The 57159-nt window shown below is 62.4% G+C and carries 58 protein-coding genes and 2 pseudogenes (1 of these 60 only partly in view); 27 read left to right on the plus strand and 33 right to left on the minus strand.

The features are described from left to right. Positions 1-241 precede the first annotated feature (241 nt). Positions 242-505, plus strand: coding sequence for a hypothetical protein (locus tag ACIQC5_RS11090; protein WP_400281730.1), 264 nt, complete (start codon positions 242-244; stop codon positions 503-505). Position 506: 1 nt separating this feature from the next. Further along, positions 507-1103, plus strand: coding sequence for an adenylate kinase (locus ACIQC5_RS11095; protein ID WP_400281732.1), 597 nt, complete (start codon positions 507-509; stop codon positions 1101-1103). Between the two features lie 168 nt (positions 1104-1271). On the opposite strand, the gene ACIQC5_RS11100 is transcribed toward ACIQC5_RS11095, so the two are convergent. From ACIQC5_RS11100 to ACIQC5_RS11115, 4 genes are all read right to left on the minus strand, one after another. Further along, complete coding sequence (locus ACIQC5_RS11100) at positions 1272-2408, minus strand: ABC transporter substrate-binding protein (protein WP_400281735.1); 1137 nt, start codon at positions 2406-2408, stop codon at positions 1272-1274. 327 nt (positions 2409-2735) lie between these two features. Beyond that, positions 2736-3068 (minus strand): DUF6510 family protein, encoded by a 333-nt coding sequence (locus ACIQC5_RS11105; protein ID WP_400281737.1) that lies wholly within the window; start codon positions 3066-3068, stop codon positions 2736-2738. Further along, complete coding sequence (locus tag ACIQC5_RS11110) at positions 3065-3802, minus strand: ferredoxin reductase (RefSeq protein ID WP_400281740.1); 738 nt, start codon at positions 3800-3802, stop codon at positions 3065-3067. The genes ACIQC5_RS11105 and ACIQC5_RS11110 overlap by 4 nt, the downstream gene beginning before the upstream one ends. A 10-nt stretch (positions 3803-3812) precedes the next feature. Continuing rightward, complete coding sequence (locus tag ACIQC5_RS11115) at positions 3813-4403, minus strand: sulfite oxidase-like oxidoreductase (RefSeq protein WP_400281743.1); 591 nt, start codon at positions 4401-4403, stop codon at positions 3813-3815. 190 nt (positions 4404-4593) lie between these two features. Between ACIQC5_RS11115 and ACIQC5_RS11120 the strand changes: the two genes are divergently transcribed. Further along, positions 4594-5622 carry an NADPH:quinone reductase gene (locus tag ACIQC5_RS11120; protein WP_400281745.1) on the plus strand — a complete coding sequence of 343 codons (1029 nt, stop codon included), beginning with the start codon at positions 4594-4596 and terminating at the stop codon, positions 5620-5622. A 31-nt stretch (positions 5623-5653) separates the two neighbouring features. On the opposite strand, the gene ACIQC5_RS11125 is transcribed toward ACIQC5_RS11120, so the two are convergent. Continuing rightward, complete coding sequence (locus ACIQC5_RS11125) at positions 5654-6826, minus strand: helix-turn-helix domain-containing protein (RefSeq protein ID WP_400281748.1); 1173 nt, start codon at positions 6824-6826, stop codon at positions 5654-5656. 179 nt (positions 6827-7005) lie between these two features. Here ACIQC5_RS11125 and ACIQC5_RS11130 point away from each other — a divergent pair, with 179 nt between their 5' ends. Genes ACIQC5_RS11130 through ACIQC5_RS11145 form a run of 4 tightly spaced genes read left to right on the plus strand, consistent with a single transcriptional unit; the run spans position 7006 to position 12345 of the window. Further along, on the plus strand, positions 7006-8532 hold the full coding sequence (locus ACIQC5_RS11130; RefSeq protein WP_400281751.1) for an amino acid permease: 1527 nt from the start codon (positions 7006-7008) through the stop codon (positions 8530-8532). Further along, positions 8529-9800 (plus strand): M20 family metallo-hydrolase, encoded by a 1272-nt coding sequence (locus ACIQC5_RS11135; protein ID WP_400281753.1) that lies wholly within the window; start codon positions 8529-8531, stop codon positions 9798-9800. The genes ACIQC5_RS11130 and ACIQC5_RS11135 overlap by 4 nt, the downstream gene beginning before the upstream one ends. Further along, positions 9797-10618, plus strand: a complete 822-nt coding sequence (locus ACIQC5_RS11140) for a nitrilase-related carbon-nitrogen hydrolase (RefSeq protein WP_400281756.1) — start codon at positions 9797-9799, stop codon at positions 10616-10618. Before ACIQC5_RS11135 ends, ACIQC5_RS11140 begins: the two co-directional genes overlap by 4 nt. Before the next feature lie 8 nt (positions 10619-10626). Continuing rightward, positions 10627-12345, plus strand: a complete 1719-nt coding sequence (locus ACIQC5_RS11145; RefSeq protein ID WP_400281758.1) for a flavin monoamine oxidase family protein — start codon at positions 10627-10629, stop codon at positions 12343-12345. Positions 12346-12443: 98 nt separating this feature from the next. Here ACIQC5_RS11145 and ACIQC5_RS11150 read toward each other — a convergent pair whose 3' ends face one another. Continuing rightward, a complete protein-coding gene (locus tag ACIQC5_RS11150; RefSeq protein WP_400281761.1) occupies positions 12444-12782 on the minus strand; it encodes a DUF1801 domain-containing protein in 339 nt (112 codons plus the stop codon). Between the two features lie 269 nt (positions 12783-13051). On the opposite strand from ACIQC5_RS11150, the gene ACIQC5_RS11155 reads away from it, so the two are divergent. Continuing rightward, positions 13052-13255 (plus strand): cold-shock protein, encoded by a 204-nt coding sequence (locus ACIQC5_RS11155; RefSeq protein ID WP_400281764.1) that lies wholly within the window; start codon positions 13052-13054, stop codon positions 13253-13255. Positions 13256-13442: 187 nt separating this feature from the next. Next, entirely contained in the window at positions 13443-13667 is a 225-nt protein-coding gene (locus ACIQC5_RS11160; RefSeq protein ID WP_400281766.1) for a hypothetical protein, read from the plus strand. Between the two features lie 126 nt (positions 13668-13793). Here ACIQC5_RS11160 and ACIQC5_RS11165 read toward each other — a convergent pair whose 3' ends face one another. The 5 genes from ACIQC5_RS11165 to ACIQC5_RS11185 form a co-directional block, all read right to left on the minus strand. Continuing rightward, positions 13794-14693, minus strand: coding sequence for an RNA polymerase sigma-70 factor (locus ACIQC5_RS11165; RefSeq protein WP_400281769.1), 900 nt, complete (start codon positions 14691-14693; stop codon positions 13794-13796). 5 nt (positions 14694-14698) lie between these two features. Beyond that, on the minus strand, positions 14699-15280 hold the full coding sequence (locus ACIQC5_RS11170; protein ID WP_400281771.1) for a carboxymuconolactone decarboxylase family protein: 582 nt from the start codon (positions 15278-15280) through the stop codon (positions 14699-14701). 1161 nt (positions 15281-16441) lie between these two features. After that, positions 16442-17860, minus strand: a complete 1419-nt coding sequence (locus ACIQC5_RS11175; protein WP_400281773.1) for an amidase — start codon at positions 17858-17860, stop codon at positions 16442-16444. Then, positions 17857-18075 carry a hypothetical protein gene (locus ACIQC5_RS11180; protein WP_400281776.1) on the minus strand — a complete coding sequence of 73 codons (219 nt, stop codon included), beginning with the start codon at positions 18073-18075 and terminating at the stop codon, positions 17857-17859. Before ACIQC5_RS11180 ends, ACIQC5_RS11175 begins: the two co-directional genes overlap by 4 nt. Continuing rightward, entirely contained in the window at positions 18072-19445 is a 1374-nt protein-coding gene (locus ACIQC5_RS11185) for a hypothetical protein (protein ID WP_400281779.1), read from the minus strand. Before ACIQC5_RS11185 ends, ACIQC5_RS11180 begins: the two co-directional genes overlap by 4 nt. 91 nt (positions 19446-19536) lie before the next feature. Between ACIQC5_RS11185 and ACIQC5_RS11190 the strand changes: the two genes are divergently transcribed. Further along, complete coding sequence (locus ACIQC5_RS11190; protein ID WP_400281782.1) at positions 19537-20448, plus strand: polysaccharide deacetylase family protein; 912 nt, start codon at positions 19537-19539, stop codon at positions 20446-20448. 18 nt (positions 20449-20466) lie between these two features. Here ACIQC5_RS11190 and ACIQC5_RS11195 read toward each other — a convergent pair whose 3' ends face one another. From ACIQC5_RS11195 to ACIQC5_RS11265, 15 genes are all read right to left on the minus strand, one after another. Next, the gene (locus ACIQC5_RS11195) at positions 20467-21186 is read right to left on the minus strand and encodes an aspartate/glutamate racemase family protein (RefSeq protein WP_400281784.1); all 720 of its coding nucleotides are present in this window, start codon (positions 21184-21186) and stop codon (positions 20467-20469) included. Positions 21187-21188: 2 nt separating this feature from the next. Further along, a complete protein-coding gene (locus tag ACIQC5_RS11200) occupies positions 21189-21806 on the minus strand; it encodes a cupin domain-containing protein (RefSeq protein ID WP_400281787.1) in 618 nt (205 codons plus the stop codon). Positions 21807-21919: 113 nt separating this feature from the next. Further along, on the minus strand, positions 21920-22642 hold the full coding sequence (locus tag ACIQC5_RS11205) for an aldolase/citrate lyase family protein (protein WP_400281790.1): 723 nt from the start codon (positions 22640-22642) through the stop codon (positions 21920-21922). A 73-nt stretch (positions 22643-22715) separates the two neighbouring features. Continuing rightward, the gene (locus ACIQC5_RS11210; protein ID WP_400281793.1) at positions 22716-23144 is read right to left on the minus strand and encodes a cupin domain-containing protein; all 429 of its coding nucleotides are present in this window, start codon (positions 23142-23144) and stop codon (positions 22716-22718) included. Then, positions 23141-24064: a polysaccharide deacetylase family protein gene (locus ACIQC5_RS11215; RefSeq protein WP_400281796.1), complete on the minus strand. Its 924-nt coding sequence runs from the start codon at positions 24062-24064 to the stop codon at positions 23141-23143. Before ACIQC5_RS11215 ends, ACIQC5_RS11210 begins: the two co-directional genes overlap by 4 nt. Positions 24065-24106: 42 nt before the next feature. Next, complete coding sequence (locus ACIQC5_RS11220; protein WP_400281798.1) at positions 24107-24916, minus strand: MBL fold metallo-hydrolase; 810 nt, start codon at positions 24914-24916, stop codon at positions 24107-24109. After that, a complete protein-coding gene (locus ACIQC5_RS11225) occupies positions 24913-25680 on the minus strand; it encodes a hypothetical protein (RefSeq protein ID WP_400281801.1) in 768 nt (255 codons plus the stop codon). Before ACIQC5_RS11225 ends, ACIQC5_RS11220 begins: the two co-directional genes overlap by 4 nt. Before the next feature lie 51 nt (positions 25681-25731). Further along, positions 25732-26406, minus strand: a complete 675-nt coding sequence (locus ACIQC5_RS11230; RefSeq protein ID WP_400281804.1) for a cysteine hydrolase family protein — start codon at positions 26404-26406, stop codon at positions 25732-25734. Positions 26407-26489: 83 nt separating this feature from the next. After that, entirely contained in the window at positions 26490-28082 is a 1593-nt protein-coding gene (locus ACIQC5_RS11235; protein WP_400281807.1) for an ABC transporter substrate-binding protein, read from the minus strand. A gap of 27 nt (positions 28083-28109) precedes the next feature. After that, the gene (locus tag ACIQC5_RS11240) at positions 28110-28940 is read right to left on the minus strand and encodes an MBL fold metallo-hydrolase (protein ID WP_400281810.1); all 831 of its coding nucleotides are present in this window, start codon (positions 28938-28940) and stop codon (positions 28110-28112) included. Between the two features lie 9 nt (positions 28941-28949). Continuing rightward, on the minus strand, positions 28950-29777 hold the full coding sequence (locus ACIQC5_RS11245) for a hypothetical protein (RefSeq protein ID WP_400281813.1): 828 nt from the start codon (positions 29775-29777) through the stop codon (positions 28950-28952). Between the two features lie 57 nt (positions 29778-29834). Beyond that, entirely contained in the window at positions 29835-30908 is a 1074-nt protein-coding gene (locus tag ACIQC5_RS11250; RefSeq protein WP_400281816.1) for an ABC transporter permease, read from the minus strand. Further along, positions 30905-31708 (minus strand): ATP-binding cassette domain-containing protein, encoded by an 804-nt coding sequence (locus tag ACIQC5_RS11255; protein WP_400281818.1) that lies wholly within the window; start codon positions 31706-31708, stop codon positions 30905-30907. The genes ACIQC5_RS11250 and ACIQC5_RS11255 overlap by 4 nt, the downstream gene beginning before the upstream one ends. Positions 31709-31710: 2 nt before the next feature. Next, positions 31711-32574, minus strand: a complete 864-nt coding sequence (locus ACIQC5_RS11260; RefSeq protein ID WP_400281821.1) for an ABC transporter ATP-binding protein — start codon at positions 32572-32574, stop codon at positions 31711-31713. Then, positions 32571-33458: an ABC transporter permease gene (locus ACIQC5_RS11265; protein WP_400281823.1), complete on the minus strand. Its 888-nt coding sequence runs from the start codon at positions 33456-33458 to the stop codon at positions 32571-32573. The genes ACIQC5_RS11260 and ACIQC5_RS11265 overlap by 4 nt, the downstream gene beginning before the upstream one ends. Positions 33459-33911: 453 nt before the next feature. Here ACIQC5_RS11265 and ACIQC5_RS11270 point away from each other — a divergent pair, with 453 nt between their 5' ends. The 3 genes from ACIQC5_RS11270 to ACIQC5_RS11280 are packed head-to-tail and all read left to right on the plus strand — an operon-like array spanning position 33912 to position 37299. Beyond that, a complete protein-coding gene (locus ACIQC5_RS11270) occupies positions 33912-34886 on the plus strand; it encodes a branched-chain amino acid transaminase (RefSeq protein ID WP_400281826.1) in 975 nt (324 codons plus the stop codon). Between the two features lie 12 nt (positions 34887-34898). Beyond that, a complete protein-coding gene (locus ACIQC5_RS11275; protein ID WP_400281828.1) occupies positions 34899-35882 on the plus strand; it encodes an acetamidase/formamidase family protein in 984 nt (327 codons plus the stop codon). Beyond that, on the plus strand, positions 35875-37299 hold the full coding sequence (locus ACIQC5_RS11280; RefSeq protein WP_400281831.1) for a dihydroorotase family protein: 1425 nt from the start codon (positions 35875-35877) through the stop codon (positions 37297-37299). Before ACIQC5_RS11275 ends, ACIQC5_RS11280 begins: the two co-directional genes overlap by 8 nt. Positions 37300-37502: 203 nt before the next feature. Here the strand turns inward: ACIQC5_RS11280 and ACIQC5_RS11285 are convergent, their stop codons facing one another. Together ACIQC5_RS11285 and ACIQC5_RS11290 are read right to left on the minus strand one after the other, a co-directional pair. Beyond that, positions 37503-37937, minus strand: a complete 435-nt coding sequence (locus tag ACIQC5_RS11285; RefSeq protein WP_400282405.1) for an alpha/beta hydrolase — start codon at positions 37935-37937, stop codon at positions 37503-37505. A 216-nt stretch (positions 37938-38153) separates the two neighbouring features. Next, positions 38154-41168 carry a BTAD domain-containing putative transcriptional regulator gene (locus ACIQC5_RS11290; protein ID WP_400282408.1) on the minus strand — a complete coding sequence of 1005 codons (3015 nt, stop codon included), beginning with the start codon at positions 41166-41168 and terminating at the stop codon, positions 38154-38156. Positions 41169-41413: 245 nt separating this feature from the next. On the opposite strand from ACIQC5_RS11290, the gene ACIQC5_RS11295 reads away from it, so the two are divergent. From ACIQC5_RS11295 to ACIQC5_RS11355, 13 genes and pseudogenes are all read left to right on the plus strand, one after another. Beyond that, positions 41414-42121: a hypothetical protein gene (locus tag ACIQC5_RS11295; protein WP_400281834.1), complete on the plus strand. Its 708-nt coding sequence runs from the start codon at positions 41414-41416 to the stop codon at positions 42119-42121. A 14-nt stretch (positions 42122-42135) separates the two neighbouring features. Continuing rightward, the gene (locus ACIQC5_RS11300) at positions 42136-43206 is read left to right on the plus strand and encodes an ABC transporter permease (RefSeq protein WP_400281837.1); all 1071 of its coding nucleotides are present in this window, start codon (positions 42136-42138) and stop codon (positions 43204-43206) included. A gap of 45 nt (positions 43207-43251) precedes the next feature. Then, positions 43252-44394 (plus strand): sugar ABC transporter substrate-binding protein, encoded by a 1143-nt coding sequence (locus ACIQC5_RS11305; RefSeq protein WP_400281840.1) that lies wholly within the window; start codon positions 43252-43254, stop codon positions 44392-44394. A gap of 40 nt (positions 44395-44434) precedes the next feature. Further along, positions 44435-45970: a sugar ABC transporter ATP-binding protein gene (locus tag ACIQC5_RS11310; protein WP_400281842.1), complete on the plus strand. Its 1536-nt coding sequence runs from the start codon at positions 44435-44437 to the stop codon at positions 45968-45970. Beyond that, positions 45967-46695 carry an aspartate/glutamate racemase family protein gene (locus ACIQC5_RS11315; protein WP_400281845.1) on the plus strand — a complete coding sequence of 243 codons (729 nt, stop codon included), beginning with the start codon at positions 45967-45969 and terminating at the stop codon, positions 46693-46695. Before ACIQC5_RS11310 ends, ACIQC5_RS11315 begins: the two co-directional genes overlap by 4 nt. Further along, positions 46692-47966 (plus strand): amidohydrolase family protein, encoded by a 1275-nt coding sequence (locus ACIQC5_RS11320; protein WP_400281847.1) that lies wholly within the window; start codon positions 46692-46694, stop codon positions 47964-47966. The genes ACIQC5_RS11315 and ACIQC5_RS11320 overlap by 4 nt, the downstream gene beginning before the upstream one ends. A gap of 35 nt (positions 47967-48001) precedes the next feature. Beyond that, positions 48002-49498 (plus strand): aldehyde dehydrogenase, encoded by a 1497-nt coding sequence (locus ACIQC5_RS11325; RefSeq protein ID WP_400281850.1) that lies wholly within the window; start codon positions 48002-48004, stop codon positions 49496-49498. Beyond that, positions 49491-50909, plus strand: coding sequence for a dihydropyrimidinase (hydA, locus tag ACIQC5_RS11330; protein WP_400281852.1), 1419 nt, complete (start codon positions 49491-49493; stop codon positions 50907-50909). The genes ACIQC5_RS11325 and hydA overlap by 8 nt, the downstream gene beginning before the upstream one ends. Continuing rightward, entirely contained in the window at positions 50906-51670 is a 765-nt protein-coding gene (gene allE / locus ACIQC5_RS11335) for a (S)-ureidoglycine aminohydrolase (protein ID WP_400281855.1), read from the plus strand. Before hydA ends, allE begins: the two co-directional genes overlap by 4 nt. After that, positions 51657-53084, plus strand: coding sequence for a M20/M25/M40 family metallo-hydrolase (locus ACIQC5_RS11340; protein WP_400281858.1), 1428 nt, complete (start codon positions 51657-51659; stop codon positions 53082-53084). The genes allE and ACIQC5_RS11340 overlap by 14 nt, the downstream gene beginning before the upstream one ends. Then, positions 53071-54093 carry an amidohydrolase family protein gene (locus ACIQC5_RS11345; protein WP_400281861.1) on the plus strand — a complete coding sequence of 341 codons (1023 nt, stop codon included), beginning with the start codon at positions 53071-53073 and terminating at the stop codon, positions 54091-54093. Before ACIQC5_RS11340 ends, ACIQC5_RS11345 begins: the two co-directional genes overlap by 14 nt. Positions 54094-54211: 118 nt before the next feature. Then, positions 54212-54985, plus strand: a complete 774-nt coding sequence (locus tag ACIQC5_RS11350; protein ID WP_400281863.1) for a DUF4440 domain-containing protein — start codon at positions 54212-54214, stop codon at positions 54983-54985. A gap of 217 nt (positions 54986-55202) precedes the next feature. Then, a pseudogene (locus tag ACIQC5_RS11355) lies at positions 55203-55403 on the plus strand (helix-turn-helix domain-containing protein); the annotation flags it as partial. A gap of 21 nt (positions 55404-55424) precedes the next feature. Here ACIQC5_RS11355 and ACIQC5_RS11360 read toward each other — a convergent pair. Then, the gene (locus tag ACIQC5_RS11360; protein WP_400282436.1) at positions 55425-55574 is read right to left on the minus strand and encodes a hypothetical protein; all 150 of its coding nucleotides are present in this window, start codon (positions 55572-55574) and stop codon (positions 55425-55427) included. Between the two features lie 39 nt (positions 55575-55613). On the opposite strand from ACIQC5_RS11360, the pseudogene ACIQC5_RS11365 reads away from it, so the two are divergent. Further along, positions 55614-56051, plus strand: a pseudogene (locus ACIQC5_RS11365) (IclR family transcriptional regulator C-terminal domain-containing protein); the annotation flags it as partial. Between the two features lie 56 nt (positions 56052-56107). Here the strand turns inward: ACIQC5_RS11365 and ACIQC5_RS11370 are convergent. The 4 genes from ACIQC5_RS11370 to ACIQC5_RS11385 form a co-directional block, all read right to left on the minus strand. Continuing rightward, positions 56108-56275: a hypothetical protein gene (locus ACIQC5_RS11370; protein ID WP_400281866.1), complete on the minus strand. Its 168-nt coding sequence runs from the start codon at positions 56273-56275 to the stop codon at positions 56108-56110. Between the two features lie 244 nt (positions 56276-56519). Continuing rightward, positions 56520-56723, minus strand: coding sequence for a hypothetical protein (locus tag ACIQC5_RS11375; RefSeq protein ID WP_400281869.1), 204 nt, complete (start codon positions 56721-56723; stop codon positions 56520-56522). A 176-nt stretch (positions 56724-56899) separates the two neighbouring features. Next, on the minus strand, positions 56900-57037 hold the full coding sequence (locus ACIQC5_RS11380; protein WP_400281872.1) for a hypothetical protein: 138 nt from the start codon (positions 57035-57037) through the stop codon (positions 56900-56902). 46 nt (positions 57038-57083) lie between these two features. After that, positions 57084-57159, minus strand: the 3' portion of a protein-coding gene (locus tag ACIQC5_RS11385) for a LysR family transcriptional regulator (RefSeq protein WP_400281875.1). It continues 866 nt past the right edge of the window; the window shows 76 of its 942 coding nt (coding positions 867-942); its start codon lies beyond the right edge, outside the window; it ends in the stop codon at positions 57084-57086.

The following is a 57159-nucleotide window of genomic DNA, read 5'->3' on the forward strand; positions in this document are numbered from 1 at the left end:
CCGCTGCGACACCCTCTTCGCCATGCTCCGCGATGGCAGCCTCTACCACCCCAAAACACCCCAAACCCCTTGACGAACAACATAGGGACACTCTCTGATGTCGCCGTCGAGCCCCTGAACTGGTGGTGGGGTACCGGATGATCACCCGGATCATCACACCTATCGCAACGTTTCGGTGCCCCACCTCCGCTTTGATGCTGCCTTGGCAGCCAGAGCCCTTGAAGAAAAGAGGAGCAACCCCGTGGACTTGCACCCACAACCGGACTGGGGCCGGCTGTTCGGCCAGCATGTGGAAATCCGCCAAGCCGGACACTTTGTCAGAAGCGGCATCGTGGATGCCGTGATGCCCGACAACTCGATCATTTGGCTTTCAGCCGAGGGGCCATGGCCCCGGGAAATGGTCGAAAAGTCAGGCAGCCGGGAGGTCTTCGCCCGCTATGAGTGGGATGTCCCGAAGCAGAACAGAGCTGACCATCCCCTCAAACACACTTCTAAGGACGACTGAGATGAGATTGGTGATTATTGGCGCCCCAGGCTCCGGGAAGGGCACGCAGGCGGCCCGCATCTCGGAAAAGTTGGGAGTTCCCGCGATATCCACAGGCGATATCTTCAGGGAAAACGTCAGGAACCTGACCCCGTTAGGACAAAAGGCCACGACTTTCATGGATAACGGGGACTTCGTGCCTGACGCCATCACGAACCAGATGGTCCGGGACCGTCTGCGCGAAGAGGATGCTCAACAAGGATTCCTCCTGGACGGTTACCCGCGAACCGTGGCTCAAGTGGACTACCTTGATGGCATCCTTAACTCCGCAGAACTGGGAATCAGCGCTGTCCTTCAGCTTGTTGTCCCCGACAGCGAACTCGTATCCCGTCTGCTGGCCCGTGCAGCCGAATCGGGACGATCCGACGACACGGAACAGGTCATCAAACATCGACTCGAGTTGTACCACCAGCAAACCGAACGGGTGGTCTCGCGCTATTCCGAGCGCGGCATGTTGGTCAAAGCCGACGGCACCGGATCCATCAGCGATGTCCTGGAACGTGCCCTGCAGGCCGTCACAGAGGCGTCCGGGGTATTGTCCCGGCTGGTGTCTCAGTGATCATCAGGACCCATCAGGAATAGGGAATGCTCGTCTGTCGGGCGGCGAAGCTGGTCGTCCAGCGGCTTCCAAGCCATCGCCGCGTCGATGCTCCAGGTTTCGTAAATCGTTGGTGTTGCGCCCGAAGGCTGGTCCGCTCCGGGGTGGAGCGGACCAGCCTGTGGTTGGTTAGTCCTGGCCGAGTCCTGCAGCGGAGGTCTTCTGGCCCTGTACCTCGTTCAAGGCGCGGAGGTCGAAGATCCCGTTGATGTCGGCCTGCTTGGTGGTCCCGGCATCGACGCCGTCCTGCAGCAGTTTCTTGTACGTTCCGGCCAGCGGGTCCGTGGTGAAGGTGATGTTCTGCAAGGCGCGCTCGATCACATTCGCCGAGAGCGGCTTGCCCGCGGTGTCCTTCAGGACAGCGTTGATGGTGCTGGCCTTGTCCGCCGCGGATGCGTTGTTCAACCAGTTCACGGATTCCACATGGCCCTTCAGAAGTGCCTTGACAGTTTCCGGGTGTTCAGCAGCGAACTTCTTGTTGACGATCAGGATGGTGGTGGTGAATTCACCCTTCTCCCACAGATCCTTCTCATCCACCAGGACCTTCGCCCCGGCTTCGAGCACCAAACGCGAGGCCCACGGCTCCGGCAGCCACGCGCCGTCGAGCTTCCCGTCCTGGAAGAGCTTGAGCGACTGGGCGTTCTCGGTCGGGTTGATGGTGACGTCGCCGCTGCCATCGGGATTGGTCTTGTAGCCCTGGCCACCGAGCCACGCGCGCAGCGCCACATCCTGGGTGCCGCCAAGCTGCGGCGAAGCGAGGATCTTGCCCTTAAGATCAGCGGCCGAAGTGATCTCGGGCTTCACCACGAGCTGGGCTCCGCCCGATGCGGCGCCGGCGATGATGCTGATGGACTCGCCGTTGCTCTTGACGAAGGAGTTGATGGCCGGATTCGGACCAATGTACGTGGCGTCAATGGCACCGGCATTGAGCGCCTCGATCGCGGCGGGACCGGCATTGAAGATCTGCGTGCTCAGCTTCGTGTCACCGAGTTCCTTGGCGATGAAACCCTTGCTGGTACCCACCAGCGCCGGACCGTGGGTGACGTTGCTGAAGTACCCGAGCTTGAGCTCAGCAGCCGGCGACGTCGTCGGAGCAGGTGCGGTTTCGTTGTTCCGGGAGACCGCGGAGGCAACTGCAGCGCCGGCACCGATCAACAGCACCAGGCCAACAGCCAAACCGATCTCAAGAGCACGGCGGCGCTTGGGCTTGGAGGGACTCTCACCGGCAACGATGCGAGTGGACGAGTTGTCTTGGGGTGAAGACACGGACGTATTCCTTTGCGAGGAGGCAGGCCTGCAGAAGCTCCAGGCCTTTTGAACGGAGATGTGGTGAGGATGCTGGGAAATAATCCGCCGACACCCAGTGAACGTCGAGTAGGCAAGAGCCTGGGACGTCCTGTGAGGGATCCTCGTGCGGCGGAGGTTGCTCTTCTTCAGAGCCGATGCATGGGTTTGAGATTACGTACCCCACTGCAGCGTGACAACGGGAGCTGACATCACCGGTAACGAGGGGACGCGCGCATTAACGCATCGACGTGCAGCTTCATGCAAAGACAAGAAACTTCATCATTGCGGCGAGCTCGCACACAGGACCTATTCCTCGCGGTCGATCTCCAAGTAGCTGAGCCCACTCAAATCCAGCCAATACTGGGTTGGTGTTTCCACCAATCGCAGCAGCACGCCCTGGCAGTCGCGGCACCGGACCACAACACCGGGCGCGTCTGTGAAAACCATGGCCTCGCCAAAAGCCCTGACTGAGCCGCAATGCCTGCAGCGTCCCAACGCCGCGATGATGTCGATGCGGAACACTTCGGACAGGGCGCCGGCTGCGGCGTTTCCATCCACGTGCGGAATCGGATCATGCGGTGCTGCTGCAATATCCTGATCTTCGGAGTCGGGGACAGCGAAGTCGTCGGCGCTGGTCACCGGATACCTCCCGTCCCGCCAAACCGTTCGGTCTTTATCGACGCCGGCGAATAGCCAGCCATTACAAGCCAGTCCGCAACGGTCTCCACGAAAACTGTTTGGCCGCAAACAAAGACATCCGGGTTCTCCTCTGTTGGGAAGATCTTGCCCAAAAGGCTCTCCGCCGTAAGGCGGCCCGGCGTGGCCGGCCAGCCCTCCGGCGTCGAACGCGTATAGACGTAGTCGACCATCAGCTTGGCTGATTCCTGGTCCAATCGGCGCAGTTCGTCACGGTAGAGCGAAGCATCCGGGGACTTGAGGGAATAGAGCAACCTGAAAGGGGCTGCGTTATCCGAAGCCTGATGGGCGCGGATCATCGCCATCAGCGGCACTACACCTGACCCTCCTCCGATCAGCTGCACCGGGTTCGCACTACCCGGCCGCCAGATGAACCAGCCACCCACTGGTCCCCGGATCTCCAGCCGGTCCCCGACTGTCAGGTCCCGGACGAGATAAGGCGACACTTCGCCGTCGGGCAGTTCGTCAACGGTGATTTCCAGATGCTCATCCGCATTTGCGGATGCCACGGAGTAAGACCGGATGGCTGTATACCCATCGTCTGCGGTGAGGCGGATATCAATATGTTGGCCAGCCAGATGTCCCATCAAACCATCAACCCGCAGCCTTATGGTCCGGGCTGAGGCGTTTTCCCGTACCTCGCCCACCACTTCAGCGACATGCCATACAGAACTCACAGCAAGGGCCTCACGAGTACCGCTCCTCGCGCCAAGGATTGCCGTGCAGGTGATATCCGTTCGATTCCCAGAAACCGGGAACGTCTTCACTGGTCAGTTCCAAACCATGAATCCACTTGGCGCTTTTCCAGAAATATAGATGGGGCACCAGGAGCCGGGCCGGACCGCCGTGAGCACGTTCAAGAGGTTCGCCATTAAACTCCCAGGCCACCCACGCCTTACCGCCCAGAAGGTCCCACAATGGAACATTGGTTGTGTATCCGCCGAAGGAATGGGCGGTGGCGAAGTCGCTGGTGGTCTCGACGTTTTCGAAGAGGGTGTCCAGCGAAACTCCACGCCACGTTGTTCCCAGTTTTGACCAGCTGGTCACGCAGTGAATGTCTTTGGTGATTTCTTCCTGCGGCAACGCCGTGAACTCATTCCAGGACCATGCGAGCCGCTGGCCATTCTCCGAAGTGATGAAGAACTCCCATTCCTCGACGGCAATGAGCGGAGCGGGCCCCGCCGTCAGGACGGGAAAGTCCCGCGTTTCATGCTGGCCCGGAGGCAATGCGGCATTCTCGGACCTTCGTCCACGGAAACCGGAAGAAATGATACCCATGATGCACCTCCACAGTGGAGCTCCACCCGGCAAATGACCGTTGCCCCAACCATAGGGCAACCTCTGGACGTGGTCTAGGGATCGACAAGCCTCAACCAGTCTCTCGGGCAATCGAGGAAGGTGGGCGCCGTCATTCGGTAGGTTTGTGCGGTAAGACCGGTCACGGGTATATCGACTCATTGGAGAAGGCGTGAAAGCGATTGTGTACGAAGAGACGGGTTCGTCATCTGTGCTGAAGCTTCAGGACAAACCAGTGCCTCATCCCGGCGCAGGTGAGGTCCGCGTCCGTGTGGTCGTCTCAGGGGTGAATCCCACTGACTGGAAGTCCAGGGCAGGCGGACGAGTAAGCACCGCGCTGGAAGCACCGAAGGTTCCTAACCAAGACGGCGCCGGCGTGGTGGATGAGATCGGCCCCGGAGTGAAAGAACCCAGCGTCGGAGACCGCGTCTGGCTCTGGGACGTGGCTTGGGGCACCAATGAGGGCACGGCACAGGAACACGTTGTTGTCCCGGCGGCCAAAGCCGTTGCGCTCCCGGGCACTGAATCCTTCGATACAGGCGCATCCATTGGCATCCCAGCCCTGACTGCCCACCGGGCGCTGACCTCGAACGAGGACGGTCCTGCCAGACTCGCCCCCGGGACCTTGGCGGGACGAACGGTACTGGTCACCGGCGGCGCAGGCGCAGTGGGGCACGCTGCCATTCAGCTCGCCATCTGGGCCGGAGCAACTGTCATCACCACTGTCAGCGGAGAACGGAAAGCTGAGCTCGCACGCCTCGCCGGAGCCCATACAGTCATCAACTACCGCACGGACGACGTCGTGACCGCCGTTCGTCGCTCCGCCCCCGACGGTGTCGATACCATCGTCGACGTTAATGCTCCAGCCAACATCGAATCCGACGTGCGGGTTCTCAAGCCAAGCGGAACCATTGCGATATACGCCGCGAATCCCGGAGAATCACTGACCGTTCCCGTCCGTGAAAGCATGACCAAGAACGTCCGGTACCAGTTCATCCTCACCTACACGGTCACCGAGGAACATAAACAGCACGCCGTAGCTGCCGTCTCCGAGGCGCTGAAGGACGGCGCGTTGCGCGTCGGCAAAGAACATGGCCTTCCGCTGACCCGCTTCCCGCTCGAAGCGACTGCTGCGGCGCATGACGCCGTGGAGCAGGGCACCGTAGGGAAGGTCCTCATCGACGTCGCACCACCTTCCTAAGCTCCTGCATGGCCTCAAGGCTCGACATCATCTAGCTATGGCGAGAAGGACCATGGCTGTTGCCCAGTGCCAGCAACGCGGCCGCCGCATCACGGGGTTTCTGCAGACTCAATCCTGTGTATTTCTCAAAAGACGCGAGCCGGTTCACGATGGTGTTGCGGTGGCAGCCCAACGACGCTGACGTTTCCACCAGGCTCCCCGTGTCCAGGAAAGTGGACACGGTTTCGAGGAGCCGCTCACGTTCTCCATCAGAGCAACGGCGCAAATATGGAAACACCAGATGGGCGGGATCGCAACCTACTTGGGCCAGCCGGTACCGGGCGATGGATTCCCATCGGTCCTCCAACCGGAAGATGCCGGCAATGCCCATGGGCAGGTCCGTCATGATTTCGCGGGCAGCAACCACCGCCATGCGTACACCGGCGAAGCCGAAGGAAACCGGTGCCACACCTGCCGCCATGCCCTCGAAGACCGACTTCTCCTCGAAGGTCAGCTCCGCTCGAGTGGACTGCCGCCGTTGCATGATGACCACCGTGTGGTGACCTTGGTCCGACGTGAAATTCGGTTCATTCCGGCGGGACTTCAGGCTAAGACTGCGCTGAACGGCCAGGCTATCGTCCCGGCTGATCGCGGCCACAAGGAAATCGGCGTCGGGATTGACCCTCAGGGCGCCGGCGATTCTCTTCATGTCCGACGGCGATGGCTCGGCAGCCGCTAAAAGTTTGGTGAGATATTGATGCTGCAGGTCAGCGTCCGCCCGTTCGATGTCCTCGAACTCGGCGAGGTATCCCTCCTGGACGCGGACCGCGAAGGTATCAACGATGCGCCACACCAGTTCGGTCCGAGCCACCAACAGCCCCGGGTTGACCCCCAAGGACGGTGCGGACAAGGCATCCCACAAAACGGAGAAGTCCATGCGGATCGCACGGATCAGGCTGTCCAGGGGGACGCGCTGGCGGGCCCGTTTGGCACCAAGTTCAGCAGCCAACGATTCCAAGGCACCAATATCGGCGCCGCTCCGGGCCAAGGAATGGAGCATGGCGCTGAAGGACTTCTCGCTGCTGCTCCTCAAATCCTCCATGGTCAGGCCGGACTCTGAATAGGAAGGATCAACGAGGATAAGACTCAGGAACTTCTCCGCAAGCTCGGGCACTTGGTGGTCCAGGGTCTCTATGATCCGCTGCCATTGTGCGTCGTCGACCACTTTCCGCCCTCCCTGAAATTGCCTATCTCAAGCATGGCTTTCAGCTATGACAAAAGCACTGTACATTCGTACATTTTTTGACTGCGAATCCCCTCTTTGGCGTCATTGGCGGACCCTCACTCTCTTGGAAAGATCGATACCTGTCGCCCAGTGGCGGCAATCACATTCCAGGAGTTTCCATGAGCACAGCAGACCCAGTCCAGGAACGGACCACCACTGTCCGCGCGGACGAGCAAACGGGATACAAGAAGGGCCTCTCAAATAGACAGGTCCAAATGATCGGGATCGGCGGGGCGATCGGCACCGGGCTCTTCCTCGGCGCCGGCGGACGACTCGCGTCGGCCGGCCCCATCCTGCCCATCATCTACGCCATCTGCGGCGTCTTCGCCTTCTTCGTCCTCCGGGCCTTGGGCGAACTGGTCCTCCACCGACCGTCGTCGGGTTCCTTTGTGTCCTACGCCCGGGAGTTCTACGGCGAAAAAGCCGCCTACGTTTCGGGCTGGGTCTACGCCATTTCCTGGGCCCTCACGGCAATCGTGGACATCACTGCCATCGCCGTCTACTTCCACTATTGGACTGCCTTCAGCAGCGTCCCCCAATGGGTGCTGGCACTGGCGGCGCTGGCGGTCGTCACGGCCGTGAACTTGATCTCTGTCAAACTCTTCGGCGAACTTGAATTCTGGTTCTCCGTCATCAAAGTGGGCGCGCTGGTCGCCTTCCTCCTGGTGGGCGGCATCTTCTTCGCGGGCAACTTTCCCGTGGCTGGCCACACTCCCGGTTTCTCCCTGATCACAGACAACGGCGGTCTCCTACCCAACGGATTGCTGCCCGCCGTCGTGATTGTCCAGGGAATCGTGTTCGCCTATGCTGGCATCGACCTGATCGGTGTCGCAGCAGGTGAGACGAAGAACCCGGCGAAAGTCATGCCCAAGGCCGTCAACGCCGTCATTTTCCGCATCGCCATCTTCTACGTTGGATCCTCAGCCCTGCTGGCCCTCCTGCTGCCTTTCAACGCCTACAAGGCCGGCGAATCCCCCTTCGTCACGTTCTTTACGGCCATCGGAGTCCCCGGCGCGGGCGATGTCATGAACTTCGTTGTGCTGACAGCGGCCCTGTCCAGCCTCAACGCGGGCCTGTACTCCACGGGCAGGATCTACCGGTCGATGGCCCAGTCCGGGGCCGCACCGAAGTTCATGGAACGGATGAGCCGAGGAGGAGTGCCCTATGGCGGAATCCTTTTCACCGCCGCCTTCACTTTGCTGGGCGTGGCCCTCAACGCCGTGGTTCCGGCAATGGCCTTCGAAATCGCCCTCAACGCAACCGCCTTGGCCATCCTCTGCACCTGGGCAACCATCATCCTTTGCCAGCTCAAACTCTTCCGCTTGGCGCAACGCGGCGTACTCCAGCGCCCATCCTTCCGCATGCTCGGCGCCCCGTGGACGTCCTACCTGACCTTGGGTTTCCTGGGTGGGGTCCTGGTGCTCATGCTCTTTGATTTCCCCGTAGGCACCTACACCGTAGCCGCCCTCGGCGTCATCATCCCGGCACTGATCGCTGGGTGGTTCGCCGTCCGGAAGCGCGTCAATGACATCGCGCTCACCAACCCCGGCAGCCATGCGCTGCCACGCATCGCCGCACCAGCAGCAGACACTGCAACGGCAGCCCGCCCCGCACCCGAGACCAGCAAGGAAGGCACCACGCCATGAGCCTCACCGCCACCACCGCCACCACCATCACCGCAGATTCAGAAGCGTTCCTCCGCGACTTCCGAAGCCTGTCAGTCATCGGCGAGACACCCGGTCATGGAGTGGACCGCCAAGCCGCAACGGCAGCAGATGCCCAGGCACGAACGTGGTTCACGTCCTTGGCCGCCCAGTACGGATTCAGGACCGAAACCGACCAAGTGGGCAACGTCTTCGCGCTCATCGAATGGACCCCTGGCGCCCCCTACGTGTTGGTCGGCTCGCACCTTGACAGCCAACCAACCGCTGGAAAATACGACGGCGCGTACGGTGTCGCAGCTGCCCTGCATGCCGGGCGGAGACTGGCTTCCACCAACAGGGAGGAAGCGCCGAAGTACAACCTGGCGATCGTGGACTGGTTCAACGAAGAGGGCTGCCGCTTCGCCCCGTCCATGATGGGCAGCTCCGTCTACACCGGGAAACTTCCAGCCTTCCAAGCACTGGCCGTGCAGGATAAGCAAGGTATCACCGTGGCCGAAGCCCTCGACGAAATCGGACACCTGGGCACTGGGACCGGGCCGGAGGCAGCCGCCTACGCCGAGATCCACATTGAGCAGGGCCGCTCCCTGGAAGACTCCGGGACCACCATCGGATTGGTCCACTCCTGCTGGGCGGCCGCCAAGTACACGGCCACCGTCCACGGAGAGCAGGCCCATACCGGGTCCACCGTTATCGCCGACCGCAAGGATGCCTTACTCGGCGCTTCCATGGTGGTTGTCCTGCTCAGGGAAATCGCCGATTCCTTCCCGGATGCAGTGCTGCACACATCCGTCGGACAGCTCGATGTCTACCCCAACTCCCCGGTGGTGGTTCCCAGCAAGGTTGAGTTGGTGATGGATCTGCGCAGCGCAGATGAGGAAGTACTCGCAGCCGCAACGGCGATGCTCCACCAAGGGATCTCTCGCGTTGAGCGGCAGGCCAACGTCTCCATTGATGTCCAGCAGTCGCACGCCTGGGGTGTGCTCCCCTACCAGCCGGCCGGCGTCGAGCTCGCCCGCGCATGCGCTGAGAAGCTGCAGCTCAGCAGCGCCCCCGTTTTCACTCTTGCAGGCCATGACTCCATCAATATGAAGGACATCGTCCCCACTGTCATGCTCTTTGTCCCTAGCGCCGACGGGATCTCACACAACGAACGCGAATACACCAACGACGCCGACGCCTGCGCAGGAGTCGACCTTCTCACCGAAGTAGTGGCAAGGCTTTGCCGTGGAGAACTGGACGGTGCGGAGTGACGACTTCAGCGACAACGCTGCGCGTCGCTGTCCTCCAGGCCACCGGCTTGGTCAACTCGGCAGCGGAGAACCTTCGGCGTCTGGCCACCCGCGCCCTCGAAGCACGCCAGCGTGGGGCCAGCCTCTTGGTCACGCCCGAACTGTTCACCAGCGGCTACGCTCCTACTTTGATCCACGGCACAGATGGGGCAGCGCACCGGGCGCAACTGGCCGCGATCGCCGTCGAACATGGCATTGGACTCGTCGCATCCACCGTGGAACATGACAACGACAAGCACTACATCTCAGCGTCACTCTTCGACACAGACGGGACTGAAGTGGCCCGTTACCGCAAGCAGAACCTCTTCGGCCTCGACGAGAACTCCGTCTTTACCCCCGGAACCCAGCCTCCCGCCGTCGTGACCTTCAACGGCGTGAAGATCGCCTTGGGAATATGTTTCGACGTCGAGTTCCCCGAGTTCGTGAGGTCCGCCGCCCTGGCAGGGGCCGAGTTGTTGTGCGTTCCGACGGCGGTCCCGTTGCGGGCGGCAGGCCCTGCAGGTAAACAGCCGTTCGATACCCGGCTGGTCCCGTCGATGGTGATCCCCACCCGGGCACTCGAAAGCCAACTGTTCATCGCCTATGCCAACCACGCGGGCCCGAACTTCGCAGGCCTGAGCACCATCGCCGATCCCTACGGCCGCCACCTCTCAGCAGCGGCCGATGACGGCGAGCTCATCGTGGCCGACATTGACCTCAGGACCCTGACCCAAGCCAGGAAAGACACCGACTACCTGGCCCGTTGCACCCACCGATCCACAGTCTTCAACACCCCTTAAGGACACCAGTGACCATCGCAGCCACCAGCACTCCGACTGCACCCCCGTCCGCCGCCACCGCTGCGGCGCACACCATCACCATGCTCAGCCCGGATTTCCCGTTCCCCTATGACGAATACCTTGCCCACCCGGCAGGCCTCGGCTCCGTGCCGCCAGAAATCCATGGCACGGAGATCGCCGTCATCGGTGCCGGACTGTCAGGGCTGGTAGCCGCCTACGAGCTCATGAAGATGGGCCTCAAACCGGTGATCTACGAATCCTCCCGGATCGGCGGCCGCCTGCGGGCCGGACGCCCGGAGGGACAGGCCGGTCCCGTAGCCGACCTGGGCGGCATGCGATTCCCCCGCTCGGGGCAGTCCTTCTTCCACTACGCCGACAAACTCGGAATCCAGACCCAGCCCTTCCCCAACCCGCTGACCCCGGCAGCGGGCAGCACCGTGATCGAACTCGGCGGCACAGCCCACTACGCCGAAACCGCAGCTGACCTGCCGCAGTTCTTCGGCGATGTCGCCGCGGCATGGGACGACTGCCTGGAAGAACGCGCGCACTTCGCTGCCATGCAGGAAGCCATCCGCGCCCGGGATCTGCCCACCATCAAACGGCTCTGGAATGACCTGGTGCCGCGCTTCGACGACGTGTCCTTCTCCGGCTATCTCGCAACGTCAAAGGCGTTTTCGGCGCTGCCCTTCGAATACCGGGAAGCCTTCGGCCAAGTAGGCTTCGGAACCGGCGGCTGGGACACCAACTTCCCTGATTCCTTCCTCGAAATCCTGCGCGTGGTGTACGTGGACGCCGACGCCGACCAGCACCGGATTGTTGGCGGTGCGCAGCTCGTCCCCGAGCGTCTCTGGCAGCACTCCCCGGATACCATGGCGCACTGGCCCGCCGGAACGAGCCTCGCCTCGCTCCATGGCGGCCATCCCCGCCCGGGCGTCGCAGCGGTGCGGCGGTTGACGAACGACGACGCCACCCCCGGGGACATTTCAGTCACCGATCGCTGGGGCAAAACCAGCGCATATCCGGCTGTCATCGCAACCTGCCAAAGCTGGCTGCTCTCGGCGAGGATCGACGTCGACGAATCCCTGTTCAGCCACAAGTTGTGGACAGCGATTGAACGCAGCCACTACATGCAGTCGTCCAAGACCTTCGTGGTGGTGGATCGTCCCTTCTGGAAAGACATCGACCCCGAAACGGGGCGCCAGATCATGAGCACCACCCTCACCGATCGGCTCACGCGCGGAACGTACCTGCTGGACAACGGCCCGGACCAACCCGCCATGATCTGTCTGTCCTACACATGGAATGATGACGCCCTCAAATGGCTGCCACTCGACGCCGACGAGCGCGTCCGGCTCATGCTCCACTCCCTCAAGCAGATCTACCCCACGGTGGATATCGCCTCACACATCGTGGGTGATCCCATCACGGTTTCGTGGGAGGACGACCCCAACTTCATGGGCGCCTTCAGCGACAACCTTCCCGGCCACTACCGCTACCAGGAACGGCTATACACGCACTTCATGCAAGCAGACCACCAACCCGGTCACCGGGGCATCTTCCTCGCCGGCGACGACGTTTCCTGGACCGGCGGCTGGGCCGACGGCGCCGTCACCACGGGGCTCAACGCCGTCTGGGGAGTCATGAACCAGCTCGGCGGCTCCAGCCCGGTGGACAACCCGGGCCCAGGCGACCGATTCGAAGAACTCAAACCCATCCGCCTCCCCTAGTCGCTGCTGGCGTGGGCCGGGGCTACAGCCGCGGCCCACGGCAACAGCATCTCGCTCCTGCACCTTGAGCAAGGGGGCTTCGACATGATTCGCCTGTGTCAGGCGACCGCTTTCTCAACGAGTGCGCGAATCTTGGCCTCCGTCGCAGCATCCAGCGAGGTGATGGTCCACGCGACAGGGTGCATGTGTGCGCCTTCCTCACGTGCGGGGTTCACCACTTCGCCAAAGCCAAACGCGATGAAGTCCTTATCCGGTTTGATGTAGCAGACGTCCTTGCCATCCTTCACATAGAAGGGAAGTCCCCAGCGCACGATCGGCTCCAAGGAGGGTGCGCTCTCCCGGATAATGGTGTGCAGGCGTTCTCCGATGGCCCGGTACTCTGCGGGCGCCTCACGGAGTTTGGCGAGAACGGCCTCGTCACCCTTCTTCGTGAACATCGTGTTCAAGCCTCCTTAAATTTGTCCCAAGGCAGTTGTTGTGACCGGACTCGTACGCCCTGGACCACCGAGGTGGTCCGCGACGGCGACGGTGCAAGCCTACGTCGCAGGGGCTGAGGTCGTCGAGGAGCCGCGGCGGACGCCTGGGCACATAGTTCCGTGTGAGGGTGTTGCCCGCTCTGGAACTGACCCATAGGCTCGATTGCGTGAGTGGCAGGGACGGCAATCCGAGGAGCGGGACCGACCAGCAACCCGTGGAGGAAACAGGCATGGCAACAGGCAAAGTCAAATGGTTCAACGCTGAGAAAGGTTTCGGATTCATCGCCCCGGACGACGGAGGTCCGGACGTGTTTGCGCATTATTCAGCAATAGCATCGAGCGGATACCGCTCGCTGGAAGAGGACCAGAAAGTCCAATTCGAGATCACCCAGGGCCCGAAGGGTCCTCAGGCGGAGAATATCCAACCCCTCTAGGGGTCCACGCTACTGAAGAACGGTCGGGCCATTGGCCTGGCCGTTCTTCAGCATGAGATAGGTCTCTGCAGAAAACCTAGGCAAATCTTTATCAAATCTGTCCTTTTGCCTGACCCATTCTTGAGCCCGGCCCGACACAGTGGCGTATAGCAAAGCCAACACACTGGGCACAGCGAAGGACAGGACCATGAACACGAGGACTGTACTCACAAGTCAACATACCGACAGCCACTGGACCGCGGACGACATCAAGGAAAAGCTCGCGCGGGAGCTGGAATCTGATCCGGCCTTAGCCGAATTCCTTGCCGCAGCCCCCAACATGGCGCGCGCTCTCAGAGCCGTCCTGAACCTGGACCTTGGCGAACTCAACGAGCGACTGGTCCGAGCTGAGATTGGCGCCATCTTGCATTAATGGATGCACCGGACGGAAGCGCATCCAAGAAACACCTGGCAAGGCACTCAGATGACGTCTTCAGGCTGCCGCCGGTTAGCAAAGCCACGCCGACTGGCCCGAGATCGCCATCGAGGCCCTGAGCTGCTAACGCACCAGCAGGGTCTCCTCCTCCAAGTGGCCAAGCTTGTCCGGGTTCCGCATGGCGAAGATCCGTGCGATCCTGCCGTCCTCCACCACAAAGCTGATGAGTGACGGACCTCCTGCTTCGTCGTCGATCCGGATGCCCAGGCCGCCGTTGAGCCAGAGCAGCGCGAATTTCGGGTTGAGCGCGGCCTGTGGGAAGTTCCGCAACAGATTCGTCACCTTCTTTGCTCCGTACACCGGCACCCGGACCGCCTGGGCGACTCCGCCGCCGTCGGCGATCAATACGACGTCGGGGGCCAACACGTCCATCAACCCCTGCACATCCCCGGTGGTGACCGCCGCCAGGAACCGTTCGACGACTTCCTGCTGCTCGCTGCGGTCCACGCGCACGCGGGGGCGCCGGGCGGCCACGTGAGACCGCGCACGGCTGACGATCTGGCGCACTGCTGCCCCTGTCTTACCCACTGCCTCGGCAATCTCCCCGTAAGGCACGTCGAAAACTTCCCGCAATACGAAGACCGCCCGCTCCACAGGGGTGAGTGATTCAAGGACCGTGAGCATAGCAATCGAGACGCTTTCGGCCAGTTCCACGTCCTCGGCGACGTCCGGCACGGTGAGTAGCGGCTCGGGGAGCCATTCCCCGACGTAATCCTCCCGCCGTCGTGACTGCGTGCGGAGGCGGTTGAGCGCCTGGCGGGTGACGGTGCGAACGAGGTAGGCCCGCGGGTCGCGGACGCCTGCGCGGGCGTCCGGACCGAGTTCAGCCCACCGGAGCCAAGCCTCCTGCACTACGTCCTCGGCATCCGCGGCGGAGCCGAGCATCTCGTAGGCGACAGTGAAGAGCAGGCCACGGTGGGCGACGAACGGGTCATGCCTGTCAGAGACACTGAGGCTGCTCATGCCGCTCAGGCTACCCCTCCGCCGCTGCGCGCAGCGAGCGGCTTCAACTCACAGGACTCCGCAAATCCCTCGGATTCGATGCCGACGGCCACGTTGCTGCGAGTCGTGAGGTTGGCGAAGCCGATAACGCTGGTCAGTTCGATCAACGCCGGCGCGCCCAATTGCTCGAGCAGCCGGGCCGACAGCCCGTCAGTCACCGAGACGGGCGTGGAGCTCATGGCCTCGGCATACTCCAGGACGTCCCGCTCCAGCGGCGTGAAGGCCTCGGACTCACGCCAGCAAGGGATCTGCCGGGCCTTCTCCAGGTCCAGGCCGTGGTTGTGCGCCATGAAGTAGTTGTAGTCCAGGCACCAGCTGCAGCCCACGAACGAGGCCACGGCCATGTGAGCGTAGGACTTCAGCGACTCATCGCAGCTGTCCCACCTCTGCAACTTCTGTCCGAAGCCCATGGATGCCTTGAGGACGGGCTGGTTGTGCCACATGACGCCCAGCGATTCCGGGACTTTCCCGAACATTTTCGCGCTGAACTTCTTGATGATCGCGCCGTAGAAACCGGTAATTTCTGCGGCCGGGATCCTGCTGGTCATGACTCCTCCTGCGGGTCGGTTCTAGGTCCTACGACATGAAGACACCGCCCACGCCCGATCTGTGACACATCGGCTGCAGCAGCTGATGCGAAATATGACGCACCCTGGACCGCTGTACCAGCCCCCTGCCCGTGTCGCGGCCACCGCGCGACGTCGTCGGACTCCGCCTGAGCCGCTCCCTGCTGAGGCGCTGCGCCCGCGGCCTGCGTGCCCCGCCCGGCGGCGGGTCCACCACCCAACCCCTGGACCCACTCCCCCACACCATCGCTGGCCCAGTTGCCATCGCGGACGTGACAGCACTCAAGGACCACTCTCCGAATGCGCTTTTCCTGCCCAAAAACTGCGCCAAGGCTATGGAAAACCATAGCTGCTCTTGATCCACGGACGTCATGGTTAATCCAGAGGGAGCCCGGGAATGTGAGCCACTGACGCGGCAGGCAATGGGCAAGAATCCGGGAGCAGGAGGAGCCATGAATCAGGCAGCACCTTTGAAAGAGGCATCCGCCATGGCGTTCGGTCCGCGGGGCGCGCTGAAATGAAACGGATAGCAGCGCACCAACCCGTCTGCCGACCCTCCTGCGGAGCCAGTGACGTTCGCGTATCCAGCGGAATCAGCTGCCCGGCCACAGTGTGGTGTACCGCGTCGACACCGAAAACATGGACCTGCGGCGACCGCATTCACGACGACGGATCCGAAATCTGGCCTGATTGCCACGACTGAACCTTGCCGAGCCACCACCAGGCCCCTGAACTGCGAAAACATGGTGCCCGACGTGGGACTCGAACGGGATTCCCGGCCTTGCAAATACTGGGAAGTGGCGGAAACATGCGGAATCAGGGCCGCTCCAGCACCGTGTACGGCCCAGTCCGAGGCCCAGTGCACACTCTGCGCACCCCCAATTCAGCCTTCCGAGCAACAGCCGCGCTCTCCCATTGAGGGAACGCGGTTCTTGTTTGCAATGGGACAACGGCCGGGTTCGCCCCGTCCACGTTGCGGTCGACGGTCGACGCCGCCCCGAGGAACGGTGCGTGCCGCAGCCAACCGAAGCGCAGGACCACTCCCGGAGAAGAACCTCATAATCGCAACGCCTCCAATACGCATCTCATGAGCCTTTGGGCGCACACCCGCATGACCAGCCCAAAGCAGCAATAGTGACGCAGTTAGGGTGACCTCGAACCAGTGACAGTGGGGAGTGTCTTGACCGGAACCCATGTGCGCCATGGAGCGGCCTGCTCATAGACGTTCGCGATGGCAAGAACAGTCGCATCTGAGTGCTTGAGCCCCATGATGTGCATTCCGATGGGCTGCCCGCTGGCGAACCCGCAAGGCACACTGACGCCGGGCATGCCGGTCAGGTTTGCAACAGAAAGCATGCGAAGGGCGGCTGCCAGTGAGCCCCCGCCTGTGGAGCCGGTGAGTTCGGTAGACATTGATGCCACAAAAGGCGCGATCGCCGGGAGCGTGGGCGAGACCAAGCCGGCCACTCCTGCGTTGGCCATGGCGTCCGGTATGAAGCCTTGGAGGTACCTCCGTACCTCCCATGCCAAAAGGATTTCTTCCTCGGAGGCGAGGGCACCCGTTTCGATCATGATCCGAGTGGCAGGCAGGTATCTTTGGGCGGCGCTTCCCAGTCGCTCGCGGTGATGGTGGGCCGCTTCCGACAGTGATATCGCCACACTGGCATGCAGGGCGAGGTCCACCTCGGGAAGCCGAAGCTCCACGATCTCGATCCCAAGATCCGTGAGAACGGCCAGTGCCCCTTCCACGGCTGCCCGGACATCGGCCGCGACCCCCCATTGGGACCACATGCCGCGATCAACGCCAAGCCGCAACGGAGCAGGCAGGTCGCCAATCCGCTGAGAGACTGGCCCTCCGAGCCGGGCGAGCGCCCGTGGGTCCACCATCGCGTCCAGGAGTACCGCGCAGTCTCCCACGCTCCGGGCGATCGGCCCCACATGGTCCATAGTGTGGCTGACGTGCAGGACTCCTGTGGAAGACACGACGCCGGCACTGGGCTTGAGCCCCACCAGGCCGTTGACCGACGCGGGGTTGCGGACTGAACCGCCGGTATCCGTGCCCAGGGCCCCGGGAACGCTTCCAACGGCGACGGCGACTCCTGAGCCGACGCTGGAGCCGCCAGCATACCGATCGGGATCCCAGGGGTTCCGCGACGGCGGCGTCCCCTGCCCGAAGGCGAACTCATGGGTTTGCAGCTTGCCGAGGATCACGGCGCCGCTGGCCCGCAGTTGGTGTACGACGCCGGCGTCGTCCTTTGCGATGTTCCCCCGCAGGCTCTCGGAGCCGCCTTGGCTCGGCATCCCGCGGACGTCGATCACATCCTTCACCCCCAGCGGAATGCCGTGGAGGCCGCCGCAGAAGTGCCCTCTCGCAGCCTGCTCGTCAGCCCGGCGGGCCGCCTCGCGCCCTCCTGACTCGTCCACGAAAGCCCAGGCGTGCGCGTAGTCCTCGGTGTCATGGAGCCGGTCCAGGACGGAGTCGAACAGTTCGACAGCCGACAATTCCGTTCTTCGGAGGCGACCGGCGGCCTCGGCGATGCCGAGCTCCCAGGGTTCGGTCACGGTGTCACCTCATGTTCCGCCGTACGTGTCAGCTGCTCGAAGGACGCCTTCAGTTCAGCCATTCCGGCCCGGAAGTCACGGTACGCAGCTTCCAGTGCAGGTAAGTCCTCCAGGGCGATGTCCTTCCCCACCAGCTCGCGGATGGCCGCCAGCTGCCCTGTGCTCAGTGCCGAATCACCAGGAAATGCTGCTTCGCTGCCAACTGCGTGGCTCATCGGTGGGCCTCCAGGGTGAGTTGTCCATCGCGGACCACGCAGATGCCGTCCACCAGGACGGTCTGCACATCGCGGAAGTCCTCCATCCGGGCCACGACCACGTCCGCCACGCGGCCCGCCTCGAGCCGTCCGCTTCCGGGGGCGATGCCCGGGATGAGGTCCGCGACGGCAGAGCTTGCCATAGAGACAGCGCCAGCCAGAGAGCGATGACCGTGGGCCACAATGTCCTGGACCGCGGAGATCAGCTCGTCGTGGTCGCCGTCGTGCCCGTAGTCCGTGCCGATGACAGAAATGAGTGCCGGTTCCCGGAGCAGCAGGTCCCAGTGTTCGCGTGTGGTGACGGTGTGCTTGCGGTGCAGGAGATCGAACACCGAAGCCTCGGCGGGCCAGCCCATTTTGCGGCCCAGGATGGCAAGCTCGCGGGCTTCGTCGGGGGTATGGGAGGGGTGGTTGACGTGGGCGGCAATCACGGTGGCCCCGCTGCCGTCGGGCTCCATCATCAGTTCACGCATCACTCCGGCGGTGGCCGAGGCGCTGTGAACGATGGCCGGCACGCCAAACCTCGCCGCCGCCCGGACCCCTTCCCGGATGCCTTCGATGGCCGGGAGGAACGAGGGCATCACGGAGTCGGTGACAAGCGTGACGAGCTGGGTTGCGGTGAACGCCTCCGCGAGGCCAGCCGCTTTGGCCGCCTCGGCCAGTGCGCCCACGTTGAGCGCGCCAACGTCGAGGAAACGGCCCACCACTGCTTCTTTGATGCGCCGCGCCTGGTCGATGGTGATGGGTATCCCGGAAGCCTTGTGAATCGCTGCGGGGATGTAGACGAGATCCTGGCCTCCGCCGCCCAGCGTTTGGCCCCCACCCAGTTCGCCGATGGCGACGGCACCGTCGTCGAGCATGCGTTCAACGGTGAGGTCGCGGGCCTCAGCCGTCAGTCCATGCCCGTCTGCCATTTCCGCCGCGTGGAGGCAGTGCGGCAAGTGTGTGGTGGCGCCTCGAACATGCACCGCGTGCCGGCGGTCGGCTTCGCGTACGTCGTCCATGGATGCGAAGCCACAGAGGCTCAGGACGGTGGTGGTTCCGGCCAGGAGGTGCCTGTCCAGGTTGCCCATCCACCGCTCCGCGGACAGTGCCGTTGCCGCACTGGGGAACAGCGCGCCGGGGGTCACGCCGTGGGTGTGGCTGTTGATGAGGCCGGGCATCACGACACTTCCCGACGCGTCGATAACTTCGCCGGAAAACTCCCGGCCCGCACCCCAGTGGTCGAGGACGTCCGCGATGCGGCCGTCGCGGATGACCACCGCACCGGCCTCGATGACGGTGTTCCCGGAGCCCGTGACAATGGTGCCTCCGCGAATAAGCGTAGACATTCGCTCCCCTCTCGGCTAGTTTCATCATATCGAAGTTTGCTTCACTATAGCCGCAAGAGTGTGGCGTCGGAACCCCCGGAAGGAGAAGCTGATGGCACTGCCACAGACGCAGCGGGATTTCATCGGATATGGCGAAACTCCGCCGAATTTCTGCTGGCCAGGCGACGCCCGCGTGGCCGTTTCCCTCGTCATCAATGTGGAAGAGGGCGCCGAGCGAAGCATTCCCCGCGGCGACACCGCCAACGACCTCGGGGCGCACTGGATTCCGGCGCCCGCTTCAGCAACACGGAACCCCACCCTGGAATCGGCCTTCGAATACGGCGCCCGTGCCGGCGTGTGGCGGGTGCTGCGGATCCTGCAGAAACACGACGTCCGAGCCACCGCCTTCTGCTGCGCCATGGCACTGCGCCTGAATCCGGACATCGCGGCGGCACTCGTGCGCGACCGGCACGAGATCGCTGACCACGGCCACCAATGGGACACGCACACAGAGCTCGACGACGAAGCCGAGGAACGCCTCATCCTCGCGTCCCGCGACGCGATCAGGGCTAGCACAGGCCAGGCTCCCACGAGCTGGTATTCGCGTGACGGACTCAAGCCTGGTACGCGCAGCGTGCTCGCCGGGAGCGGATTCACCTACGAGTCCAACAGCTTCAACGACGACCTCCCGCACTGGGGCGCCGGCCCGGACAATCCACCGCTCCCCGTACTGCCCTACGCAGGAGACACCAACGATTCCGGGCTGTTCCGGCAGTTCCCCACCGCAGCCTCTTTCGGGAACCACCTGATCGCGGCCCTGGAGTTGCAACTCGATGACCCCCGCGGCGGCCCCTCGATGATGAGCGTCGGGCTCCATCCACGGCTGATCGGACGCCCGGCGTACGCTGCCGCCCTCGACCGTTTCCTGGCCCATGCGCGCGGCAAGGCAGTCTGGTTCGCGACGCGCAAAGAGATCGTGAATGCCTGGAAACGGACGACGGCGGACGGGTCACCAGCGTCATAGGGCGCCGTCGCCGTCGGGCTAGTGCGCTGCCAGCAGCGCACCCCACCCGGGGATCGGGCGTGAAACGCCCGCCAGGTGAAGCACATGCCACAAGGTAGCGATGGCGCTGTCCACAACGGGGATGCCGAACTCCTGCTCGAAGGCCTCCACAAGGTAGCCGGAGCGCAGGTTGGTGCCGACGCACACCACCGCCTCAAGGCCATCCACAAAGGCCGGGCGCATCATGGCACCGATGGCGGCAGCGTCCAGACGGGCGATCTCCGGGTTGCTCATGACGGCATTCGGAACCGAAACGGCGCGCACGTCGAAGCCGTAGCCGGAGTACTCGCGCTGGATCCCGGCAGCGATGGATTCGGGGCCCGGAAAGACGAGACCGATCCGGCTCGCAGACAGCGCACTGAGCGCCTCGGCGACGGCCACGGAGGCGGTGGTCGCGGGCGCGCTGCAAACCGCCTTGAGCTCGGCACAGAGAGCCCGGTCGCCGGCAAGCCCCGTCCATGAACCCGAGGTTCCGTGGAACGCGACCGCCTGCAAATCGGCGTCGTTCAGCAAGGCCGGAGCGTCGCCCAGAACGCCCAGGTCCACCGCGTCATCAAGGCTCGGAGGCAGGCGGAAGCGGCTGTAGTGGACCCCTAGGTCCGGCTGCCCCGCAAGGATCGATGCCGTGAGTGTCTCCGCGTTCGAGTTGCTCGAGGGGACAAGGAGTCCCAGCCGCGTCCCCGGCCCGGGAACGCCCACGCTTAGTGCGCCTTGCCGAGGGACGGCGGCGTGGAGATGGCGAGCATCACCGCGGCCGAATTCGTGTGGTTGCTCCACCAGTGCGGCAGGGAGGCGTCGTAGGTCAGGCTGTCGCCGGCTTCCAGCACAAAGTCTTGTCCGCCGATGGTTGCCACCAGCGTGCCGGCCTGGAGGATGACGCATTCCTCGCCCTCGTGGGAGTGCGGAACGTGGGCGCCGTCGAAGTTGGCCGGAATGGTCATGCTGATGACCCCCAGCTTGCGCTCCGAGTCGGGAACGATCAGCTCCATGATGATGCCCTGCGAGGGGATTTCGATCCGGCGACGGTCGGCCTTGCGGACCAGCATGTGGTCCTGACCTTCGTTGGGATCCGTGAACATGCTGGACAACGGTAGTTCCAGGGAGTTTGCCAGGCGCAGGAGGGTGGCAAAGGACGGGTTGCCGATCCCGCGCTCGATCTGGCTGATGAGCCCCGCGCTGACGCCTGCACGTTCGGCGAGCTCCTCCACGGTGAACCGGCCGAGGCGCTGCTGTTTGATCATCGTGCCGAGATGGGCGATCCAAAAGTCGCGTTCCACGGACCCGGTTGCTTCGCTGCTGGCTGTGTCCGTGGCTTCCACAACGACTCCTTCATTAGTCCTTGGTTTTGCGTCAGTATATCGAAGATGATTTCGCGTGGGAGGTATTTTGGAGGCCCTGGATTCGACAGGCGTTCCGCTTCTGCCGACGGCGCTCATGCGGCCCTCAGATCGGCGTAGCCGCTGAGAATGGAGGCGAGTTCCTTCTCCCAATACACCGCACAGCGGTCTGCTCCGCGGTCGAAAACGCTGGCCGCGGCGGCCATCCCCGGCGCGGGAAGTCCGATGCTGCAGCCAGCGCGCGCGAGCACGTCCACAACAAGCTCGATGGCCTCGCGCAAGGCTTCCGGCCCACCATGCCCGTGCCGGAGCAGGTCGGCAGCAAGATCCGTGGGACCCACCCAGCCCCCGCCGAAAGCCTGGCTGCCGACGAATTCCTTGACGCGTTCCACGGCTTCCACCGTCTCAAACAATACCGATATCACGGGAGCCAAGGAGTAGTCCCTGCCGTAGCCCGAGGCCGGCGTCACCTGCCTCGGCCTTGATCCCTCCGGAGCGTAGTGCGTGGCCTCATATGCGCGTTCCAGCTCGTCCACAGTCCGGAGCTGCGGGAGGACGATCTCCGCCACACCGGTGTTGGCGAAAGCCACCAGCGTGTTCGTGGCCAGGTCCGGCACCCGCACCGCCACCTTCACTCCGGAGCCAGCCAGTCGCTGCACCACATCGGCGCACTGCTGGATGGTGATCCCGGTCTGCTCGGCGTCGAGGACCAGGAAGTCCACGGTGGCATGGGCGAGGAGCGCCAGCAGGGTTGGCGTGGGATCGGCAGTGATGATGCCGACGCTGCGCTCAAGCGGTGCGGCTGGTTCCTGGGGCATGGGATGTTCCTCCTGGAGGTGGTGGCGCGGGGTGGCGTCGCGGAAGGGACAGCGGCTGGTGCCGGTGCGGCGGCTACTCGTCCGGGACGAACTGCCAGTCCGCGGGCTTGCTGACGCCGACAATGAGTTCCACGTCTTCGTCGCCGTCGTTGGTGAGTCCGTGGCTGGTTCCGCGGGGGACGTAGATGCCGTCGCCGGGCTTTGCCCGGTAGTCCGTGCCGCCGAGGTGGACCACGGGTGTTCCGCTCAGGACCACGTAGAACTCTGAGGCGTCCGGGTGGTGGTGGCACAGGTGGTGCTGGCCGGGCAGGATCTTACCCCAGCTGACGCACAGGTCATCCGAACCGCTGAGTTCCCGGGAGATGAGCGTGCTGACCAGGCCCTGGTCCCGCTGCCCGTTGAGCCCGATCTTGTCCAACGCCATGAAGCCCTGCTCGTGGACGTTGTGGACCAGGCGGGCAATGTCCACCGTGGCCGTCCCTGTCTCTCCTGCGGGCGTCATGCCGCACCTTCCAAGGCGGCTTCGGTCTTGGCCGGCACGGGCGGGTGCGCCATCCACCAGCGCGCGATTTCCTCACGGGTGGCAAACCACACACCCTGCTGGGACAGGGCGTATTCGAGGAAGCGGCGCACGCCGTGGGCCACGCTGGGCCGGCCGCCGATCCTCAGATGCAGCCCAACGGACATCATCTTGGGCACGGTCTTGCCTTCGATGAGAAGACAGTCGAGCGAGTCCTTCAGGACGTTGAAGAAGTCCTCGCCCGTGCCAAGGCTGCCATTGCCCCAGAATCGGGCGTCGTTCGTGTCGCCCGAATACGGAACCACCAGGTGACTGTGCGGGCCGGCTTCCACATAGTACGGAAGGTCGTCGGCGTAGGAATTCGAGTCGTACAGTACGCCTTCCTCGGCCAGGATGGTGCGGGTGTTCTCCGTGATCCCCTCACGGACGTACCAGCCCACGGGCCGCACTCCGGAAACGGCCTCGACGGCGGCCAGGGACTTGCGGATCTCCTGCCGTTCCTCGTCCGGTTCCATCCCGACGGTTCCGCGCCATTTGTAGCCGTGGGCGCAGATCTCGTGGCCGTCCCGCACCATGGCCAGGGCGGCGTCCGGGTTCCGCTCAAGGGCGGCGCCGCAGGCCATGACGGTTGCCTGGACGTTGTACTCGCGCAGCATCCCGAGGTAGCGCCAGATGCCCACACGGCTGCCGTACTCGAAGAAGGACTCCTTCATGAGGCTGCGCCGTGTGGGGTCGGCGGACCAGCCGCCGAAGATCGAGACGTCCTCGTCCCGCTCGTCGCCGGCTTCGATGGAGCTCTCGGCTCCTTCCTCGTAGTTCAGCACCACGGAGACAGCAACCTTCGCGCCGTGCGGCCAGGTGACAACCGGAGGGTTCTCGCCGTATCCAATCAGATCGCGCATTGGCTTCTCCTTGCCTGTTCATTAACTTGATAAGACTTCACGTCAGAGCGCCTGCCCTTCGTAGACCTTCCGGTGGGCGGCCAGTGACGTCCTGAGCATGCTGTCGACGTCGTCGATCACGTTTCCGTGGGCGGGACCGATCATCAGGGCCGGATAGGACTCCAGGGTGTCCTCGATGGCCTGGAACGCCGTACCGACGTCGACAAACTTGGTCCAGTAGAGCGCGCGTCCGGTGCCGTAGGCGGCCTGTTCCACTGAGGGCGGCTCAGGCATTTCGGTGGAGAGCAGGCGACACTGCCCAGGCAGGTGCACCGGTTCGTCGTCGTCCTCCGGTCCCGGAATGTCGTGGATGTAGGAGAAGCCGTCGGAGACGAACATGATCCGTGCACCCGCGTCGTAGCCCCAGAGCGTATTCTCCAGGTCCCGGATGTACGCCGGGAAGAAGCGGAACTCCCTGCCGCCGAGATCCAGCGACTCGCCCGCGGCCTTGGCTTGCAGCCGCTCCCGGTACTCCGGGAAATGGAGGGCGTAGTCGCGGACATCACCCACCACCACAGCCGAGGGGTATGTGGCCAGCAGTGCCGGGAGATTGCCCGCGTGCGGGATCTCCGGATGCGTCGGGAAGATGTAGTCAAGCGTCCGCCCGCCCAATGCACGGTCCAGCTGCGCCAACACCGTCTCCCGGTGGGCCGGATCGCCTGTATCCACCAGGATCGACGCTTCGGAGCCGATCACCAGGTATGAGGAGACATGGTAGTGGACTTCCTGACCTTCGGCGCTGGCCGACAGGCAGCCGCCCAGCCAGTGGACGCCGTCGGCGAGGACGCGGCCGGGAGTGCGGTCGGGACTCATTGGATGCCCACTTTCCTGATGGCCTCGGCCAGTGCGGTGGCTTCCGTCGCACATTGGCCTTCGCCGAGGAACGGTTCGCCGTAGCCGGGTCCGATGGCCCTGACGTGGCGTTCTTTGATGACGTCTTCGACGTCCTGCGCAATGCCGCGCGTATCGGCCTGGGCAAACCACTGGAACTTCTGCAAACCCGCGGCCGCCTGTGCGCTGCCATACGAGCCGTGTGTGAAGGCATCGGAGGTCAGGAGAGCCCCGGAGGCCGGATCGAAGATCCACAGTGTGGGCAGGAGCCGCATCAGCGGCGAGACGAACTCCAGCGTCAGGCCGTCCATGACCACCACGTCAAGGGAGTCTCCCGGGTTGACCATGATGCGCCGCGGAGTCGCCGAGGTCCTCGGAACCGTGATCCCGCCGGTGTACCAGACGGATTCGACCTCGAACCGTGCCTCGATGGCGGGAAGGTTTAGGCAGCATTCCATCTCGGTCCGGGTGAGCACGACGGCGAGCCGTTCCCCTGGTTCGAGCAGTGATTCCAGCTGCCGGATGATCTCCGCCTCGTGGAGCCGGATGCCGGTGTCAACGAGCACCGAGCCGGCGCTTCCCTTGATGAGGTAGCAGTTGACGGGCTGGATGGTGTGGACGCCGGGCGGGCACCAGCTGACCTGCCCGTCCAGGGAGATGTCCGCTCCCAGGCGATAAATGCGGTCACCGATCAGGCTCTGGGCGCCGTTGACGGCGGACGCTGCCTGGGCTGTGTGTGGATTCAACGACTTTCTCCTCTCTGATTTTCCGAATCGGCGTGTTCCGAAGCGGCCGGCCTAGGCGGCGCTGGCCGAGTCCCAGACGGCGATGGCCTCGTCCAGTGTGCAGACATCGTGGCGTGCCCGCATGACGGTCAGTGCGGCGTCATGGACCACCGTGTCATAGGCGCCTACGGCGTCCTCGAGGAGCACGGCATAGAAGTCGTTGTGGACCGCGTCCCGCAGCGTCGCCTCGACGCATCCGCCGGTGGAGACGCCAACCAGGGCCACGGATTCGATGCCCTGGCTCCGCAGCAGGAGTGCCAACTCCGTGCCTACGAACGCACTGGGACGGCGCTTGGTGATGATCACTTCGCCGTCCTCGGGCCGGCACTCGGCACAGAACTCCGTGGCCGGATCGCCCTTGAGGCTGAGCTTGCCCAAATCAATGGGCCGGCCGTTGGCCGCCGTGTACAAAGCCCGCAACCAAGCGGCAGGTGAGCTGCCGCCGTCGGGCAGGTTTTCGACCCGGATGTGGAAGACGGGAACGCCGTTCTTCCGCGCCGATTCGATGGCCTGGCCGCAGCGCTTGGCGACGTCGGGCATCATGCTCAAGTCGTGGCCGGAGTCGCCGATGGCGCCGCCGGCGTACACGGCACCTTCCTGCATGTCGATCACCACGAGGGCGGTGGTGGCCGGGTCGAGCAGTTCCTGCAGCGTGTCACGGACCTGCTTTCCGCAGATTTCAATCATGGGAGGTTCCTTCTTTGAGGGTGTGTCTGCGAGGTGGTGCCGGCCGAGTTCGACGCCGGCACCACCCGAGGACTGCCGGCGGCCTAGCGGCCGAGGGCGTTGAAGTGGATCTGGCCGTTGGTGAGGGGCACAGCCCCGGACAGCCCGGTCTTGGTGACCAGCACTCCCCTGGTTTCGACGAGCGACAGGATGGCTGCGCCGTCGTCCACAAGTGAGGTCATCTTCTTCAGGAGCGTGCTGCGCTTGTCCGCCTCCGAGTCCGGCGTGGCGGCAAGTTCGCTGCGTGCCTTGTCGAACTCCGGGTTGGACCACCCGGTGGTGTTGCTCGGGGCGCCGGTTCCGTAAAACGCGTAGCTGTAGAACGCGGGGTCAGCAATCACGATCGGCTCCGAGTAGAGCACCGCTTGGTAGCGGCCTTCCAGCAGCGCCGTGGAGAAGTCCGTGGAACTGGCCACGTTCTGAAGCTGGACGTCGATCCCGACGTCCTTGAGCATGGACTGGATCAGCACTGCCGACTTGGCTGCCACCGGGCCCGGACGGGTTGCACTGTAGCTGAGCGTCATCGGGAACCCGTTCGCATACCCGGCCGCGGCCAGGAGCTTCTTGGCCTCATCCTTGTTGAACTTGTAGATCGCCGAGTCCTCCACCATGGGGAAGATGGATCCGGCCGGTTCGCCGAAGCCGGCGTAGGCGCCCTTGATCAAGGCTTCACGGTCGATGGCCATGGATACGGCGTGGCGGACTTTGGGGTCGGCCAGCGGACCGGTTTTGGTGTTGATCATCATCGTGTCGCGGGTCTGGCTGGGGCAGTTGAGGACGGTGACGCCCGGTGCCTTCTCCAGGGACTTGTACTGGTCGTATTCGAAGCCGTTGGCCACCTGGACCTCGCCGGATTCCACCAGCTGGCTGCGGGTGGCGGTGCTCTGGACCGCTTTGACGGACACGCGCTTCACCGTCCCCCGGGTGCCTTCCCATGCCGGATCGGCCGTGACGGTCAGTGAGGCGCCCGGCGTGAATTCTTCAAGCTTCCAGCCGCTGTAGTCGGCCAGGTTCTTCGACAGCCAAGTATTCGCCGTAGGGTCTTCCGCGGTAACGTGCTTCTTGGCCTCGGTGCTGTCATGGACGTAGAACAGGTTGTTTTGCAGGGATTCCTCGGTGTAGGAGGTCAGCGCCGTGGTGTTGAGCTGGAGGGTCTTGTCATCGATCACCTTGACGAGGTTGTCCACGTTGAAGCCGCTGCTCTTCAGCGTGCCCTTCATGACCGGCTGACGCTTCATGCCGATATCGAAACTCCACCGGACGTCTTCGGCCGTGAGGGTGTTCCCGAACTGGCTGGTGAGCTTGCGGAGCGTGACCACAACGCCGGTGCCATCCGGGCTGGGCTTGACGCTTTCGGCCAGGCGGCCGTTCAATTCCGTGGACGGCGCGGGGCACGTCTGGCCGTCGCTGGCGGCGGCTTTGTACTCGAGGAGCTGCGAGCCGAGGCCGCTGAGCACTACGTGCGAGGCGCTGCCTCCCCAGGGTGAGGGGGTGAGGCTGTCCGGCAGGGATCCCACCGCAACAACAACGCTTTCGATGGTGGGGTTGACTGTTGCCTGCGGTGAACCTCCGCAGGCAACAAGGGACGTGGCGAGGGCGACAGCAGCGCCCCCGGTGATCAAACGCAGACGTTTCATAACAGTGACTCCGTTGATTGGGGAAAGCTACGGCTGAACAGTCTCGTAGCGGTAAGCCTGCTTGTGGCCGGCCCGGATGATGGGCTCCACGTCGCGGATGTTGCTGATGAAGTTGCCGTGGGTGGGGGCCACGGATTTGACGCCAATCTCATCAATAAGATGAAGAACGCGGTCATAGATTGCATCGGCATCGTTGGCGAAGCGTGCCCAGTACAGGGCGCTTCCGGTAAAGAAGGCAGCATTCTCGACGGCGATAGGCACCTGCAGTTCGCCGGTGGTCAGTCCGCATTCACCCGGGAGGTGTACCGGGTCTTCGTCGTCGAGTTCGGGGCGGTGCATGTAGCAAAAGCCGTCGGCGGTGAAGAGAACGCCTGCTCCGGGTGCAAAGCCCCACTGGGTGTTGGGCAAGTCCCGGATAAGGGCCTCCACCACCAGGAACTCCTGCCCGCCAAGGTCGATCCGGTCCCCGGGCACCTTTGCGTGGAGGTTCGGAACGATCTGTGGGTAGAAGAGGTGGTAGTCGCGGATGTCACCCACCACCTGAACGTCCGGGTACTTCTCCACGAGCCGGGGCAGGTTTCCTGTGTGGGGAAGTTCGGGGTGCGTGGGGAACACGTACGTCAGCCGGCGGCCGTCCAGCAGCTCGTCGAGCGTGCTGGAAATGATGGGCCAGCTGGACGGGTTGCCGGTGTCCACCAGGATGGACGAATGCTCGCCTTGGACCAGGTAGGTGGAGTTGTGGCCGTGGATCACCCGGTCCGCCAGGTGGAAGGGGAGGCAGGAGCTCATCCACGTGACGCCGTCCGCGACACGTCGGGGCAGGTCACTGCTCATGGTTTCTACGAGTTGTTCTTCCATAATGGTCTCCTAAACCAACTGCGGGGTGAGCGCGTCGAGCATGAAATCGAGGTGGCGCCGCACCACATCGCGGCCCTTCAGGACGCAGCCGCGGGATGGGGCGATGACCTCGGGGTCCAGTGTGTCGAATTTGTCCTGGAGCCACTCCCGAAGGGGCTCGCAGGTGGAGCGCGGGATCCACTCGTATTTCGCGTACAGGTGGCCGGCCACCTGTTCCACCGTGGTGGTGTCCTCAACCGTGGAGTCGATGATCCGCTGGCCCTCCGGCCCGTTCATGAGGCCGTGGGTGAAGGTGTCCGAGGTGAACAGCGTGCCCGTTTCCTTGTCCCAGCCCCAGAAGGTGGGCAGGAGGCGCAGCAGGGGCGATTCGACTTCCAGCACCCGGCCCGGAGCAATCTCGATCTCGGCTGCACGGGCCATGGAGTCGCCGGTTTCGGTCCGCTGGGCGTCGATCTGGTGGCGGCGTCCCCGCAAGGCCAGGCGGCTCACGTCATCGAAGGCGTCGAAGGGGTTGATGACCCCGCCGGTGAAGAGCCGCTCGATGTCGAACCTGCCGGCGATGGGTTCAAGATTGGACACACAGTCCATCTCGCTCCGGGTGAAGAAGACGGACAATCCCCCGCCTTCGCCGATGAGCCCTGCCAGGTCGTCCAGGATCCGTTGACTGTGAACGGCCAGGCCGGAATCGACCAGGAGCCTGGAGGAGCCTTCGCTCAGGAGGTAGGCGTTGGACGGCTGGAATCCTGTTGCACCTTGCGGAACCCAGCTCACACGGCCGTCGAGCGGAATGCTTCCGCCAAGGACCGTCAACTTGTCTTTATGCAATGAAGTGAACATATCTTCAATCTATTGAATATCGAGGGTTTGTCAAGGATTTTCTTTGCGGCGCGGGCTTTAGCCCTGCTGCGCGGCCGGCTCCGCCGCGGGGCGCAGCTTGGACGGGCTTTTCACGCCACGTATGACGTTGTGACGCGTGCGGGGGTCCAGGAGGGTGATGAGGGCGTCCAGCAGCACATAGCCCAGGAGGCTCGTGGCACCCATGATGAGGACGAAGCCTTGGATCACGGGAACGTCGCCCTTGAGGACGCCGTCCAGGGACCAGCCGCCCACGCCGGGCCAGGAAAACACGCTTTCGATGATGGCCGCTCCGCTGAGGGCCGCGGCGAACAGAAGGACCATGTACGTCATCAGAGCCCCGCGTACATCACTGAGTGCGTAGCGGAACACCTGTAGCGGCCTCAGTCCGCAGGCCCGGGCGAATTCGATCTGTGGTGAATTCAGCACCTGGAGGAGGCCGGTCCGGACGGTCTTCCCGAACGGGGCCGCGAAGAACAGGCCCATGGTGATGATGGGCAGGACGGCCCTGCTGAGGATGGATTGCACCGTTCCCCAATGACCGGCGATCACGGCGTCCAGGGCGAGGGATCCGGTGACCTTGGGTGGTGGAATGTCGGCGCTGGACAGCATGCCCAGCGGAGCGGGCGCCAGGTGGAGCTGCTGGTAGAAGATGAACAGCAGGAGGAGGGCAAGAACAAACTCCGGCATGGCCATGAGGAACGAGACGCCGGCGGTGAAGGCCTTGTCCGCTCCCCGCCCGTAGCGGTAGGCCGCCAGTGTGCCCATGCCCATACCGATGAGCAGGGCAAGGACCAGGCCGGGAACCAGGTAGACCAGGGTGTTGGGCAGCCGGGTCCAGATCTCCCCTGCCACGGGGCTACCTGTGAAGAATGAATTTCCCAGGTCTCCGCTCAAGGTGCGGCCCATGTACTCCAAGTAGCGTTCCCAGAATGGTTTATCCAGGCCCAGCTGGGAATTGATCCGGGCGATGTCTGCCGGGGTGGCATACTCACCCAGAAGTGCAACGGCCGGGTTCCCGGGAAGCAGCGAGACCAGCCCAAAGCTCAGGGTGATAAGCCCCAGGAGAAGCAGGAAGGCAATGACAAGGCGGGACAGGACATAGCGGATCATGCCAACGCCTCCCTTTCTTCAGGGACGTATGGGATGGGAGGCATTGCCGCGGCCATGAGCGCCTGCGTGTAGGGCTGCTGCGGACGGGAGAGAACGTCATCCGTAGTGCCCGTTTCAACGAACCGGCCACGGTGCATGACAGCCACGTGGGAACAGAAGTGCCGGACGGTCTCGATGTCGTGGGAGACGAAGACGTAGGTCAGTCGCCTCGCGAGCTGTAGCCTGGCGAGCATCTGCAGGACGGATGCCCTGATAGTCAGGTCCAGGGACGACGTCGGCTCGTCGAGGACCACCAAGGTGGGGTCCGTCACGAGGCACCTGGCGATTCCCACCCTTTGTTGTTGACCGCCGCTAAGATTGGCAGGGCGGCGGTTCAGGAAATCCGGCGAGAGCCCCACCTCTTTCAGCGTGTCAATGACCCGGCGCAGGCGCTCGGCCTTGGATCCGTACGTCTTCGCAACGATCAGGGGTTCCTCGACAATCTGGCGGATGGTCAGGCGGGGATTCAAGGAGGCGAACGGCTCCTGGAAGACAATCTGCCAGCGCCGGCGCCGGTTCCGCAGCTGAGCCTTCGACAATGCACGGATGTCTTCGCCCTCAAGGAGGATCGTGCCCGAATCGGCCTCAATGAGCCTGAGGATCAGGCGGCCGAGGGTTGACTTGCCGGAACCGCTTTCGCCAATGATCCCCAACGTCTCGCCGCGTTCCACGGCGAGGGAAATCCCGTCAACTGCCGCAACAGGCAGTCCTTGCGGCGTCCGGAAGGACTTCCGGACATCCTTCAATTCAATGATGGGCATGGTCAGATGCTCCTGGATTCGGAGAGTTCGGTAGGAAGCGTCGTGTCGCCAGAGCGGGGCACCCCGCTGACCGGGACAGCTTTCGGCTGAACGACGGAATTGAGCAGCGAAACAGTGTAGGGATCCTGGGGCCGAACGAACACCTCGGATACCGGACCCTGCTCAACGATGCGGCCACGGTACATAACGAGGACGCGGTCGCAGTAGTTGGCCACCACCCCCAGGTCATGGGTGACGATGAGCATTGACCGCCCGCTCCCCTTGGTCAGCCGGGTCAGAGTATCGAGCACCTGCCGCTGCACGGTGAGGTCCAGCGCCGTCGTCGGTTCATCGGCGATGACCAAACTGGGGTTGAGGTACAAGGCCATGGCGATGACAACGCGCTGGGCCATGCCGCCGCTGAGCTCGTGCGCGTAGCCGCGCATGACGCGTTCTGGATCGTTGACGCCGGAGGAGGCCAGCAGTTCCAGGGCCCGCCCACGCGCTTCGGCGTCGGCCTTAAGCCCGTGCGCCCTGGCAATGTTCGAGAACTGCTTTTCAATGCGCACCACCGGGTTCAGGGCACTGAAAGGGTTCTGCGCCACGAAGCCGATTTCCTTGCCCCGAATGGGGCGGATCTGCCGTTCCGGCAGGCGAATCAGGTCCTGTCCTTGGAACTCGGCGGTGCCCTCCATGACCCGCCCCGGCGGCATCAGCAACTTAACCACGGAGCGCACCACAGTGGACTTGCCCGAACCTGATTCACCCACGACGCCCACGATTTCATTGCTGCCGACATCAAAGGAAATGCCGTGGAGGGCGCGTGTCACACCTTCGCGGGAATGGAACTCCGTCACGAGGTCCCGCACGTGAAGTCCTATGGTCATCGTGCCCGCTCCACTCGTTCGATCTTCGTTTCGATTGCTCCGGCAATCACATTGAGTGAACCGATGGCAAGGAGCATTGCGGCTGTGGGGAAGGCGGCCGCCCACCATTCGCCGCGGATGAGCATGCTGACGCCGTCGTTGATCATGGCCCCCCAGGTCGGTGTGGGCGGCTTGACTCCCACGCCGAGGAAGTTCAATGCGGCGATGGTGCCCAGGGCGTTGGCCGCCGTCAGTGTTGCCTGCACCAGAACCACGCCGTAGGCGTTGCGGAAGATGTGGTTGAACGCGATGCGGGCCGGCGAGCACCCGATCGCCGCCGCAGCCTCCACATAGCGCGCGGAGCGAAGGGCCATGGCCGCAGCCCGGGACAGGCGAACGAACCTGGGCGCCGCCACTATGGCGATCGCCAGGACCACGTCCGTTGCACCGCCGCCCATGAGCTTGATGGAGACGACCGCGATCACGATGATCGGCAGTGCGGCGAAGGCGTCAATGACGCGCATGATTGCCTCGCCCAGCCGACCGCTCGTGGCAAACAGTCCCAGGGGGACGCCTACGAGCAGCGACAATGCCGTAGCCGCGAGGGCTACTGGAAGGTCCAGTTTCGCGGCCTCGATGGTCCGGGAGAAGATATCCATCCCGTTTCCATCGGTGCCGAACCAGTGCGTCCCATTCGGTGCGATGCCGATCGCTTCGGTGTCCGGACGCATGGGATCGTGCGGCAGCGGGGCCACGAGTGCCAGAAGAGGCAGCCCTACAATAATGGCCACCGCAATGACGGCCATAATGGTGTTGGACCGGCCGACCAGGAGGATCTGGCCGCGGCGGGCCCACGTCGTGGCCCGAAGGCCGGGTGAGGTGCGCGGAAGTCCTTGGATGCTCATCGGGCCCCCGCTGGGAATCGGCCGGCAACGATGTCTGAGGCGAGGCAGACGCCAGAGCTGCTCGCAATGAGTCCACTCGCAATGTATTGAAGATTGTCCTGCTTCAGGACCAGTGGCTGTTGCATGTTCAGCTCCCTGTTCGGACCTTGATGGGCAACCGCCTCATATCAAAGTCTCATCACTTTATTGAATGTGACTGTAGCGCCAAGTGTGACGAATTGCACTCTTTTTCTGGAAAATCAGGGGACAGCCCCAAAGTTGTCGCGGTCAGTCGACGTACTTACCGGCCACAGCCGGAGGCTCGCGCGGGCCCCGGGGACGCTGATTGCCAGCAAGAACCCCATTGACACCACAGTGAAGTGACTTCAATATAGTGAGCATGTACCGATTGTGATGAAGCTCAGGTGCTTTCGACGCCGCCAGCACCCACGGAACAGATGAGGAACGGACCCGATGCCCAACTTTCAACAAACAGCAGCCGCAGTAGCCACCCCGCAGCCCGACCCGGGCCAGCCGGTGAAGTACCTCCTCCACGATGGCGAGTTGGTGGACTACGCCGACGCCCGCCTCCATGTGCTGAGCACCTCGCTGAAGTACGGCGTCGGAGTCTTCGAAGGGTTCCGCGCGTACTGGAGCGAGGAGGAACAGCAGCTGTACGCGTTCAGAGTGGCCGACCACATGAAACGTCTGATCGACTCCATGAGGGTGGTGGAGATCGACGGCCCGCAGAACATCGACGAACTCGGCGATCAGCTGCTGGGACTGATCCGGGCAAACGATCTGCGGGGAAATCTGCACATGCGGGCCCAAGTGTTTGTCGATTCCAAGGATGGCAAGCCGGAAGACACCGGCCCCTCCACCGTTTTCATGGCGGCCATTCCCATGGGCAACTACTTCGGTTCCACAGGCCTGGACGTGCAGATCAGCAGCTGGGCCCGCCTCTCGGACCGGTCCATGCCGCCCCGGGTAAAGTCCATTGCCAATTACCAGAACGGCCGCCTCGCCCTGTTGGAAGCCAAGCGCAACGGCTACAACGCGGCGCTGCTGCTCACGGAGAACGGACACGTTGCCGAGGGCGCCGGCTATAACGTGTTCATGGTCCGCCAGGGACGGCTTTGCACTCCCCCGGTGACGGACAGCATTCTCGAGGGCATCACCCGGGACAGCGTCCTGCACCTGGCCCGCACGGAGCTGGGCATCGATGTCGACATTCGTCCTATCGACCGCACCGAGCTGTACTCGGCCGACGAAATCTTTGTGTGCGGCAGTGCCGCGGAGGTCAACCACATCGCTTCCGTTGACCGCACCACCATTGGCAAGGGAACTGCCGGTGAGATCACCCGCAGCCTCCAGGACTTGTACCGGCAGGCCGTCATAGGACGCGTGGCCGCGGACCAGAACTGGGCTACCCCCGTCTACCCGTCCTGAAAGGAGACACCCATGCAAGAAACGCAGACGCTGCAGGTGGTGCCGCGCGGGGAACTGGCGCGCGCCGGGTACGAGGACGCCTCATTGTCCTTTGAGGCGAGCGCCGGTCCAGTCCTCGAGGTCAACCAAGGCGAGCACTTCTGGCTGGACGCACGGAGCCTGCTCACCGGCGGCCTCTTCGAGGAGACCGGTGAGTACGAGAAATTGTCCATTCCCGTCACCGGACCTGTGGCCATCCGCGGAGTAAATCCCGGCGATGCGCTACGCGTGGACATCCACGAGATCAGGATCGCCGGCCGCGGGGCAATGGTCACCTTGCCCGGCCGGGGCGGCTTCACGGGAGGTCTTGGGCGCTCCGGCCGCGTGGTGGAGATCGTGGACGGCCAGGTGCTGTTCGACGACGGCATCACCATCCCCGTCCGGCCCATGGTGGGCAAGCTCGGGGTGGCGCCCGTTGGCGCCGGCCCCAATTCCAGCACCGTAGGAATCCATGGCGGCAACATGGACTGTAAGGACGTGACGGCGGGGTCCGCCGTCGTACTCCCTGTGCAGGTGACCGGAGCGATGCTGTACGCCGGCGATCTGCATGCGGCGCAGGGCGACGGCGAGTGCTCGCTGACCGCCGTCGAGGTTGAAGGCAGCGTGCGGCTCTCCTGCACCGTGATTCCCAGGACGGCCGTTCCGGACGCTGACACCGGCATCCGGCGACCGGTGGTCCTCAGCGGCGGTTCCGTCATCACCATCGGCGACGGCGACACCTTGGACGAAGCGGCGAGGCTTGCCCTGGACGACATGCTGGAGCTGCTTCAGACGGACCGGAACTGGTCGCGGGAGAAGACCGCGATGCTGCTCAGCGCGGCCGCGGACGTGTCCGTCTCGCAGCTGGTCAACGCCCGGGTCTCTGCCAAGGTCACGCTGGCCTCAAGGTATTTCAGCACCGAACCCTTCACCATTGATTCTTCCGACACTACGAATGCGCAGGTCTCCGATGTTTGATCTCCTCCTGACCAATGGCTTGGTCGTCACCCCCTCCGGTGCCGAGCGTCTGGACATCGGCATTTCGGAGGGCAAGATCGTGTCGCTCCGTGCCTCTGGGGTGGGCACACCCGACGAAGCCCGGCGCGTCGTGGACCTGAAAGGCCAACTGGTGGTGCCCGGCGGCGTGGACCCGCACGTGCACACAAACTCGGTGCTTCCCACCGCGGCGGAGAGCGGCATCATGTGCTTCGGGCCGGACCGCGTGAGCGAGGGCGCCATCTACGGCGGCACCACCACTCTGGTGGACTTTGCACACTGGAAGCCGGGCGACGAACTGTCCGAGTCGTTCGCACGGAAGTCGGCCGAGTGGGCTGGTTCCACTTACACGGACTACGCGCTGCACGGCACCTTCAAGGAGCCGGAGATCCCGTTCGAGGTCCTGGAGCAGGTCCCGGACGCGGTGGCCAACGGGCACGGCAGCTATAAGGTGTGGATGACAAACACGACGCCCTCGCGGCCTAAGCAGAAGACGGACCTGGGCAACATGTGGGGGTTGATGGAGCAGACGGCCGCCGCTGGCGCGATGCTTGCCGTCCATGCTGAGGACGACGACATTGTCATGTACTCGTACAAGAAGCTGCAGCGCCAGGGCAAGACCGCCCTCGAGTACATGCACCACGCCCACAACAACCTCTCCGAAAAACTCTCCTTCCAGCGGGCCATCACCCTCGCCCATCATGTGGGGGCCCCCATTTACCTCATGCACGTCAGCGCCCGCGAAGGCGTGGATGCCATCCGTGAGGCACGCGGCCGCGGCCAGGCGGTGTACGGGGAGATCCTTCCGCACTACGCCTACTTCACAGCTGAGGACTACAAGCAGGAGAACGGAGCAATTTACCACACGTACCCGTCGTTGAAGTCCGAGACAGACCGGGACTCGATGTGGGAATCGTTGCTCGACGGTTCACTGAGCACCCTGGCCACCGACGGCGTGTGCACCGACCTGGACGTGAAAACGCGCGGCAAGACCATCCTCGACGCGACCGGCGGCCACGCCGGCGTCGAGATGCGCATGGCAGTGGCATACACCGAAGGCGTTAAGAAACGGGGCCTGGACCTGACCCGCTTCGTGGACATCACATCGGCAAACGCTGCGAAAATCCTGGGCCTGTACCCACAAAAGGGCGTCATCGCCATCGGCAGCGACGCAGACCTGGCCGTGCTGGACACCACCATAGACCGCAAGATCACGGCCACGGACCTTCACGAGGCGGACTACACGCCATGGGAAGGCTACCGGGTGGCTGCCTGGCCGAGCATGACCGTGCTGCGCGGAACCGTCGTGGTGGAGAACCGAAAGTTGCTGACGGGCCCGGGCGGATCGCTGCTCAAGCAACGCGTGTCCAGCGACGTCCTCAACCGACCCGCGTGCTGACGGACTCGATTCTTTCCCCCTACCTCGCATCGTGCTGGAACCGAACGGGGCGACTTGCTGGGGGCTTTTTGGGTCTACGCCGTGGTGTTGGTTCCAGTGGGCCTTTCGTCGATGACTTTCCTCAACGTGTGAAACACCAGCATCCAACTCTCCGTCAGCCCTCAACTGCGAGGCCGGGTGCTTGCGCTCCACCTTGCCGTGCTTCAGGGCGGCACGGCCCTTGGAGCTCCGCAGATGGGTTGGATCGGTACCGAGTTCGGCGCCCGGTGGGCCCTTGCCACGGGTGGAAGCGCCGTAGTGCACCCAGGCCAACACCTGGGATCGGCTTCCCTGCCGAGGTTAGCTGACGGTAAGCACAGCCCCATTTCCCCGATGTCACGCTGCGCGGCAGCGTTCGAAATAAACTTCTGACGCTGCTCCAGACTCACGGATTTGAGAAGTCCGTCCCAATTCGCAGCTCCCATGTCGTACATGCTCACCGTGGCAATGACCTTGATGCGTGGGTCGATCTTCGCCGCGCTGAGGACGAAGCTGCCGCTGCCACAGATCCCGATGGCACCGATACGTTCTTGGTCCACGAAGGACAAAGAGCGCAAGTAGTCGACCGCTGCACTGAAGTCCTCAGCGTAAATGGTTATCCGAGTCTGCGGTCCTTACCTGATGTGCCTCTTTGATCCATCCTCCATAGATCGAATGGGGGAACTGCCATCACCTGACGCCAGCCCCGCTCGGCGAATCTCCCCAGGCATTTCCTTGTGGAGGCGTCGGCCGTCTCTGGTGACATTAGAGACTGGCTGGTCCGGGCTGGCCTTGGCCACGAGTCCGATGGCTCCTCCACGCTCCGTTGCCGTCTTCTATCGCAGTTGGTCGAGGAGGGCCTTCGTCTCGCGCGCTGGTTGGGTCCCAATGGCGGCCAAGGCCGTGACGCATTCTGTGTACTTCAGCAGCACGTCGTCATAAGACCCCAAAGCCGATGCCGTTCGCATGCGCAACCGCCAGGCGACTTCCCTCAGCGGCTCGTCCGCTAGAACCGAGGCGGCGAAATCATCGGCTTGGGCATACGCACCGAGGTCAAATGCAAGCTGGGCGCTTTCGAGCCTCAATGCCACAGAAACCCCTTGGATTTCTGCACGGCGGCCCTCAAACCATTCCGATTTGGCTTTCGGGAGGTAGTCACCTAAACCCAAGATCGGCAATGCCGCTTGGATTTCCTCGAGTCTTGCCCTCGGATCGTTGCTCCGCGCGCGTTGGGCCACCTGTTCGAAGCGCCTTGCATCACTCTCTACTGAAACATGCTCCGCAAGGCCGATGGTATCGCTCGACATGAACGGACCGACACCGTCGGGCAGCACAGAACGGAGCTGGTGAACGACTTGCCGCAAGTATGAACGCGATGTGTTCGTATCGCGTCCATCAAACAAGGCGTCCAACAGCTGCGGTCGCGTGGCCGTCATGCTCCCAACGGAAGCCAAGTAGGCCAGAAGCTCATAGCATTTTGCGATTCGCGGTTTCGCTTCGGCACCACCGATGAGGATCTTGGGGTTCCCGAACTCATGCAGCTGAACTATGACCGTGGAGGAGAGCACTTTGCGGGACTCTCCGTTCAGTATCCTGCTTCCGAGCCGATGCCAATCAGTGTCGCTGGTGGCAAGGCCATCAAGTCGTCGTGAAAGAACCTCCGGGAACTCCCTGAGTGCCCGGAGAATCACTTCATCTGTGCCCTGCTGGCGCGCCGCTGCCAGCGCAATATCCGAAGCAAGGTCGGACGTCTTCTCGTCACCGCAATGCCAAGCCGCTTCGGCCAAGTAGACAGCAGCAATCGGGAGTTCCAAGACCCGTCCGGAGACGCGCATCGAATCCATGGCCCTCCGCAGCCTGACACGGGCAGATTCGTACTCCCTGAGAATGAGATGGCAGAGACCCTGCCAGACATCGATCTGCTCTGCCGTGGACTGATAAGCCCTGGAGGACTCGTGCCTTTCCAAGGCTTCGAGGATTTGACGGGCTCGAAGGGGATCGTGCTTGAGCCTGAGTTCAAGCTTGGCTTCGGTCAGTTGGGAGAAAAGATCCCACACTACAGAACCGTTGCGCCGTGCCTCAGCACGGCCCTGCGCGATGCATGAGCGGGCGTCATCTTCGCGTCCCATGTCCGTAAACAGCTCTGCCCCCACCACTGCCCGGAGCCCGGCAGTCAAGACACCCGCCGCTTGGGCCCGCTCATACAGCCGATGAGCCTCGTCCAGTTCTCCGACAGCGCGCAGGGCAGCTACGCGCCACGGCGCCACCACAGCATCGGTCGCCGGGTTCGCGGTTGGAGCTGATGCCGCGGCGAGCTCGCCACGCCAGTATCGGAGACGAAGAACGAGTCCGTCGACGTACACTCCAGCTGTTGAGGAGGGGAAGGGATTTGCTGGTTCTTCGTCAATGAGCGTGAGGAGGTACCTTGCCGCTTCAAGTTCCGGCCCATCCTGGGCAACCGTCAGGACCCTGGTAATGTCGTCCGTGCGACAGGCGTGATAGTAGCACCAGATCATCATCGCTGCGGCATTGCTTGAGCTCCGGGCCAGCGCCTCTCGCTGTCCCAAGGCCTCCAATTGGTCGGCTATGCGCACGCCGCGCCAGTATTCCTCACGTGCGACGGCCAGCATCAGTTCCGCCGTCGTGAGTGGGCTAAGTGCGGCCTGGCCGTGACCGGCCAGGGCATCGAGCCACCTGTCGGCCACGTCATAGTCACGACGATCAATTAACGTGCCAATGGCCTGTTCGGCGTAGGGCAATGCCTGGTCGTACGCGGCAACTGACAGCAATTCTTCCGTGGCCTCAATCAGGAAACCCTCTGACGCCAGCAGTTTGCCGAAACGGACTTTTAAGGCCACCACATCGGCTCTGGGACGCCTCTCCAAAAGCACTAAGAGGTAATCCCGCAAAACCGGGTGATAGCGGACGGTCTTGCCGCCAGGCACCCAAACGGCCGGGATTCGGTGGGCTCGCAATTCCGTCAGGAAGCCTTCGGTACGTTCCAGTCCAAGAGCCGCAGCACGTGGAGCGTCGACAGCGGCCAGCAAGGAAGTCGAAATCGCGAATTCCCTCAGTTCGTCGTCCAACCCTTGAAGAACATGCGTCCACAGATACGCGTGGAGTGGGTCAATCTCCGGCTGAAGTGCGAGTTTGATGGGCTTCGCTGTGGTTCCAGCGAAGAGAACTCCCACCACCCATCCCCCAGTTGATTCCATAACGGCATCAATGTCGTCAGTTGAACCGCCGGCAATATCAAGCGCGACCCCAGCTTCATCCTGGGTAAACGCAAGCTCGCGATCGATGAGGAAGTCCAGCCGCTCCGACCCGGGAACTGCACTGGAGGGAAACGTGACGGCATTGCGCGAGATCAGGATGATCCTGACGTTCGACGGCGCAAAGCGCATTAGATGGTCGATAACGTCCAGCGCGTTGGCGTGGTCCGCTATGCGGTCCAACTGGTCCAGGACAAGCGTCGTCCGGGACTCCCCCACAAGGGCTTCGATCAATAGGCCGGCGACTTCGCCGTGGGGTGCCTGGGAAGACAACGCAAGCTTCACCAGCTCGGGGACCTCAGCGGCAAAGGGAGCGAGGGCAGCCGCAATGTAAGTGAGCAGCCGGCCCGGCGAAGCATCGGCAGCGTCAATGGTTAACCACGCCGTACGTTCGTCGTTCTTGAGTGCACTACGGACCGCTGTGGTCTTGCCTGCGCCTGCCGTTGCACACACCATCAGCACCGGCAAAGCGTCTAGCCTGCTCTGAATCGACATGTCCAGCCGCGGCCGGTCCAGAAAGATTTCGGGCAGCGGCGGAGGCATGACCTTGCCCCGTAGAAGGGGCAGTGTGTGCTCCATTGACACGTCTAACTCCTGGCACCAGCGGCAGTGAACGGGAACTGAGCCGGTGCGTTAACGTATTTCTCGAAAAACCGGAGTGACGGTTTCGGGTCGGTTAACCGGCTCCTCAATACTGTAGCGCTATGAATTGGATGCAAGCTCCACAGCGACCCCAAGAAGGCGCACGGCTCACAGGTCGAGAGCTCCGCAGGCTCGCGGATCTGGTCATGTCCTCAGACATTCAACGTCGAAGGATCACTCCGTTGAGCCGAATGATCCCTGGCCTCTCCATCGAGGATGCTCGGCTTGTTCGTGACGAGGTAATCCGTCGTCGTATGGCAAGGGGCGACCACAGCGCCGTGCTCATTGGGCAGGACCGGGTATCCGGGGATCCGGTGATTCTGAGTGAACGGATGGTTTCTTCCACGCCAGCGAGAATCCCCACTGATTCGGTCCCTTTGCTGGTCCGTGGCGTCGTCGGACTGCTTCTAAGCCCCGAGTGCTTGCGGCAGGCGCTCCGCGGCAACGGTGTGCAGGCCAAAGACGGAAAGCTGCAAGTAGGCCTCGAAGTAACCAGCCGCCGTTTCGACGACAGCGCAATCGAGACAGCGGATCTGGTTGCCGTCAATGGCGGAGTGGCACGGCTGGTCTCTTCCATTTCACTGACACAAACCGAAGCGGAGCCTACATTTCGGATGCTTCGCGACGGCGTGGCCGTGGAGGAAGGAACTGTTCCGGCCCCCGATACGGTCCGGCAGGCAGCGGAGGGAATCACAGCAGACGCAATCCGTTGCTGCAGTCCTCTTGCGGAACTCTATGCCTTGGACGCAGCGCCTCGTCCTGGGCCGGAAGTTTTTGTCGCAGTCGGTCTTGGTGAGCCGATCGCGCTGATATCCAACAACACCGTAGAACTCGAGGTGGCAGGCGCCCGCGTGGCTTCCGTCATCGCCGATACAGACCACTTCATGTGATGGGAGAAAGCCCAATGAGCAAGACGTCTTTGCCTTCCGCCGGCCCGGATGAGGCCGTTGACAAACGATCCATACCGGACCCCGCTGCCAAGTCCACTCCACCGCGACCTGCGAAGCTAGCCATCCCGCAGGAGTCCCTCTTCCGCCGTCTGACCTACAAATACGCCGTTCTGGGCGTGCTCATCTTCGTCGTTGCGTTTTTCTCCATCGCAGCCCCGGAAACGTTCTTCACGTTCGAGAACCTTCGCGTGGTCACATCATCCCAGAGCGTCCTCATCATTGCTGCCCTTGGCCTGGTCATCCCCTTCGCGGCCGGCGAATTCGATCTCTCGTTCGGCCCAATGATCGCATGGTCCTCCATCGTCCTAGCAGTGCTCAATGTACAGATGGGACTCCCCGGAGAAATCGCCATCCCCATTGCCCTGGGCTCCACAATGGTGTGGGGACTGCTGAACTCGTACTTCATCGTCAAGATTGGCATCAGTTCAATGATCACCACCCTTGGCATGGGTACGGTCATTACAGGTCTGACCCTGGCCGTTTCAGGTTCCCAGGTCATCGCAGGGGCACCGGAGTTCCTCAATCAAATCGCCACCACACAGCTCTTTGGCCTGCCACTGCCCGTCTACTTCTCCTTCCTGCTGGCGGTCATTGTGTGGCTCTTCATGGAACACACACCCCTGGGCCGATACATCTACTTCACCGGTGAAGGCCGCGAAGTTGCCCGACTCAGTGGCCTCCCTACAGATCGCATCCGAGTCTTCGCCCTCACCGCCAGCGCCTTCTTTTGCGGCTTGGCCGGTGTTCTCAATGTCGGACGCCTCGGCAGCGCCGACCCCAATCTCGGCTCATCGTTCCTGCTCCCGGGTGCTGCGGCGGTCTTCCTTGGCGCCACGGTCATCAAACCGGGTCGCTTCAATGCGTGGGGCACTGTGATCGCAGTGTTCCTGGTTGTGACCGGCGTGACCGGGCTGCAGATGTTGGGCGGCGCAGGTTGGCTCGAAAACGTCTTCAACGGTGCCGCATTGGTCTTGGCCGTCTCTTTTGCCGCAATCGTCAGCCGCAAATCCGCCTCCTCCTCCTGAACAACACCACTCACCGCTCCCCCGTAACCCAAAGGAATCAATTCAATGAAGAATTCCCGCCCACTGAAGTCGCTCGCAGCTCTTGGCCTTGGCCTCTCGCTCATCGGTCTGACCGCCTGCCAGGCCGGCAATGCATCCCCCTTGGCCAACTCCACAGTCAACGCGTCCGAAGGAAAGATCGCCGCACAACGGTTCGTGGAGACCAGTGCAAAGCCCGCAGTCTTCCTGTCTCCTGGCGAGGCAATCGACATTTCGAAGTTCAAAGGCAAGACCATCTCAGCCGTTACGCTGGACAACTCCCTTCCCTTCGTCCGCGCGGTACTTGATGGCATGGCCGAGGCCGGCAAGCAGGCTGGCGTCCAGGTCGATATCTATGACGCCAAGGGGTCCACGGACACAGCGGCAAAGCAGATGGACCAGGCCCTGGCTTCCAAATCGGCGGCAATCGTGGCGTTCGGCATTAACTTCAATTTGCTCCCGACTGCCATCAGCAACGCGAACAAGGCCGGTGTGCCTGTCATCGGCGCACTGAACGTTGATGTGAATGCGTCCATCGAAAAGGGCGCCGCTGGTGAAGTCAGTATCGATTACTTCAAGTCCGGCAAGCTAGTGGCCGCCTACGCAATTGCCAACACCGATGGTGCTGTGCACGGCGCAGTTCAGAATCTCCCGTCAATCGAGACCTTCACCGCAATGCGCAAAGGCATTGAGGAGGGATTCAAGGAATTTTGCTCCAAGGAATGCACCCTCCAAGTTGATGATTTGATGCAGTCCAACTTCAAGACCGCGGCCGAAACCCTGACAGGCTCCCAGATCTCCCGCAATCCGAAGCTCAACTGGGTGTTCCCCGCAATCGACGGGATCGCGCAGTTCACCATTCCGGCTGTTGAACTCTCAAGCCGCAAAGCCGAAATCCGAGTCGGGAGTATTAACGCCTTCGAGGCGAATCTGGGCTTCATCCGCGATAAGCGAGTCCAGGCCGTTGACGTAGGAAACAGCAACAACTGGCTCGGGTGGGCCATGATGGACCGCACTCTGCGGGCGCTTGCGGGGGAACAGCCCGCCATCAGCGAGGTACCCGTGAAGCTTTTCGATGCCGAGAACATCAACGGCGTGGATATCTCATCCGAGGCTGCCCTCTACGACAACGTCGACTACAAGCAGCAGTACACCAGCCTCTGGAAGTAGCCGATCCGCTTGAAACGGGTCAATCGCAAGGGAGAGAAGAATGAAGCATCGTCAGAGCATCGCCCCACATGAGGGAATCGTACTGTCGGGCGTATCAAAGACTTTCGGTCTGACAAAGGTTCTGCATGACGTCTCGATGACTTTCGCCCCCGGAACGGTGACTGGGGTGCTGGGTGAAAACGGTGCAGGTAAATCGACGCTGTTCAAGATCCTTGCCGGGATCTACGAGCCCGACGGCGGGGCCGCCTTGCGCGTCAACGGCCGCGAGGCGTCCCTTCCGCTGACGCCGACAACTTCCGCGGAGCTGGGTTTCGCGTTCGTCCACCAGGACCTTGGGCTGGCCGGGTCCCTGTCAATCATGGAAAACGTGTTTGTGGGTGCCATGATGCGCAAATACGGCCTTATCGATTGGAAGGGCCAGGCAGCCAAAGTCCGTGAACTGTTGGCGGGCCTCGGCGTGGACCTCGATCCTGCGACTCCTGTTCAGGACTTGACCCAGGCAGAGAAGGCGGTCGTTGCCATTGCACGGGCCGTCTATGCCCGAGGGCGAGGCTTCTCGACGCTGCTGGTCCTCGACGAACCGACCGCAAACCTCACTGGAGTGGAACGTGATCGCCTGTTCGAAGCGATGCGTTCCGCTGCGGCGAACGGCACGGCAATCGCCTTCTGTACGCATCGCTTGGATGAGGTGATGACTGCAACTGACTCTGTGCTGATCCTCCGGGATGGACATGTAGTGATGGACGCTCCGACCAAAACGATCAAAGACGAGAAGGAACTGGCCAGGCACATCCTGGGCAGGGATCTCGAGTCCCATTTCCCGGTTCGCGCCAGCCACATTGTCCGGGAAGTCAAACCGGCCATTAGCGTCAACAACCTGAGCGGCAGCGGGGTCAGGGAGCTCTCCCTTGAGATCTGCCCAGGGGAGGTCGTGGGGCTGACCGGCCTCGCGGGCGCCGGGCATGATGAAGTGCCCGACTTGATCCTTGGGAGCATCAAGGCGGACTCAGGCACCGTGCAGGTAGACGGCAAGACAGCCAGGACTTCTTCGCCGGGAGCCGCCACAGCGTTGGGAATTGCCATGCTTCCGGCAGACCGAAAGCGGCGTTCAGGGATCATGAGTGCCTCCATCGCTGAGAACCTGACCTTGGCGTCGTTGGGGCGATTTACCCGGCGGGGTTTCATCGACCAAAAGCGTGAGCACAAAAGCGTGGTCAAGGCCATGGAGCTCTTTGATGTGCGTCCTGCCGGAGATCCGAACATGGCACTTGCGACACTCAGCGGAGGTAACCAGCAAAAGGTACTTATTGCAAAGTGGGCGGCCAAGGAAGGGATTCGTTGCCTCATTCTTCATGAGCCCACGCAAGGCGTCGACGTCGGTGCAAAGAGGACAATTCTTGAGCAGGTGGGACTTATGGCCGCCCAAGGTGTTGCCGTGCTCATCGTTTCGTCCGAGCACGAGGAGCTCAGCCATCTCTGTGATCGCGTTCTGATCATGCGCGGCGGTCATCTGCGCCGTGAACTGACCGGTGCTGGAGCCAAGCAGATTACCGAACAGTGTTACGTCGCGGTATGAGAATCGTGCAGAACTCCAACGCTGGCCGGTTGTTGCGAACCCGCCGCATAGCGGTCATCAACTCGAACTCTTCTGACCGTGTTACCCAACAGCTCGCAGACACTGTGACGCCGGAGCTGTTACCGGGCACAGAAGCTGTGTTCCTCAACCCGGCAGAAGGTCCGGAAGGCATCGATACACTCTTCGACGTCATCGTTTCAGGTGCCCACACTGCGGCGTTGGTAAAAGAACACAGCCGTGACTTTGACGCGTTCGTGGTTGCATGCGGCAACGATCCTGGTCTGGCTGCTGCCCGTGAACTGACTGACCGGCCTGTCATCGGGATAGCCGAGGCGGGGATGCTTCAGGCCTGCGCCCACGGTGCAACCTTCAGCGTCGCAGTCCTGGCGCCGGCCAAAGTTGCCGGGATGCGCGCACTTGTCCGTAGCTACGGTCTGGAGTCCAGGTTGGCATCAATCATTCCGGCCCGAACGACCAGCAGGGACGCGGCCACGTCCCCGGACGAACTTCTTGACCAACTCGTTGAGGCCTATAGTCGTCGGACGAGCGACGAGCTTGGCGATGTGCTGGTTCTGACGGGTTCGGTCATGGGTCAGATCGCACCGGAGCTCGCTGCCCGAGTCAACCGTCCCGTCGTCGCCGGGCTTCTCGCCGGAGTCCGGATGGCAGAAACCCTGGCGGACTGCCCAGCTCTCTCAACCTATCCTTCCAAGGAGGAAGCATGACAACCCGGTTTGTACTCGGAGGCCCGATCCTCGACACGGATGAACGCGCCTTTGTCAGGGACCAAATGGTGGTGATCGACGGCGGCCGCTTCGTCGGGATCGAGCCAGTCAGCCAACTGCCGTCCGACGCCCACGAGGTTATCGATGTTCGCGGCGCCCACATCATCCCCGGTCTCATCGATTCGCATTTTCACCTGATGAGCCGTTCCGGTGTGGAAGCCGATCCCAAGCTCATCACCACCAGCGTCGTTGACGGTGTCATCACCGCGAGACGGGCTATCGAATCCGGCGTCACCACAGTCCGCGATCCAGGCTGCAAACACCGAGGAATCCACGCCTTCCGCGACGAGATCTCAGCGGGCCGGGTATTGGGCCCGCGTGCCTTCACTGCAGGTCCGAACATCGTAGGCCGAGGCGCCCCTGTGGACTGGCGGAATCACTTCGCGGACGGTGTCGATGAAGTCCGGCGGGCCGTTCGTGAGGAACGGCTTGGTGGGGCGGACCTCATCAAACTTGTCCTCTCCCACACCACCGGCGACTCGGATTGGACGATGTGCCTCCGCTACCTCAATGACGAGGAGATCGCCACGGCAGTAGCCGAAGCGCATTTGCTCGGTGCCCGGGTTGGCTGTCATTGCGAGGGCCTCGACGCTGCACGCTCGGCAGTGAACGCCGGCATCGACGTCATCGACCATGGGCTGGCCCTGGACGACGAGCTAGTTTCCCGGATGGCGGACCAGGGGACGTTCTACGTACCGACTCTCTGGGCCTTCTCCACGAAAACGCACCTCACTGTGGGCAAGACCATCACGGAAGACCGCGCCGCCGTTTACGAAGAGCGCATAGCGCGCGTACACCGCGAATCCGTGCAGCGGGCCATGGCTGCCGGCGTGAAGATCGCTGCAGGATCAGACCCCATCCACTGGATTCCAGCCCGTGATGTCATGGTCTGCGAACTTGAAGCACTCGTCGACGCCGGAATGACCAAGCTCGACGCTCTGTTCGCTGCCACCGAAGTCTCCGCGGAGGCCATCGGCGATTCAAGGCTGGGCAGCATCCGGGCCGGAAACTTCGCGGACCTGGTAGTCGTCGACGGCGATCCATCTAACGATCTGCGCGCCCTGGCCAGACCCCGAATGGTCATGAAAGACGGCGTTGTCGTGGTGGATCTTCTCGACGACGACAACGCCGCCGGCACGCTGTGGGCCGACATTGCCACCGGAGCACCTGCGTCAGACCGGCAACCCGAGATCTGGCTCGCGCGCAACTAGCACCAAACCATTTTTTCCATTATCAGGAGGACCCAATGACCATTGAAATTGCAGAAGACTGGGCCGAAGTTGCGGCTACGGCAGCACCGGAAGGCGGAGCCTTCATCAACGGCCGGTTCGTCGGAGCAGCATCCGGCGAAACGCTCGAGAATGTGAGCCCCGTCAACGGACGGGCGATCGGACATATTGCTGCCGGCGCCGAGCAGGATGTCAATGCAGCGGTCTCTGCTGCGCGTCTCGCCTTCGAAGACGGACGGTGGTCGGCGGCCCCTCCCCGCCACCGGAAGCGGGTGCTGTTTGCCTTTGCCGCCGGAATTCGACGGGAACGGGAGCGGCTTGCAACGATCATGACCGCTGACTGCGGGAAACCGATCTCCGCTTCCCTCGGCGAAGTAGACCACGCCGCGGACGTACTTGAGTTCTATGCAGAGGCGATCGACAAGTGGGCCGGCGAGGTCATGCCAACCGCACAGTCTGCTTTGGCCCTGGTCACACGCGAGGCCGTAGGCGTCGTTGCTGCAGTAGTCCCCTGGAATTTCCCTCTGGGCATGCCCATGTGGAAGATCGCACCAGCATTGGCAACGGGTAACTCAGTGATCGTCAAGCCTGCCGAACAGGCTCCACTGCCTGTGATCGCCCTGGCGCGCATTGCGGCTGAAGCGGGAATTCCGGATGGAGTGTTCAATGTGGTCCCCGGCCTCGGCGAAAAGGCCGGAAAGGCCCTGGGACTGCACATGGACGTGGACAAGATTGCCTTCACTGGTTCCACACAGGTAGGCAAATACTTCCTCCAATACTCGGGACAATCGAACATGAAGGCCGTTTCGCTGGAGTGCGGCGGCAAGTCCGCCAACATTGTCCTGGCGGACGCTCCGGACCTCGAGGTCGCCGCCGCTGCCGCCGCTCTTGCCGCATATGTCAACCAAGGTGAAATGTGCAGCGCGGGTTCGCGCCTGGTGGTAGAAGAGTCCATCAAGGACGAGTTCATCGAGCTGGTGGTCACGGCCAGCCGCATGTGGCGCCCCGGTGATCCTTTTGCTGCGGACACCCGCATGGGAGCCCTCGTGGACGCGGCACAGCTTGATCGCGTTCATGGCTACGTGGACATCGGGCGACGTGAAGGGGCCAGGCTGGTCACCGGTGGCGAGCGAGCACGCCTCGAAACGGGCGGGTATTACCTTGAGCCCACGCTTTTCGCCGATGTGGACAACCAGATGCGCATCGCTCGGGAAGAGATCTTTGGACCCGTACTTTCCGTGATTACGGCCAAGGATGCCGAAGACGCCGTCCGGATTGCCAACGACTCTGATTACGGGCTGGCCGCAGCTGTATGGACCAAGGACGTCTCCAAAGCCCACAAGGTATCCCGGGCCTTGCGCGCGGGCACGGTGTGGGTGAACTGCTACAACCAGGCGGACGTGAATGTGCCGTTCGGAGGGTTCAAGCAATCCGGATTCGGGCGGGACAAGTCGCTTCATGCACTGGAGCAGTACACCCAGCTCAAGACGAACTGGTTCAACCTCGATGTCTGATTCACCGCGTCCAACCCTTGTCAGCGGTGGCATGGTGGTGACCGGAAACGGTGTTGAGCGGGCGGATGTCCTCGTTGTCGATGGTGTCGTGGCCGGAATCGGAAGCTTCGAGTCCGGCCACGACGATGCTGAAGTTATTCAAGCCGAAGGTTGTTACATCCTCCCGGGCGGTGTGGACTTCCACACGCACATGGATTCGGTCTTCCGGGGGTCCATCAGGACCGCTGATGACTTCGCGACGGGGACGGCTGCTGCGGTAGCCGGCGGAACCACCACCATTGTCGACTTCTGCCGGGCAGAGCCCGGCGAGTCCCTTGCCGCGGCTCTCGAACAGTGGAGGTGGCGGGTGGCCGGGCAGCAGCCCTGGGCTGATTACGGCGTACACATGGTGCTGGTGCAGCCCGACGAAGACACCCTGTCCCAGTTGTCCGGCCTTGCCGATCTCGGTGTGACGAGCATAAAGATGTACTTGGCCTACCCAGGACGCATGATGAGCGACGACCGGGCACTGCTCAGAGCCATGCAGCGCGCAGCCGAGTCGGACCTGCTGGTCCTTGTTCACGCAGAAAACGGCCACGCCATAGAGGTTTTGGTGGAAGACGCACTATCCGCCGGCCACACGGAACCCGCTTGGCATGGCAAATCCCGGCCTTCCGTGACTGAGGCGGAAGCCGTTTCCCGGGCAGCGGTGTTGGCCGGGTTGGCCGGCGCCCGTCTCTATGTCGTCCATGTCTCCTCCGCGGCTGCTTTGTCGGAGATTGAGCGAGCGCGTATGGCCGGTACCAATATCACTGCTGAGACCTGTTCGCATTACCTGGTCTTTGATGATTCGATGTTGGACGGTGTCCCGAATGAGGTGGCCTCACGGTTCGTTTGTTCACCGCCAACACGGGCCCTCGAAGACCAAAACGCCTTGTGGGAGGCACTCAGTCACGGGTCGCTCGCTGTGCTGTCCAGCGACCACTGTCCGTTCGCCCTCGAAGGGGAAAAGATCGTTGACGGCGACTTTACCCACATCATGAACGGGCTTCCCGGGGTTGAGCAAAGGCTGGCAATTGCCTATCAAGGCGTCGCCAACGGCCGGTATTCGCTGGAGCGAATGGTGGACTTCGTCAGCACCGCGCCCGCCCGGCTGGCCGGAATACACCCAAAGAAGGGTGAAATAGCGGTTGGTTCGGACGCCGACTTGGTGGTCCTGAATCCACATGCCACAACGGTGCTCTCTGCTGCGACCCATCACTCTGCCGCTGACTACCTGCCGTACGAAGGCATGGAAGTTGCCGGTCGGATCACCAGGGTATTGCTCCGCGGCAGCACCGTTTTCGTCGATGGTTCGGTAGTTCCGGGGAACCGGCCGGGGACGTTCCTGCATCGCTCCACGACACATCAACTAACAGGAGAAACCCTATGAATCAGACCATCCTGGCATTGCCGCCAGCACAGGTCTCAACCAACCGCGGCGGCTTTGGACCCGGGCACTACGTCATTACACCGGCCAACCACTTCGGATCCAAGCTGCCGGAATTTAGCCGCACCGTGGTCAAGAAGCTGACCACGCCACGAAACGGCTCGGCACGTGTAGCGATGTACCTGCTGGAAATTGAGCCGGGGGCTGGAACAACGGCACCCACCGGTCTCGGCTTCGAAAATTTCCTCTACACCCTCGACGACGGAGTGACCGGCCCGTTTGGAGACAACGCCCCCGGTACCTCGTACGCCTATTTACCACAGGGACAGACCTTCGAACTTGAAAATACCTCGGAGAACCCAGCCCGGGTGCTCTGGGTGAAAAGGAAGTACGAGGCATCTGAAGGAGCACCTGCTCCTGCCAAGGTCGTTGGCCGCGCGGACACCATGTCCCCTACCCCGGGATCCGTTCCTGGCGTCTACCGTTTGGAGCTGCTTCCGGCGACCCTGGATTTTGACTTCGCCATGAGCATTCTGTCGTTCGACCCCGGCGCCGTCTTCCCCAAAGTCGAGATCCACGATGAGGAACACGTCCTTTACATGCTGCAGGGCCGCGGCGTCTACGTCCTGGATCGGACCCACTATGAGGTCCAGCAAGACGATTTCATCTACATGGCCCCGTACTGCCCCCAGTACTACTACCCCGGCGGGCTGTCGCAGTCTGCCTACCTGCTCTATAAGGATGCCAACCGTGACGGTTTCTGAGGATCGCGCAAACTTGCTCCAGACTCTGCGCAATAAGCAAGGTGACCTGATGACCCGGGTGGAGGAACGTGCCGACGAGTATCTTTCGTGGCTGATTGAGTTCGCTTCCATACCCAGCATCAGCGCCACAGGCGAAGGCGTACGGGAATGCGCAGAGCATCTCAAGGCACGCATTGAATCAATCGGACTCAAGTCTGAATTCCTCGAGACCGGATCGCACCCCATTGTCTGGGCAACGTCCGGTGAGAGCCACAGAAAGTTGCTGGTCTACGGCCACTATGACGTCGTACCTGCAGGTGACGAAGCCGAATGGAAATTCCCTCCCTTTGAACCAACGGTTCACGAAGGTTCCCTCTGGGGGCGTGGAGTCGGCGATAGCAAAGGACAGATGCTTGCACATTTGTGCGCCTTGTCCGCCTGGCTGGACGTCTTTGGTGAGTTGCCACCTGTCCAGATCAACTTCATGTTTGACGGCGAGGACGAGATCGGTTGCGGTGACACCTCGGAATACATCCGGACGCATGTTGACCAATTCCGCGCCGACTTCCTCTACACATCAGACGCATCGACACTTGGCGTGTGGGATCCTGCGCTTTTCCTCGGCATCCGGGGCGCCCTGTATGTGGAACTGACAGCTACAGGGAGTGACAGCGAATGGCATTCCGGGAGCTACGGAAGCATCCTGCCCAATCCGGTGACCAGGATGGCCCAGGCGATTTCGTCGATGGTCGATTCTTCAGGCCGGGTTGCCATCGAAGGGTTCTACGACGGAGCAGATCCCATTACGGACGAGCTCCGTGACTTCGCCGCGAAACTACCAGCCCAGTTCCTTCCGCCCGCCGAGGAATTCGGTGTTCGGAACTTTGAACGGGACCACCCCCTGGACTCAATGTTCTTTGAGCCCCGGATGTGCGTGTGTGGCATCGAAGGTGGCTACACGGGCGAAGGTCTGAAGATGGCAGTTCCCACCTCAGCGAAGGCCAAGATCGATTTCGCTCTCCTCAAGGGGCAGCGGCCAAGCCACGTGGCAACTTTGCTGCGCAAACACCTAGATGTGAACGGCTACGACGACATCGGAATCACGGTACTCTCGGATGCTCCCCCTTCGGGCGTTGACAGCCGCCACCCGCTGGTCGCGACCGCCGTCGCTGCCCTGGAGTCTGTGTGGGGCCGGCCGCCAGTAGTTATCCCCTCGATCGGCGGCGGTGGAGTCTTTGCCACGTTTGTCGATGCGGTGGGCCTGGATTGTCTTTTGGTGCCCTACGCCCAGCCGGACATGCAGGAGCACTCGGCCCGGGAGCACTTGTCCCTCGAATGGTTTGTGAACGGCATCAAGACCAGCGCAGAGGTATTCCGCCTACTCTCTCTTGCCGCCCTTGAACAGGACGAAGGCGACGCTGATGCCAATAGTTGACGTTCACACGCACTTCGTTCCTGATTTCGTCCTGGATATCCTCCATCAAGGCACTGGAGAGCACGGGATCGTTGGAACCTCTGGCTACTTGGAAACGCAGGCCGGGAGACTTCCCGTGCACTACCCGGAGATGCAAAGTCCCGGGGCGAAACTCGGCGCTATGGACGCGCGCGGAGTGGACATTTCCCTTGTTTCGCTCACACCCCATCTGTTTATCTACGATTCCGAGCACGATCCCGTTGGTTTCGCCCGCAAGGCGAATGATTCTTTGGCTGGCTTTGCCTCATCGTCGGACCGGTTGTTCGGAATCGCTGCTTTGCCCTTGGGCCACCCGTTGGAGGCGGCAGATGAACTGCGTCGGGCGGTTTCCGTGCTCGGCCTTGTGGGAGGGATCATCGGCACCGGGCTGTCGTCCGAGCAACCTTTGGACGTGATTGGCCTGGACCCGGTGTTTGAGGCCGCCGCAGCACTGAACGTGCCCCTGATGATCCACCCCTATTACTGCGGCGTGATCACGTCGCCAGAGTTTTTCCTGAACAACACCTTGGGAGTTCCGTTTGATACTGGCTGGGCTGTGGCTCGGCTCATCGCTTCGGGGACACTGGACTGTCACCCTCGCCTGAAACTGCTCCTCCCCCATGGTGGTGGAGCATTGCCGTACCTGTTCGGACGGATGGAGAATGCCTGGAACAGGCGCATCGAGGTACGCGAAGCAGCACGGCGGCCGCCGTCGGCGTACAAGAATCAATTCTGGTACGACTCGATCGTGCATTCCGACGAGGCCTTGCGCTATCTCGCGGCGTTCGCCGGTGCCGACCGGGTGCTGCTGGGCACCGACTCTCCATACCTGACCGGGGACCAAACGCCGTGCCGAACCTTTGCGAGAGCTGGGCTGGACCCCGATATCGCTTCAGCGTCCACGGCAGACCTTTTCCGCCTGCAACTTCCGGAGTGCCGAACCCAACAACTCGAAACGGCGACACACAGTGTGGAAGACCATCAACTTTGATCTGCGCCAGCCCCAACGACCTTAGAGCGCCTTCCGACTCGATCAACGCCCGCTTGTCGCGTTCTACTCACAACAGCTTCACGCGGGCGTTGATGCCACCAAGAGGAGCAAAGATGCTATGACAACTACAATTAACGCTGCAACCTACGCCCATCTCCCGGGTGCCCCGAACAGCGACTGCTGGGCATGGGTCATCGACGATCGTCGGTGGAGGCTCGGGGGCCAAACGCACGCTTCCGAAGAGGAGAACGAGCTCGCCGCCGTCCTGGATCTGTTGCGCGAAACCGCGACGGCGAGTGGAGAAAGTCTCTCCATCACCCTCCAGAAACGGTCGCTATGGGAACACTTGGAAGGCCATGTGCCCGCTACCAACCCGCCCACGGATAAATCCAAGCTTCTGGCTCGCCTCGACAATGAACTGGACGGCCGCAATGTGGACTTTACATGGGCGGGGTCTACCCGGAAGGGTCTTGACTCGCATCAATGGCCCGGATCACATTCGTGGCCGAAATTAGCATGTCAAGGGGTCGCGATGGCGGATACTGACTTGCGTGAGGAGATCTTGCGCAATGAACTGGCCCTGCTCAGCGCCGAGGGGCGCAACGACACGGCAATGCTTAGACAACTGATCCACCCTAACTTTTACGAAATCGGGCGGACTGGGCGGTATTGGGAGCGCGAGGAGGTCATCCGTGTCCTGCAGACTATTCCGGATCAGATCAAGGGTGTGACATTTGACCGTGTGGTTGAACTCCGGCCAGGCGTAGTGCACGTGCGTTTCAGGACTGAAGATGACATCGGAATCGTGCACCGGAGCTCCATTTGGGCTCGCGATGGTGATCTTTGGCAGCAGCTCTATCACCAAGGGACTCCGGACACGCAAGCAGGCTGAGCCCAGCACTCAGGTGCCACATGCCACATCTGGCCTCGTTCGGCCTCCCCAAAGCGACAAGCCCCAAGCCTGCCCCCTAAAGCCTAGCCAAATTCGTTTCGTTTAGGCCTGATCGGTTAGCTCTGGCTGACTGCCGGGGGCCGGCTGCACAAGCAGTCCGAGCTGCCTGCGTAGATTAGCAACCGCCCGAATTTCCGGGAAAGGAAGATGAGTGACCATGTCTTCGGAAACCTCTGGGATCCGTAAAGTCTCCAACCCCGACCTGAAGCGAGTGCAGACCGTCGAGAGAGCGTTCGCCACCCTCGAGCTCATGGCCGAGTTGGGTGGGATCGCCACGGTCAGCGCGTTGGCCAAGGGTTTGGCATTGAGCATGGCCGGCGTCCACCGTCAGCTGCGCACAATGGCGAGGCTCGGATACGTTCATCAACGGGCTAACAAATCATACTGCCTCGGACCGGGACTGATCCGTTTGGGCGAAGGCGCTATTGAACAGCACATCCTGGCGGCCCGACCAGCTCTGGCCCTCACTGCCCGGCAGTTGGGCGAGACAGCGTCCCTCGTAATGCTGGAAGGCGACTACCTCGTTCACGCACTCCAGGTTCAGTCTTCTCGGGCTCTGCGAACGTACACACACCCCAGCGCTAGCGTCCCTGCGCATGCCACGGGAACGGGTAGAGTCCTGTTGGCCGAACTCATGGACAATCAAGTTTGGCAAGCAATGGCTCACGATAGAACGTTGAGTACTGCTTATCGCCAGCGCGTCATGGCATCGATCAGACAGATCCGTGCCGACGGCTACTGCGTAGATGACGCTGACCATCGGAACGGTCTCAGATCGTGCGCAGTCCCAGCATCAAGTCAGGGTCGACCTTTCGCAGTTTCTGTTACAGGCTCCCTGGAACGGCTTAGTGACATCAATCTGAACGTCAGCGCGCTGCAAGAAGCTGCTCGACAGATCAGCCAAAGTCTTCAGCCCTCCGCGGCCAGCGATGCGTTGCCGGCGCGGGTTGCTCATCAATCCTCTTTGAAAACCGGACCCGGATGTAGCGACAACAGGCGTGGTTAAGGCAAGGTCTATGATGGGCCAACGTTCGTTCACCATCCCGGACAGAGGTTTCGAAGTCAGGATGTCCGGGTATTTTGCCCAGCACCGCCGTTGGTCAATGTTACGCAGTAGGAGCCCATTCCCAGGGCCACATCCTGCTCATCTGGATCCAGCGAACGCTGGAATTCCAACTGCCATGCCGGGGCAAGATCCTGATCGGCAAGCACGACGGCTTCGAAGCCCATCTCTTCCTCCCGAAAGTGACTAACGGCCCTAACTGTCATCATGGGCAACACGAAATCACCTATGTCCTCCAAAACCAAAATCGTCCGGTAAAGGATCCTTCACCGGACGCCCAGGCCTAAATCATGGAGGGTAAGGAACGTGATTCCGGGGCTTGGAAACACTGGGAGGCCGCGGAAACATGCGGAATTCGGGCCAGTCCGGTGGCCGAACGAGCCGGTCCGAGGTGGAAACTGTGGACATCGTTCACATCTTGTTCTTGCTTATGCGGCTACCCTGCAGGGCGAATTCCCGAGACCCATTGAGAATGTCGCGTGGCCACTCCTTGCCCAGGACCTTGGTCCGCAACGGATCCGGGCTGATCACACCGTACGGTGTCTGCTCGGTATCTTTGACTTGGAATTCCAGAGGGCTGCCCAACATGCCCCACGGCTCAATGGAGTTGGCCAAGTAACCGGTCTAGCGCTGATCCGCATGCTCAGGTTCCCAGTCGATAGAGAAGGTACGCTGCAGACCAGACGTCCTAGGTCAGCGCTCCTCCCCCTGCGAGTTGAATGGGCAGAAGAGCCCTGATGTAGCGGCCCGACATGGGGGATCTGCATCTCAGCCAGGACGGCACCGCGGCCTTACAAGCCCGGCATGACATCCCTTGGCTGGATCGTCACCACCTGGAACAGGCCGGTTTCCTCGCCGGCGTCCGCCCCGGCGATGCCAACGACGACGGCGGGCAGGTACGACACCAGCAACCCGCTCGGCTGCAACACATACGTCTAAGCACCGAAAGGTAAAGACCCACCCGCTCAACTGCGGTCAGTCGAGTAGCGCTACGCCGAACTCAGCGACGACGGCCCGCAATTCCCCGAGGTAGCGCTGCGCCTGGTCGGTA

The sequence above is a fragment of the Paenarthrobacter sp. NPDC092416 genome (genome assembly GCF_044755025.1).
GTDB lineage: Bacteria > Actinomycetota > Actinomycetes > Actinomycetales > Micrococcaceae > Arthrobacter.

Coding starts and splice junctions, on each gene's coding strand:
- ACIQC5_RS11320 (WP_400281847.1), top strand. CDS start 46,692: ATGACAACCCGGTTTGTACTCGGAGGCCCGATCCTCGACACGGATGAA.
- ACIQC5_RS11150 (WP_400281761.1), bottom strand. CDS start 12,782: ATGTTCACGAAGAAGGGTGACGAGGCCGTTCTCGCCAAACTCCGTGAG.
- ACIQC5_RS11170 (WP_400281771.1), bottom strand. CDS start 15,280: ATGACCAGCAGGATCCCGGCCGCAGAAATTACCGGTTTCTACGGCGCG.
- ACIQC5_RS11230 (WP_400281804.1), bottom strand. CDS start 26,406: ATGATTGAAATCTGCGGAAAGCAGGTCCGTGACACGCTGCAGGAACTG.
- ACIQC5_RS11250 (WP_400281816.1), bottom strand. CDS start 30,908: ATGATCCGCTATGTCCTGTCCCGCCTTGTCATTGCCTTCCTGCTTCTC.
- ACIQC5_RS11270 (WP_400281826.1), top strand. CDS start 33,912: ATGCCCAACTTTCAACAAACAGCAGCCGCAGTAGCCACCCCGCAGCCC.
- ACIQC5_RS11215 (WP_400281796.1), bottom strand. CDS start 24,064: ATGCGCGATCTGATTGGATACGGCGAGAACCCTCCGGTTGTCACCTGG.
- ACIQC5_RS11370 (WP_400281866.1), bottom strand. CDS start 56,275: ATGGGCTTCGAAGCCGTCGTGCTTGCCGATCAGGATCTTGCCCCGGCA.
- ACIQC5_RS11300 (WP_400281837.1), top strand. CDS start 42,136: ATGAGCAAGACGTCTTTGCCTTCCGCCGGCCCGGATGAGGCCGTTGAC.
- ACIQC5_RS11310 (WP_400281842.1), top strand. CDS start 44,435: ATGAAGCATCGTCAGAGCATCGCCCCACATGAGGGAATCGTACTGTCG.
- ACIQC5_RS11205 (WP_400281790.1), bottom strand. CDS start 22,642: ATGCCCCAGGAACCAGCCGCACCGCTTGAGCGCAGCGTCGGCATCATC.
- ACIQC5_RS11255 (WP_400281818.1), bottom strand. CDS start 31,708: ATGCCCATCATTGAATTGAAGGATGTCCGGAAGTCCTTCCGGACGCCG.
- ACIQC5_RS11290 (WP_400282408.1), bottom strand. CDS start 41,168: ATGGAGCACACACTGCCCCTTCTACGGGGCAAGGTCATGCCTCCGCCG.
- ACIQC5_RS11165 (WP_400281769.1), bottom strand. CDS start 14,693: ATGAGCAGCCTCAGTGTCTCTGACAGGCATGACCCGTTCGTCGCCCAC.
- ACIQC5_RS11180 (WP_400281776.1), bottom strand. CDS start 18,075: ATGAGCCACGCAGTTGGCAGCGAAGCAGCATTTCCTGGTGATTCGGCA.
- ACIQC5_RS11155 (WP_400281764.1), top strand. CDS start 13,052: ATGGCAACAGGCAAAGTCAAATGGTTCAACGCTGAGAAAGGTTTCGGA.
- hydA (WP_400281852.1), top strand. CDS start 49,491: ATGTCTGATTCACCGCGTCCAACCCTTGTCAGCGGTGGCATGGTGGTG.
- ACIQC5_RS11345 (WP_400281861.1), top strand. CDS start 53,071: ATGCCAATAGTTGACGTTCACACGCACTTCGTTCCTGATTTCGTCCTG.
- ACIQC5_RS11245 (WP_400281813.1), bottom strand. CDS start 29,777: ATGTTCACTTCATTGCATAAAGACAAGTTGACGGTCCTTGGCGGAAGC.
- ACIQC5_RS11280 (WP_400281831.1), top strand. CDS start 35,875: ATGTTTGATCTCCTCCTGACCAATGGCTTGGTCGTCACCCCCTCCGGT.
- ACIQC5_RS11305 (WP_400281840.1), top strand. CDS start 43,252: ATGAAGAATTCCCGCCCACTGAAGTCGCTCGCAGCTCTTGGCCTTGGC.
- ACIQC5_RS11240 (WP_400281810.1), bottom strand. CDS start 28,940: ATGGAAGAACAACTCGTAGAAACCATGAGCAGTGACCTGCCCCGACGT.
- ACIQC5_RS11260 (WP_400281821.1), bottom strand. CDS start 32,574: ATGACCATAGGACTTCACGTGCGGGACCTCGTGACGGAGTTCCATTCC.
- ACIQC5_RS11190 (WP_400281782.1), top strand. CDS start 19,537: ATGGCACTGCCACAGACGCAGCGGGATTTCATCGGATATGGCGAAACT.
- ACIQC5_RS11185 (WP_400281779.1), bottom strand. CDS start 19,445: ATGTCTACGCTTATTCGCGGAGGCACCATTGTCACGGGCTCCGGGAAC.
- ACIQC5_RS11350 (WP_400281863.1), top strand. CDS start 54,212: ATGACAACTACAATTAACGCTGCAACCTACGCCCATCTCCCGGGTGCC.
- ACIQC5_RS11220 (WP_400281798.1), bottom strand. CDS start 24,916: ATGAGTCCCGACCGCACTCCCGGCCGCGTCCTCGCCGACGGCGTCCAC.
- ACIQC5_RS11135 (WP_400281753.1), top strand. CDS start 8,529: ATGAGCCTCACCGCCACCACCGCCACCACCATCACCGCAGATTCAGAA.
- allE (WP_400281855.1), top strand. CDS start 50,906: ATGAATCAGACCATCCTGGCATTGCCGCCAGCACAGGTCTCAACCAAC.
- ACIQC5_RS11160 (WP_400281766.1), top strand. CDS start 13,443: ATGAACACGAGGACTGTACTCACAAGTCAACATACCGACAGCCACTGG.
- ACIQC5_RS11115 (WP_400281743.1), bottom strand. CDS start 4,403: ATGGGTATCATTTCTTCCGGTTTCCGTGGACGAAGGTCCGAGAATGCC.
- ACIQC5_RS11275 (WP_400281828.1), top strand. CDS start 34,899: ATGCAAGAAACGCAGACGCTGCAGGTGGTGCCGCGCGGGGAACTGGCG.
- ACIQC5_RS11315 (WP_400281845.1), top strand. CDS start 45,967: ATGAGAATCGTGCAGAACTCCAACGCTGGCCGGTTGTTGCGAACCCGC.
- ACIQC5_RS11095 (WP_400281732.1), top strand. CDS start 507: ATGAGATTGGTGATTATTGGCGCCCCAGGCTCCGGGAAGGGCACGCAG.
- ACIQC5_RS11325 (WP_400281850.1), top strand. CDS start 48,002: ATGACCATTGAAATTGCAGAAGACTGGGCCGAAGTTGCGGCTACGGCA.
- ACIQC5_RS11130 (WP_400281751.1), top strand. CDS start 7,006: ATGAGCACAGCAGACCCAGTCCAGGAACGGACCACCACTGTCCGCGCG.
- ACIQC5_RS11265 (WP_400281823.1), bottom strand. CDS start 33,458: ATGAGCATCCAAGGACTTCCGCGCACCTCACCCGGCCTTCGGGCCACG.
- ACIQC5_RS11210 (WP_400281793.1), bottom strand. CDS start 23,144: ATGACGCCCGCAGGAGAGACAGGGACGGCCACGGTGGACATTGCCCGC.
- ACIQC5_RS11235 (WP_400281807.1), bottom strand. CDS start 28,082: ATGAAACGTCTGCGTTTGATCACCGGGGGCGCTGCTGTCGCCCTCGCC.